The 57,671-nt window shown below is 48.0% G+C and carries 39 protein-coding genes (1 of these 39 running past the window's edge); 22 read left to right on the top strand and 17 right to left on the bottom strand.

The window, feature by feature from the left end; all coding sequences use genetic code 11:
- On the top strand, positions 1–2,217 hold the 3' portion of the coding sequence (locus tag BOC67_RS24335) for a family 78 glycoside hydrolase catalytic domain (RefSeq protein ID WP_291914683.1). The gene continues 33 nt to the left of window position 1, outside the view; the window shows 2,217 of its 2,250 coding nt (coding positions 34–2,250); the start codon falls outside the window, past its left edge; it ends in the stop codon at positions 2,215–2,217.
- 171 nt (positions 2,218–2,388) lie between these two features.
- On the opposite strand, the gene BOC67_RS24330 is transcribed toward BOC67_RS24335, so the two are convergent.
- Positions 2,389–3,912, bottom strand: coding sequence for a hypothetical protein (locus BOC67_RS24330; protein ID WP_291914682.1), 1,524 nt, complete (start codon positions 3,910–3,912; stop codon positions 2,389–2,391).
- A 169-nt stretch (positions 3,913–4,081) separates the two neighbouring features.
- Here BOC67_RS24330 and BOC67_RS24325 point away from each other — a divergent pair, with 169 nt between their 5' ends.
- The 4 genes from BOC67_RS24325 (at position 4,082) to BOC67_RS24310 (ending at position 7,083) form a co-directional block, all read left to right on the top strand.
- Positions 4,082–4,510 carry an organic hydroperoxide resistance protein gene (locus BOC67_RS24325; RefSeq protein ID WP_291914680.1) on the top strand — a complete coding sequence of 143 codons (429 nt, stop codon included), beginning with the start codon at positions 4,082–4,084 and terminating at the stop codon, positions 4,508–4,510.
- Positions 4,511–4,514: 4 nt separating this feature from the next.
- Positions 4,515–4,964 carry a MarR family winged helix-turn-helix transcriptional regulator gene (locus BOC67_RS24320; RefSeq protein ID WP_291914678.1) on the top strand — a complete coding sequence of 150 codons (450 nt, stop codon included), beginning with the start codon at positions 4,515–4,517 and terminating at the stop codon, positions 4,962–4,964.
- A 75-nt stretch (positions 4,965–5,039) separates the two neighbouring features.
- Positions 5,040–6,200, top strand: coding sequence for an iron-containing alcohol dehydrogenase (locus BOC67_RS24315; protein WP_291914676.1), 1,161 nt, complete (start codon positions 5,040–5,042; stop codon positions 6,198–6,200).
- Positions 6,201–6,336: 136 nt separating this feature from the next.
- Positions 6,337–7,083 (top strand): DUF1269 domain-containing protein, encoded by a 747-nt coding sequence (locus BOC67_RS24310; protein WP_291914674.1) that lies wholly within the window; start codon positions 6,337–6,339, stop codon positions 7,081–7,083.
- A gap of 190 nt (positions 7,084–7,273) precedes the next feature.
- Here BOC67_RS24310 and BOC67_RS24305 read toward each other — a convergent pair whose 3' ends face one another.
- The gene (locus BOC67_RS24305) at positions 7,274–8,437 is read right to left on the bottom strand and encodes a lactonase family protein (RefSeq protein WP_291914672.1); all 1,164 of its coding nucleotides are present in this window, start codon (positions 8,435–8,437) and stop codon (positions 7,274–7,276) included.
- Between the two features lie 118 nt (positions 8,438–8,555).
- On the opposite strand from BOC67_RS24305, the gene BOC67_RS24300 reads away from it, so the two are divergent.
- Positions 8,556–9,029, top strand: a complete 474-nt coding sequence (locus BOC67_RS24300) for a redoxin domain-containing protein (RefSeq protein WP_291914670.1) — start codon at positions 8,556–8,558, stop codon at positions 9,027–9,029.
- Between the two features lies 1 nt (position 9,030).
- Complete coding sequence (locus BOC67_RS24295) at positions 9,031–9,549, top strand: thioredoxin domain-containing protein (protein ID WP_291914669.1); 519 nt, start codon at positions 9,031–9,033, stop codon at positions 9,547–9,549.
- Here the strand turns inward: BOC67_RS24295 and BOC67_RS24290 are convergent, their stop codons facing one another.
- Positions 9,550–9,900, bottom strand: coding sequence for a cupin domain-containing protein (locus tag BOC67_RS24290; protein WP_291914668.1), 351 nt, complete (start codon positions 9,898–9,900; stop codon positions 9,550–9,552).
- Between the two features lie 68 nt (positions 9,901–9,968).
- Between BOC67_RS24290 and BOC67_RS24285 the strand changes: the two genes are divergently transcribed.
- On the top strand, positions 9,969–10,940 hold the full coding sequence (locus tag BOC67_RS24285) for a DUF1080 domain-containing protein (protein WP_291914666.1): 972 nt from the start codon (positions 9,969–9,971) through the stop codon (positions 10,938–10,940).
- A gap of 128 nt (positions 10,941–11,068) precedes the next feature.
- Here BOC67_RS24285 and BOC67_RS24280 read toward each other — a convergent pair whose 3' ends face one another.
- Entirely contained in the window at positions 11,069–11,584 is a 516-nt protein-coding gene (locus BOC67_RS24280; protein ID WP_291914664.1) for a GNAT family N-acetyltransferase, read from the bottom strand.
- 643 nt (positions 11,585–12,227) lie between these two features.
- Here BOC67_RS24280 and BOC67_RS24275 point away from each other — a divergent pair.
- The 4 genes from BOC67_RS24275 to BOC67_RS24260 are packed head-to-tail and all read left to right on the top strand — an operon-like array spanning position 12,228 to position 21,981.
- Entirely contained in the window at positions 12,228–15,512 is a 3,285-nt protein-coding gene (locus BOC67_RS24275) for a TonB-dependent receptor (protein ID WP_291914662.1), read from the top strand.
- A gap of 19 nt (positions 15,513–15,531) precedes the next feature.
- The gene (locus BOC67_RS24270; protein ID WP_291914659.1) at positions 15,532–17,367 is read left to right on the top strand and encodes a RagB/SusD family nutrient uptake outer membrane protein; all 1,836 of its coding nucleotides are present in this window, start codon (positions 15,532–15,534) and stop codon (positions 17,365–17,367) included.
- Positions 17,368–17,397: 30 nt separating this feature from the next.
- Positions 17,398–20,241, top strand: a complete 2,844-nt coding sequence (locus BOC67_RS24265) for a SusC/RagA family TonB-linked outer membrane protein (RefSeq protein WP_291914657.1) — start codon at positions 17,398–17,400, stop codon at positions 20,239–20,241.
- Between the two features lie 21 nt (positions 20,242–20,262).
- Entirely contained in the window at positions 20,263–21,981 is a 1,719-nt protein-coding gene (locus BOC67_RS24260) for a RagB/SusD family nutrient uptake outer membrane protein (RefSeq protein WP_291914656.1), read from the top strand.
- A gap of 78 nt (positions 21,982–22,059) precedes the next feature.
- Here the strand turns inward: BOC67_RS24260 and BOC67_RS24255 are convergent, their stop codons facing one another.
- The 3 genes from BOC67_RS24255 to BOC67_RS24245 form a co-directional block, all read right to left on the bottom strand.
- The gene (locus BOC67_RS24255; protein WP_291914655.1) at positions 22,060–23,127 is read right to left on the bottom strand and encodes a linear amide C-N hydrolase; all 1,068 of its coding nucleotides are present in this window, start codon (positions 23,125–23,127) and stop codon (positions 22,060–22,062) included.
- 108 nt (positions 23,128–23,235) lie between these two features.
- Positions 23,236–23,688, bottom strand: coding sequence for a hypothetical protein (locus BOC67_RS24250; RefSeq protein WP_291914654.1), 453 nt, complete (start codon positions 23,686–23,688; stop codon positions 23,236–23,238).
- Between the two features lie 90 nt (positions 23,689–23,778).
- Positions 23,779–24,972, bottom strand: a complete 1,194-nt coding sequence (locus BOC67_RS24245; RefSeq protein WP_291914652.1) for a serine hydrolase — start codon at positions 24,970–24,972, stop codon at positions 23,779–23,781.
- Between the two features lie 107 nt (positions 24,973–25,079).
- Between BOC67_RS24245 and BOC67_RS24240 the strand changes: the two genes are divergently transcribed.
- From BOC67_RS24240 to BOC67_RS24220, 5 genes are all read left to right on the top strand, one after another.
- Positions 25,080–26,186, top strand: coding sequence for a Gfo/Idh/MocA family oxidoreductase (locus BOC67_RS24240; RefSeq protein WP_291914651.1), 1,107 nt, complete (start codon positions 25,080–25,082; stop codon positions 26,184–26,186).
- Between the two features lie 103 nt (positions 26,187–26,289).
- Positions 26,290–27,873 carry a DHA2 family efflux MFS transporter permease subunit gene (locus tag BOC67_RS24235; protein WP_291914648.1) on the top strand — a complete coding sequence of 528 codons (1,584 nt, stop codon included), beginning with the start codon at positions 26,290–26,292 and terminating at the stop codon, positions 27,871–27,873.
- 39 nt (positions 27,874–27,912) lie between these two features.
- Positions 27,913–28,365, top strand: a complete 453-nt coding sequence (locus BOC67_RS24230; RefSeq protein ID WP_291914646.1) for a MarR family transcriptional regulator — start codon at positions 27,913–27,915, stop codon at positions 28,363–28,365.
- Positions 28,366–28,367: 2 nt separating this feature from the next.
- Positions 28,368–29,204 (top strand): hypothetical protein, encoded by an 837-nt coding sequence (locus BOC67_RS24225; RefSeq protein WP_291914645.1) that lies wholly within the window; start codon positions 28,368–28,370, stop codon positions 29,202–29,204.
- 355 nt (positions 29,205–29,559) lie between these two features.
- A complete protein-coding gene (locus tag BOC67_RS24220) occupies positions 29,560–30,513 on the top strand; it encodes a hypothetical protein (protein ID WP_291914642.1) in 954 nt (317 codons plus the stop codon).
- Positions 30,514–30,648: 135 nt separating this feature from the next.
- Here the strand turns inward: BOC67_RS24220 and BOC67_RS24215 are convergent, their stop codons facing one another.
- On the bottom strand, positions 30,649–31,242 hold the full coding sequence (locus tag BOC67_RS24215) for a porin family protein (RefSeq protein ID WP_291914639.1): 594 nt from the start codon (positions 31,240–31,242) through the stop codon (positions 30,649–30,651).
- 166 nt (positions 31,243–31,408) lie between these two features.
- Between BOC67_RS24215 and BOC67_RS24210 the strand changes: the two genes are divergently transcribed.
- Positions 31,409–32,260, top strand: a complete 852-nt coding sequence (locus BOC67_RS24210) for an NAD(P)-dependent oxidoreductase (RefSeq protein ID WP_291914636.1) — start codon at positions 31,409–31,411, stop codon at positions 32,258–32,260.
- Between the two features lie 7 nt (positions 32,261–32,267).
- Positions 32,268–33,860 (top strand): Na+/H+ antiporter, encoded by a 1,593-nt coding sequence (locus BOC67_RS24205; protein WP_291914634.1) that lies wholly within the window; start codon positions 32,268–32,270, stop codon positions 33,858–33,860.
- 157 nt (positions 33,861–34,017) lie between these two features.
- On the opposite strand, the gene BOC67_RS24200 is transcribed toward BOC67_RS24205, so the two are convergent.
- The 9 genes from BOC67_RS24200 to BOC67_RS24160 form a co-directional block, all read right to left on the bottom strand.
- Positions 34,018–36,570: an alpha-L-rhamnosidase gene (locus tag BOC67_RS24200; protein WP_291914631.1), complete on the bottom strand. Its 2,553-nt coding sequence runs from the start codon at positions 36,568–36,570 to the stop codon at positions 34,018–34,020.
- 73 nt (positions 36,571–36,643) lie between these two features.
- Positions 36,644–37,375: a hypothetical protein gene (locus BOC67_RS24195; protein ID WP_291914629.1), complete on the bottom strand. Its 732-nt coding sequence runs from the start codon at positions 37,373–37,375 to the stop codon at positions 36,644–36,646.
- Between the two features lie 99 nt (positions 37,376–37,474).
- Positions 37,475–38,077, bottom strand: a complete 603-nt coding sequence (locus BOC67_RS24190) for a PAS domain-containing protein (protein WP_291914628.1) — start codon at positions 38,075–38,077, stop codon at positions 37,475–37,477.
- 201 nt (positions 38,078–38,278) lie between these two features.
- Complete coding sequence (locus BOC67_RS24185) at positions 38,279–40,177, bottom strand: prolyl oligopeptidase family serine peptidase (RefSeq protein WP_291914627.1); 1,899 nt, start codon at positions 40,175–40,177, stop codon at positions 38,279–38,281.
- 28 nt (positions 40,178–40,205) lie between these two features.
- Positions 40,206–40,448: a hypothetical protein gene (locus BOC67_RS24180; protein WP_291914626.1), complete on the bottom strand. Its 243-nt coding sequence runs from the start codon at positions 40,446–40,448 to the stop codon at positions 40,206–40,208.
- A gap of 311 nt (positions 40,449–40,759) precedes the next feature.
- Entirely contained in the window at positions 40,760–41,476 is a 717-nt protein-coding gene (locus BOC67_RS25415; RefSeq protein WP_367115592.1) for an outer membrane beta-barrel protein, read from the bottom strand.
- A gap of 2,252 nt (positions 41,477–43,728) precedes the next feature.
- Positions 43,729–46,401 carry a prolyl oligopeptidase family serine peptidase gene (locus BOC67_RS24170; protein ID WP_291914624.1) on the bottom strand — a complete coding sequence of 891 codons (2,673 nt, stop codon included), beginning with the start codon at positions 46,399–46,401 and terminating at the stop codon, positions 43,729–43,731.
- 248 nt (positions 46,402–46,649) lie between these two features.
- Entirely contained in the window at positions 46,650–46,898 is a 249-nt protein-coding gene (locus tag BOC67_RS24165) for a hypothetical protein (RefSeq protein ID WP_291914622.1), read from the bottom strand.
- Between the two features lie 211 nt (positions 46,899–47,109).
- Positions 47,110–49,743 (bottom strand): lanthionine synthetase LanC family protein, encoded by a 2,634-nt coding sequence (locus BOC67_RS24160; RefSeq protein WP_291914620.1) that lies wholly within the window; start codon positions 49,741–49,743, stop codon positions 47,110–47,112.
- Positions 49,744–50,371: 628 nt separating this feature from the next.
- On the opposite strand from BOC67_RS24160, the gene BOC67_RS24155 reads away from it, so the two are divergent.
- From BOC67_RS24155 to BOC67_RS24145, 3 genes are read left to right on the top strand one after another with little or no spacing between them, the layout of a single operon-like run.
- Positions 50,372–53,485, top strand: coding sequence for a SusC/RagA family TonB-linked outer membrane protein (locus BOC67_RS24155; protein ID WP_291914617.1), 3,114 nt, complete (start codon positions 50,372–50,374; stop codon positions 53,483–53,485).
- Positions 53,486–53,508: 23 nt separating this feature from the next.
- Positions 53,509–54,927: a RagB/SusD family nutrient uptake outer membrane protein gene (locus BOC67_RS24150; RefSeq protein ID WP_291914615.1), complete on the top strand. Its 1,419-nt coding sequence runs from the start codon at positions 53,509–53,511 to the stop codon at positions 54,925–54,927.
- Positions 54,928–54,953: 26 nt separating this feature from the next.
- The gene (locus tag BOC67_RS24145) at positions 54,954–57,650 is read left to right on the top strand and encodes a glycoside hydrolase family 2 protein (RefSeq protein ID WP_291914613.1); all 2,697 of its coding nucleotides are present in this window, start codon (positions 54,954–54,956) and stop codon (positions 57,648–57,650) included.
- The last annotated feature ends 21 nt before the right edge of the window (positions 57,651–57,671 follow it).

The following is a 57,671-nucleotide window of genomic DNA, read 5'->3' as shown; positions in this document are numbered from 1 at the left end:
AGTTTGTTTGTTTGCCGCCAGGCGGCTGCGCAGGCGCCGGATTGGAGTAACCGTTGCAGCTGGATTATGTTTGCTCATGGAGCAGATACGGCGGCGAGGCCCAGTCCCTATTACCGGAAAGTTTTTACGGTGGATAAGCCGCTGGCATCCGCTACCCTGTATATCACCGCGCATGGCATTTACGAAGCCTGGTTGAATAACCGGAAGATAGGGGAGGATTATTTTGCCCCGGGATGGACGAGTTATGACAAGCGCCTGCAATACCAGGAGTACGACCTGTTGCCGCTGTTGCGCAAGGGTAGCGCGGAGCTGCGTGTAGCCGTTGGCGAAGGCTGGTACCGCGGCCCGTTTGGGGGGCTGATGCAGCGCGATAATTATGGCAGCGATGCGGCGATCATTGCGCTGGTTGTACTGCGGTACAGGGACGGCAGCGTACGGGAAATCCCTACGGACGCTTCCTGGGAAGCAGGTACCGGCCCTGTTTTACAGGCGGATCTTTATGGCGGCATAGTGTATGATGCCAATTTGCAGCCGGGTGGCTGGGCCCCGGTAAAGCTGGCGGAATATAGTAAGGAGGTGCTGGTACCCACCATCGGCAAGGGCGTCCGGAAGCAGGAAAAGTTCCCGGCGCTGAAAGTATTCACTGCGCCGGATGGCAGCCAGCTGGCGGACTTCGGGCAGAACCTCGCGGGCTGGGTAGCGCTGAAAGTAAAAGGCCGCAAAGGGGATACCGTTACCGTGCAGCATGCGGAAGTACTCGATAAGCAAGGGAACTTTTATACCGGCAACCTCCGGGAAGCCAAAGCAACGGATACGTATATACTGAAAGATGGGGAGCAAACCCTGGAACCGATTTTCACCTGGCATGGCTTCCGCTATGCAAAAATCACCGGCGCAACAGTTAGGCCGGAGCAACTGACTGCGGTGGCGCTGTACACGGAGATGCCGCCAGCGGGTACTTTCAGCTGCTCCAACCCATTATTGAATCAATTACAGCATAATATTACCTGGAGCCTGAAAGGGAACTTCCTGGATATTCCTACGGATTGCCCGCAGCGCAGCGAGCGGCTTGGCTGGACGGGCGATGCGCAGGTCTTTTTCCGCACGGCGGCCTTCAACTTCGATGTAAAGGATTTTTATTTTAAATGGCTGCAGGACCTGGCCGCCGATCAGCGGGATAACGGGTCCGTGCCGCAGCTGATACCCTGGATATACCGCAACCTGCAACCGCCGCGGCGCAATGGTATTGCGGGGTGGAGCGATGCGGCCACGATCATCCCCTGGGAAATGTACCAGGTGTATGGGGATGCGCGCGTACTGGAAAAGCAATACCCCAGCATGAAAGCCTGGGTGGACTATATCGTGAGCGCCAGTAAGGACGGGTTGTGGACGGCCAACGGGTATGGGGACTGGCTCGCTCCTGGCGACTCCACCTCGCTGCCGTATATCGATCAATGTTACTGGGCATACAGCACGCAGCTGCTGGTCAATGCCGCCACGCTGCTGGGTAAGCAGGCGGACGTTGCCGCCTATACGAAACTGCTGCAACAGGTAAAAGATACTTTCGCAGTGCATTACCTCCGCCCCGGAGGGCGTACCATGCCGGATACGCAAACCTCCTATGTACTGGCGCTGGAGCTGGGCATGCTGCCGGATAGCCTGAAACGGCCGGCGGCAGGGCGTTTGGCGGAGCTGGTAAAAGCCAATGGTAATCACCTCGCAACCGGCTTCCTCGGTACGCCGGGATTATTGCATGCGCTCAGCGAGCATGGCGAGCTACAAACGGCGTATGCGCTGCTGCTGCAGGATACCTATCCTTCCTGGTTGTACCCGGTGAAAATGGGCGCTACTACTATTTGGGAAAAATGGAACGCCATACTGCCGGATAGTACGGTGCAGGCTACTTCGTATAACCACTATGCGTATGGCGCGGTGGGCAACTGGTTATATACGGTGGTCGGGGGGATTCAGCCTGGTAGTCCGGGTTACCGGGAAGTGATAATTCGCCCGCAGCCCGGAGGCGGACTTACCTGGGCTAAAGCGGGGTATAGGTCTGCCTATGGGGAGATCAGGTCCGAGTGGGAGCTGCACGGGGAAAAGATCAGGATGAAAGTGCAGGTGCCGCAGGGCTGTGAAGCGCGGGTATATGTGCCCGGGAAGGAGATGGTGAAGGTGAAGGCGGGGAGGTATGAATTTGAGGGCGTGTGGGGGAGATAAGGTGAAATATTACGGAGAGCATAAAGCAATGAGGCTGCAGCAGGGTGGATAATTATTGCCAGATAATTACCGCTGATATGGGCGGCTGTTATTTGCATAAAAGCGGTTAATGGCAGGTTGGCTTTTGAATGTTTTCCATCACCATGCGCCTTAACCGCTTTTATGTAACTATCACGCAGCCACCGGCTCTTTCTTTTTTACCTCTCCCTGCAATTCATTCATATGCAGGCAAAACAGCGCCATCACGATCAGCGGTATAAACTGGTACCGCAATACCACCGGTGTGGCAAAAACGCTAAATCCAAAATTGATTACCACAAACACCGTCGCCAGCCATACACCGGCAAATGACGCATAGGTTCCTTTGTTATGCTTCCTGCCTAAGTACAGGAACGCCACCGATACGAGGAAATAAAAATTCAGCCCGGTGAATAGCAGCCGGTAGAAATAACCCACTATCAGCATGGGCCAGGTGGGAATGCGTTTGAACACCGCCGGGCTTTCCAGCTGGAACCATCGCTGCGGCGAAGGCCACATTTCTTTCTGCCCAAGATTATAGTTAGTAAATTTTTCCAGGTGCGGATTAAAATAATTTTTCGTGTTCAGCCACATGTAATACCGCATAAACGAAAACGGATAATGCCTGATCAGGTACCAGCCGTACTTGTTATACGTAGGGGATACGGAGCCCCATAGTTTGATCAGCCCCAGCGAGGAGCGTTCAAACGGCGGGCCGTAGGCGAAGGAGTAAGGCTTCAATATGGCGTTTTGTACTTTGATGAAGTAAGTGCCGGGCAGTTCTGCCAGTTGCTCATCTGTTGGCGCTACTTTCTTAAAGTATAATTTGGCGTAGCGGTCCAGCGGGCGCAGGTCCGCCGGCAGCTGCGTACTATCCACCCGGATATGGCCATACATATAGAGGGCGTTATTGGCGATCTGCCAGCCGCCAAAAATGGAGAATTCCGGATGGCCGGTAATCTTCTTCGTTTCCTGCTGGGTGTAGTAGATAAAGGGAATGATGAACGCCCAGGGCAATGCAATGCCGAGCAGTTTAAGCGGTAGCCTGTATGCGGTAACAGGTATCGCCAGCAGAGCTACCAGCGGATAGTAAATGGCGGTATAACGGATGGTAAAAGCGATGCCGATCAGTACGCCCTGTATCAGCAGGTACTTCAGTTTCGGCGACCGGAACATCCACATGTACTGGGCAAAAATGATTACGCTCACGGCACAGAATAATGCGTCGCTTAGCACGCAGTTGGCGAGGTAGAGCAGCGCAGGGTTGACGATCAGGAAGATAAAAAAGATGCGTTTATTCCAGCCTTGTAAATCGAGCAGGTATAACGCGGTATAAAACAGGTATAGTAAGGCAGCCTGCAGCACGAGGTATTGCACTGCTACCAGCCACAGGTGCGATGGTGAAACCAGGTGTACGAGGCGCAGGAAAAACGGGTATCCTACGGGCCAGATGTTCACCCGGAGGTGTTCCAGGTTAGTGTCTACATAGTTGGAGGAGTCGGAGATGAAATCCGGAAACGGATACAGCAGCTTAAACACAATGAACTGCACGGCTGTTAACACGAGGGCTGCGAGCAAATACTTTCTGTTGGCAGGGCGGCGAAATACAAAAGCCCCGAAAGGCTCCCGTTCGCGGGTAAGGTAAGGTTGTTGTGAAAGTAGTTGAATAAGGTTCATATGTTGAGGGTTTGGATTGCCGGCGGTTATGGCTAAATATCCGGGTTTGGCGTGCAATGGGGTGGCAGTGGGGATAAATTGTCTTCCAATTGTCAAAAAGAATTTATATCGCTCGCGATATAAATTTTCACCCTACATTTGTGTCGTAAACGATATAAATCTAAACGTCATGGCAAATACACTCTATCAAACAAAATCCACCGTGACCGGTGGCAGAAACGGAAAAGTTCAATCAGAAGACGGCGTCCTGAACCTGGAACTCCGCATACCGAAAGAAATGGGTGGCCCCGGCGGCAGCTATACCAACCCGGAACAGCTGTTCTCCGCAGGTTATGCCGCCTGCTTCGATAGCGCCCTGAATTTTGTAGCCGCGCAACAAAAAATCAAACTGACCGGAACAAGAGTAACCGCCACAGTAGGCCTGGAAAAAGCGGATCCCGGCTTTAAACTCACCGCAGCACTGGATGTTGCCATCATGGGCATCCCCCGCGATCAGGCGCAAAAACTCCTGGAAACCGCGCACCAGGTTTGCCCTTATTCCAATGCATTGCGAAATAACGTAGATGTTAAGTTAACTTTGCTGGAAGAAGAATATTAAAATAATGGAACCTACATTAAAACTTGCCGATCAGATCTGCTTTCCCTTGTATGCCGCCTCCAGGCTAATTACCCGGAAATACACGCCCTACCTGGATCAGCTGGGGCTCAGCTACCCGCAATACCTGGTGATGCTCGTATTATGGGAAACGGACCAGGTGCCGGTAAGTTTTATTGTACAGCAGTTACTGCTTAACACCAACACCGTTACACCATTGCTGCAACGCCTGGAAGCAATGGGCATGCTCACCCGCAAAAAATCCCGGGAAGATGAACGGAAAGTAATCGTTTCCCTCACGGCAAAAGGCCGGAAACTGAAAGAACAAGCGGCGACCATTCCCTCGGAAATGGCCGCCTGCCTGCTTTCTAAAGATATTACCGCGGCGGACCTGGGCGCCCTCGTGCAGACGTTAAATCAGCTGATAGCCACCCTCAACGAGGAAGAAGCGGGATAAATGTGAGCTATGTCACATCCATTGCCGCCGCAATCACTGAACTTTGTACCTTCATATTAAACGAAACGACCTACCATGTTAAACTTCGAACTTTATAATCCCACCAATCTGGTTTTTGGAAAAGGACAGATAGCAAAATTGAAGACATTGGTGCCGCAGGATGCTAAAATCCTCCTGCTCTACGGAGGCGGTAGTATTTTTAAAAATGGCGTGTACGACCAGGTGGCCGCGGCGCTGGAAGGTTTTGATATCACAGAATTTGGTGGCGTAGAACCCAATCCTCACTTCGAAACACTGATGAAAGCAGTGGAAGTGATCAAAGAAAAAAATCTCAACTTCATCCTCGCCGTAGGCGGCGGTTCCGTGATAGATGGCGCGAAATTCGTTTCAGCCGCAGTGAAATTCGATGGCAACCCGATCGATATACTGCAAAAACAGATCCGTATAGTCGATAACGTAGTGCCTTTCGGGACCGTACTCACCCTACCCGCTACCGGCAGCGAAATGAACTCCGGCTCGGTGATCACCATTAAGAGCACGCACGAAAAGCTGTCCTTTGGCGGCAGGGCACTCTTCCCCGTTTTCTCTGTCTGCGACCCGGAAGTCATTATATCTCTCCCGAAAAGACAAATACAGAACGGGGTAATAGACGCGTTTACGCACGTGATGGAGCAATACCTCACTTACCCCGCCGGCGCCCTCCTGCAGGACCGCTTTGCAGAAAGCATCCTGCAGACCCTCGTAGAAGTTGGCCCCGCCGTGGTGGATAACCCGGGCGACTATACGCTGGCCGCCAACTTTATGTGGAGCTGCACCATGGCGCTGAATGGACTCATCCAAAAAGGCGTACCTACCGATTGGGTGACCCACATGATCGGCCACGAACTGACCGCCCTTTACGATATTGACCACGCCAGAACCCTCGCCATCATTGGGCCTAACCTCTACAAAGTAATGTTCGACACTAAAAAGGAAAAGCTGGCGCAATATGGCCGCAGAGTGTGGAATATTCAGGGGGACAATACCGACGATGTGGCCAGACAGGCCATCGATGCTACCATCCGCTTCTTCGATACGATGGGTATGAAAATGCAGTTGTCCGCCTATACCACGGAATACGCCAAAACAGCGGACTTTATCGAAAAACGCTTCACGGAAAGAGGCTGGGTAGCCATGGGAGAAAGAAAGAATATCACGCCGGATAAGGTGAGAGCAATCGTGGAAATGAGCTACTAATCAAATAGGATACATACACGGAAACGGGCAGGGGATAGCATCTCCTGCCCGTTGCTGTTTTTGGCAGGGCGTAAAAGGTAGATGCCAGCATCAACAATTTGCCTGCTCCAGTGTTGATGTTGAAAAACAGCACCAGATGACAAACTTAATCATCGCATCATTTGCCCAGGAGGCGCAGGCGCTCACCGCCTTCAGGAAGCTGACTGAGCTGGAATCCATCGGCGACCTTACCGTTTACGAAAGCATCCTCGTGCAAAAGACCGCCCAGGGCGAAACCGGTATCGTTGAAACGGGCGATTCCACGGAAGGCGTACGTACTTTATCCGGTATGGCGCTGGGCACCCTCGTAGGCGCTTTTGCCGGTCCGGTAGGCATCCTCGGGGGCATGTTGCTGGGCACCATGGGCGGCGCCCTCTGGGAAGCCAACTATTATAATTTCACGGAAGAGTTCAGCAGTAAAGTAGCCGATTCCCTGAAGCCCGGCTACACCGCCCTCATTGCCGAAGTGGATGAAGATAATGAAGTATTTGCCGATACCTATATCAAAAGCCTCGGTGGCACGCTCCTGCGTACGGACGTGGACTTTGAGTATGAAAAGATTGTAGATGAACAGGTAGAGTCGATCGATGAACAAATTGCGGCGGACCGCGCCAAACTCCGCACAGCCGAAGCTGCGGAACGATCCCGTTTCGAAAAGGAAATTGCTGAACTGAAAGAAAAGCGGAAACAGCGTATCGCTGAACTGAAATCCTCCGTTAAGAAGGCTGGCGCCCATACGGAAGCCACCCTCCGGGAAATGAAAGCCACCCGCCTGAAAAGCCGGATCGAACTGTACAAACGGCGTATTGCGATGCTGGAAGCAGAGTTGGGTAAGCTCGGGTGAGCGGTTTTTTTTCTCGCAAAGGGGCGTAAGGAGCAGAGCACGCAAAGGGCCTGCGGCCTGTGCGGATTTTTTTCTCGCAAAGGGGTGTAAGGAGCAGAGCACGCAAAGGGCCTGCGGCTTGTGCGGACTAAAACATTACAACATCCTTTGCGCCCTTATTTTCCCTTATGCCCCTTTGCGAGAAAAAAACCTACTCCACCCACTGCACGCATACCGGGCTTCCCACTTTGATACGTTTGCCCGTGTCCGTTAGCAGCCCCGTTTTTTTATCTACTTTAAATATCACTACATCATTGCTTTCCTGGTGCGCCGCGAGGAGGAAGTTTCCACCCGGATCGAAATTGAAATTCCGCGGCATTACCCCCAGGGTGGACTGAAACCCTATGCTGGTCAGCTTTCCGCTGCTTTTATCCCGTTTGAAAATCGCGAGGCTGTTGGCGTCTCCCCGGTTGGAAGCATATAGGAAATTCCCGTCCGGGGACAGATGGATGTCCGCTGATCCGATTTTTCCCTTGAAATCCGCCGGATGGCTGCTGATGGTTTGCAGCAGCGTGAACCTCCCGTCTGCGTAAGCATACACCAAAACTTCCCCGGATAACTCGGTCATCAGGTAGGCGAATTTTCCACTGGCATCAAACACCAGGTGCCGGGGGCCGCTGCCGGGTTTTACCTGTACAAAAGGCGCAGTGGCCGGCGTGAGTTTGCCGGTACTGGCAGCAAAATTGTAGCACATGATCTTGTCGATTCCAAGGTCATTGACAAACAGGTATTTATTATCGGGAGAAAATATAGCCGCGTGGGCATGCGCTTTCTCCTGGCGATCCGTTACAGGGCCTGTGCCTGCATGCTGCACCCGATCCGCAGCGGCGCCTATGCTGCCATTACTTACCGGAAACACCGCAGCATTGCCGCTGCCATAGTTGGCCACCGCAATGAATTTACCATTCCTGCTGACGGACACATAGCAGGGCCACTGGCCTTCGGAAGGCACTTTGTTGATAAAGCTGAGCCTGCCGCTGGCATGATCAAACGCAAACGAGGAAACGCTGCCGGGGCCACCATCCTCATTGACCGCATATACGAAATGGCGGTCCGGCGATACCGCCAGGTACGATGGGTTGGACGTTGCCGCCTCACTTACTGGCGTAGCTTCCCCGGTTTGGGTATTGAATTTATACACATAAATGCCCTTGCTCTGGCCACTGTTGGTGTAGGTGCCCAGCAACAGGTAAGGCTGATCGGAGGTTTTGTCGGACATATGTTGCTGTTTATGTTTTTGCTGGCCATATATCAGGCCAAAAGGCAGCAAGGCAAATGCTGATAACGTGGCATACCGAAGGAAAAATCTTTTCATCTGATGTGGGCTTGAATTAAATCAGCACCAATTTTAGTGAAAATAAGATAAAGAACAAAAGCCGCAGCTGGCTGTTTTAACAATTAATACTGTAGTTCAGACATTAAAAAAGGAAATTATGATACTAGCACCCAACACACCTGCGCCGGATTTTGAGTTAAATAGCACGCCGGACCAGCGATTGAAGCTCTCGGATTTGAAAGGGAAAAAAGTGATCCTGTCGTTCTACCCGGCGGACTGGAGCCCCGTTTGTTCGGACCAGTTAGCCCTGTACAACGAAACGCTAAACATATTCCGTGAAGCAGGAGCGGAGCTGCTGGGGATTTCGGTGGATAGTAAATGGAGCCACCTGGCATTTTCGCAGGATAGGAAATTTCACTTCCCCCTCCTGGCCGACTTTGAGCCGAAAGGCGCCGTAGCAAAGCAATACGGCGTGTATAACGATAAGACGGGAGAGGCGCACAGGGCGCTCTTCGTCATCGATGAAGACGGGGTGATTCAATGGAGCTATCAATCCCCGGATGGCATCAATCCCGGTGCGGACGGCATCCTCGACGCGCTTGAACAATTAAATAACCGTAAAAACAAATAGCATGGCACATTTAAAAACAGCGGTAGGTAAGGACGATCACAAGCTGGGCAATCCCAACGCATCAAAAGTACTGGTGGAATACGGCGACTACCAGTGTTCCCACTGCGGCATCGCTTTCCCGCACATCAACCGGTTACTGGATAATTACGGCGATGAGATATTGTTCGTATTCAGGAACTTCCCCTTGCAGGAATCGCACCCCGCGGCGATGATGGCCGCACTGGCCGCCGAAGCCGCCGGTAGGCAGGGCAAGTTCTGGGAAATGCATGATATGATTTTCGAACACCAGGACAGCCTGAGCGCTGATACCCTGATCAACCTGGCGGAGAAACTGCACCTGGATATGGAGCAGTTCTCCAACGATTGGCGCAGCCAGGAGCTGCTCAAGCGGGTGGAAGGCGATTTTGAAAGTGGTTTGCGCAGCGGTGTGAATGGCACGCCTACTTTCTTTTTGAATGGCGCCCGTTATGATAATTATGATGAAACGTATGCTTCGCTGGAGCAGATGATGCGGGAGTGATTACCCCTTCAAAAAATCCTCACGGTGAGGGCTAAACGTATCAATCAACACCCCCGCCTCCAAACAAGTACACCCATGCATCACATTCGACGGCATATAACACCCGTCGCCGGCACGGATCACCCGCGTTTCATCGCCAATGGTGAATTCAAAGGCGCCGCTTTCCACATAGGTCACCTGTGTATGCGGATGCTGATGCATGGTACCCACCGCTCCTTTTTCAAATTTCACTTTTACCAGCATCACCCGCTCATCGTATCCGAAGATCTGGCGCTCAATGCCGGGGGACGGCTGTTCCCAGGGTATTTCCTTTTCAAACTGGAAGATCTGGCTTTCTGCTTGCTTACTCATCGATGTGATTCATTTTGGGTAAAATTAATTTAAATATATATTATCTTGTCTGCCTATAATCGGAACATATGCGAAAGAACTTGTTACTATTAGGTATGAGCTGCCTGTTATCTGCCGGAGTAGCCTCCCGCGCAGCAGCGGCAGCACCTGCGGCAACCGTTATGCAGGCAGTGGACAGTAAGGCGCTGATCGGCCGTTGGGACATTACCGTTGATGAAGACGGTAAGCAGCTGCCCAGCTGGCTGGAAGTAAAGCTCAGCGGCACGCGTACCCTGGTGGGATATTTTGTTGGCGCCAGCGGCAGCGCCCGCCCGGTGGCTAAAGTGAACTTTGATAATGGTAAATTCAGCTTTACCATTCCACCGCAGTGGGAGCGGGGCGACCAGGACTTCGTCATCGAAGGTACCGTAGCCAACGAAACCATCAGCGGTACAATCACTACCAGTGAAGGTAAAAAATACAATTATACCGGGAAGAGAGCGCCGCTGCTGGTGCGCGATAAAGCGCCCAAATGGGGCAAGCCTGAAAATCTCTTCAACGGGAAGGACTTAACCGGCTGGAAACCTACCGGCAAAGTGAACCAGTGGATCGTAAAAGATGGCATACTCACCAGCCCTAAATCCGGCTCCAACCTGGTGTCCGAAAAAACGTTCAACGATTTTAAACTGCATGTGGAGTTCAGGTACCAGGCTGGTAGCAACAGCGGCGTGTACCTCCGCGGCCGGTACGAAACCCAGATAGAGGATAGCCCTAAAGGCGCGCATCCTTCCTCCGTATTATTCAGCGGTATCTATGGTTTCCTGGCGCCAAGCGAGATCAACGCGCTGGGCCCGGGCCAGTGGCAGTCGTACGACATTACCCTGATCGGCCGTATGGTAACAGTGGTGGTGAATGGTAAAACCGTCATCTCCAACCAGGAGATACCCGGCATTACCGGCGGCGCGCTGGATAGCGATGAAGGAGCGCCCGGACCAATTTACTTCCAGGGGGATCATGGTCCTATTGAGTTCCGCAAGGTGGTGATAACGCCTGCGTTATAATTCTCTAAAATTATCAGGAGGGTGTATCTGTTACTGGTGGCAGGATGCGGATACACCCTCTTTCATTTAATTATTCATGCGCTGTACAGCTGGCTTGTCCTCATCCTTCCCGCTATACAGCGCACATACTACCCCTTCCTCAACTTATCTAAATCTGCCTCATACAACAATAACCGCTCCTCATGCTCCCGTTGGATTTCCTGCTTAAAACTAAGCCCCAGCTTCTCCAGTAATCGGATAGAGGGCGCATTGTTAGGTAATACAGTGGCATACAACACCGGCTGCCTGCTGTTCGCGATCAGCCCATCCATCACACAGCGGGCCGCCTCAAACGCATAGCCGTTACCGGTGTACTGCGGCAGAAAAGCGTACCCGATGTCCTTATAGGGCAAATACGTCCGCTGGATAAGACTGATCATGCCAATCGGAATGGACGTAGCCTTCAGATACACCACATAATAATCAATATCCGGATTGCCGTTAATACGCTGAATATAAGCCCTGGCATCCAGGATCGTATGTATATGACGCTCTCCTATAAACGTTTTCCACCCATCCGTATTCAGTAACTCCAGGATGAAAGGAGCATGGTGTAAAGTGAGGTCTTTTAGCTGCAGCCGATAGGTATCAGTATTAAAATTCATAGTTATAAGATAAAGATTTTTATTGGCGGAGAGTCTGTTTCCGGCGTTTTAGTGTATAGCTTGATAAGTAAGAAAGTAATTTATAAGTTACATTTAAATGCCTAAATTTACGGATAACCCCTTCATCTAACTAGGTCTGCAGAACTTTTCCCTCCTGTTTTTTTATGTTTTCTGCCTTTCCTGCTTGCATTTCAGAGGGATTAAAAGTAATATTGAAATATATTTCTATTCTCATAAGCAAAACTGGAAACTATGCCTCCCATCTTTTATGGGAGGCTTTTCTTAGCAATCCGAACAAAATTGATTTAGCAAAACGATTTTCCATTTTTCAGGCATTCCAGGGAAATTTTTAATTCCCCGGGGTATAATTATAAATTCTCAAAAAAGCATATTATATTAGCAGCCTGAGAGTCACCCAAAAAAACACGCTCGACATTTCCTTCCAGTAAGGAGCTGTTTTTTTATTGAACCAAAATCAAATCCACGTTGTGACAAAGGTGATTCTCTTACCTCACGTAAGTGCTTTCCGTTTATCTGTCGCGTTGGTTTTTTCGATGAATTCCTCCTAGTAGGGAATGATCGTAAAAAGTCACGTCTTAGAAATTCCATTATTAAGTCAGCCAAAATTTACAGCGTAAACTGTATGCGACACGTAAACACTCTACAGTGCCTGCTATCTCTATTCCTAATTAGTTCTACCGCTTCGCAGGTCAAAGCACAATCCCGAATTATCAGCGGTAGTGTAAAGGATGAAAAGAATACGCCGCTACAAGGCGTAACGGTTAAAATCAGGAACTCCAACCTCGGCGCCACCACCGACAGCAAAGGACACTTCTCCTTTGCCGCCTCCGGCAATCCTGATTCCCTGATCATCACTTTCATAGGATACAATCGCGAGGCCGTCAGCCTTGCCGCTTCCTCTAACTTTAACATCACGCTCGTACCGGCAACAACCGGCCTTACAGACGTTGTGGTGGTAGGCTACGGCCAGCAGAAAAAAGAATCTGTTACGGCAGCCATCTCCACCATCTCCTCCAAAGAACTGGTGCAGTCCCCCGTGGCAAACATCAGTAATGCCCTCGCAGGGCGACTCTCCGGCCTGACCGCCGTGCAAACCAGCGGTAAGCCCGGTGCGGATGCCACCACCCTTTATGTACGCGGGGTAGGTACCTATACCGGCAACACCACCCCACTGGTGATGGTGGACGGCGTTGCGCGCGATTCCTACAACGACATTGATCCGAACGAAATCGAAACGCTCAGCATCCTCAAAGATGCCTCCGCCACCGCCGTGTACGGGGTGCGCGGCGCCAACGGCGTTATCCTTATCACCACCAAACGCGGTAAATCCGGTGCGCCTAAAATCAGCGCATCCGCCCAAACCGCTATCAGCAACTTCGCTGCCATGCCCGATTTCGTAGGGGCGTACGACTACGCCACGCTTAAAAACGAGCAGTCGTTCCAAACCTACTGGGTCAACCACGCCAAAGATGCCGATATCAAAACATGGGACGATTTCGTGAAAAAAAGAGAAGCCAACTGGGTCAAAGAAGCCAACACCTATTTTTCGCCGGAAGATCTCAAGTATTTCCAAAATGCGCATACGCCTACAATCGATGGCAAAACGAATCCCTACTATGATCCGTACTTCCACCCGGACGTAGACTGGAAAAGCCAGATATTTAAAAAGTATGCACAGCAACATCAGGTCAACACCAATATTACCGGCGGTACAAATTCAGTTAAATATTTCGTGTCCTTTGGATACCTCAACCAGGGCGGTATGTTCAATACCGATTACATGCCCTTCTCCAATGAGATGCAGTTTAAAAAGAACCGGTATAACCTTCGCGGCAACTTCGACTTCGATGTCAATAAGGATTTCAGGATATCCCTGGACCTCGGTACGCAATACGTGACCATCACAGGTATGGACAACGATGCCTACATCTGGGAAAAAAGGGTGCTATGGTCTTCCCCGATGTCCTCCCCGGGTATCATCGACGGGAAGTTCCTCATCCCTTATACCCAAAGCACCAACGACCAAACAAACCCGTTGTATGCCATCGCCAACTCCAACAACTATAATATTACCAATAACAGTACGCTCAACTCTACCCTGAAACTTTCCTATAAACTGGACTTCATCACACCCGGTTTATCCGTAAACGCCAGGGGCGCGTATGACAGCTACTTTTCTAGTCGCACCGGCGGTAAAGCCTACCCGGTGCTGTACAACTTCCGCCCGAACCCGAATGGGGACAAGCTGGATCCCATCATCTACCGCGTGACAGACATCCGCCCCAACGAAAGGTGGAGCGACTGGTACAACGGCAAGTGGCGTAAAATCTATACGGAGCTGTCCATCAACTACAACCGCACCTTTGGTAAACATGCAGTAACGGGCCTCCTCCTGGGTAACACGGAAAAACTCCATGATCCCAACCTGGTGCCAGACCTGCCGCATGCCTACCTCGGCCTCGCCGGCAGGGTAACCTACGGCTACGCCGGCCGCTACCTCGCAGAGTTTAACATGGGCTACAACGGTTCTGAGAACTTCCCGGAAGGGCAGCGCTATGGCTTCCTGCCGGCGGTCTCCGCGGGATGGGTGGCGACCAACGAAAACTTTTTCCCAAGGAATGAAATCCTCACCTACCTGAAAATCAGGGGCTCCCTGGGTAAAGTAGGTAACGATAAAATCACCATCCCCAACACCAATACCCAGGCCCGTTACCTCTACCTGCCGGATGCATGGGAATATACCGGCGGCTATAACTTCGGTACGCTTACGGATCGTAACTATATACAAGGCGCAGGGGAAGCTACCCTCGGTAACCCTAACGTCACCTGGGAAACTTCCACCAAAGGCAACATCGGTTTTGAAGCGCGCTTCTTCCACGACAAGCTCTCCATTACCTACGATCACTACAACGAAAAGCGGGTGGATATCCTCTCCTACAAAGGCACCGTACCCGGCGTACTCGCCGCCACGCTGCCGGCCTACAACCTGGGCTCCGTAAGGAACTGGGGCAACGAAGTCGAAATCGGCTACAATGATCGTATAGGCAGCAAGGTTACCTACTGGCTCAAAGGCAACCTCTCCAATACCAAAAATGAAATCCTCTTCAGGGACGAAGCCATCATCCCCGGGCTCGAATACCAGGCCGCTACCGGCCGCCCGATCGGGCAGGGCTCCTGGCTGCAGGCAAACGGCCTGTACACCTCCTGGGGCGAACTCTACAAACTGGATGGCAACGGCAACCCCATCCTGTCCGAACCTATACCCGCCCTCAACAAGCTGGGCAAGTCCTACACTAACGCGGACGGCAATACGGTGTACCAGAAGGACCTGGGCTATGGCGGCGTGCCGCTGCAACCCGGCGAAGTACGCCTTATCGACTACAACGAGGACGGACGAATCGATGAAAAGGATTTCGTAAGGTCAGGCAATACCAGCATCCCTAAGATTACCTATGGCGTTTCCCTGGGCTTCAGCTACCAGGGCTTCGACTTCTCCGTACTCTTCCAGGGCGTTGCCGGTACGGCCAGGTATGCCATGCAAAACCAGCTGCACTTCAATAAACAGGAATCCCTCTTTGATGTGGACCTCAACCGCTTCACCGAAGAGCGCTATAAAAACGGGGAAAAGATCGACTTCCCGATTGCAGGGTACAACATGTCCGGCGCAGCCAATACCTTCTTCCTCATCAACACTTCCTATACCCGTTTGAAGAACATGGAAATAGGTTATACCGTAAAGGCAGACCTGCTCCGCCGCATCGGTATCGGCTCCGCGCGCATCTATGCCAACGGTAACAACCTCGCCACCTGGTGCCCCAAGCCTATCTGGGGCGATCCGGAAAACCTGAACTACATCGGGTATCCTATTACGCGTACCTACAACATCGGTTTAAACGTGAATTTCTAATTTGAAAATGCTGTTAAGTATGAAAAGAATATATATACTGATGCTGATGTTGGCCTGCTGTATAGCCGGCATGCAACTGAGCAGCTGTAAGCGCGACTTCCTCGAGAAACCGAAAGGAGGTACCGTGACGGTGGACACGATTTTCCACACCATGAACCAGGCACAGTATGCAGTAGCGCAGATGTACAACCTCTGCATCAAAAGCGGCTTCCCCGGTAACGATCCCGGCAACTCCCGCCCCGAAATAATCACGGACGCCTTATATATCGTATATCCCGGCTATAACTGGGCCTGCGCTACCATTAATGCCGGCCCCTATAACGGGGGGAATATGTCGCCCTCCGCGAGCATTGATCCCAGCTTCACCGCCCACTACAAAGGCATCCGCCAGGCCAACCTCGTGTACCGTAATATAGACATGGTCACCGACGCCACGGATGAATGGAAGCGCGATGTGAAAGGCCAGGCCGTATTTTGCCGCGCCATGCAGCACTACGAACTGTTTCGCCTCTACGGCGGCATCCCCATCGTAGGCCAGGTGCTCAACAGCGAAAACATGATGGTTAAGCGCAGCAGCCTGCAATCCACAGTGGATAGTATTGTGAAATGGTGCGATGAAGCCGCCTCCCTCATGCCGCCTACCCGCCCTTCGGTAGACTTTGGCCGCGCGACCGCCATTGCGGCGCTGGCGCTGAAAGCCAGGGTGCTGCTCTATGCCGCCAGCCCGGTGTACAACACGCCGCCTGCCATGGCAAACATCGCCAACCAGATCCGGTTTAACGATGCGCGCGACTCCGTACTCGCTTACCCCAGCTATGATAAAGAACGCTGGAACATCGCCGCCAAAGCCAGCAAAGCAGTGATCGACGCGGCCGCCGCCGCTGGTCACGCGCTGATGTACGGCCCTAACAGCAATCCTGTTTCCACTGGCAACAGCTATGATACCTATGGCAACTACCAGCTGATGTACAGCCGCTATGCCAACCAGGAGCTGCTGTTTGTAAACACCTACGCACAGGCCAGTTCCAGCGCAGGCTTCGACTGGAGCCAGTACCTCTCCGCCAAACTCCTGATGCAGTCCTGGGGCGTGAAAAACAACCCGCCGGTAGAGTTCATGGAGCTCTATGAAAAACGGGACGGCACGCCGTTTAAATTCCCGGAAAGCGGTACGGACCTCCCTGCGGACGTGAAAGCCTGGAACCTCGATCCCCGCTTTTATCAAACATTCGCCTACGATGGTATGCTCTATAACAGCGGTAAGGCGGGTATCCTCAATTACTACAAAGCGGGTCCCGGCGTGAGCGCCGGCAACCTTTCCAGCAGCGACGTCGGGCCGGATGGCTATGCATTTGAAACCTACAAGTTCGTGGAGCACCTGGCCACCGGTAATGGTAACGACAGTAAGCATTTCGCCTGGATCATTTTCCGCCTCGGTGAGTTTTACCTCAACTATGCGGAAGCGCTGAACGAATACCAGGGCCCTTCCGCTGAAACGGATTTCTACCTCAACGAAATCCGCAAAAGAGCAGGCATGCCGGAGAAGCATCCCGGCAGCCAGGACGCCTTCCGCACCGCCATCCACAACGAGCGCGCCGTGGAGCTGGCCTACGAAGGGCAGCGTTACAATGACCTGAACCGCTGGATGGAAGCGCATATCAAAGGCAACCTGCTACTGCATGGCATTGCCACCACGGGCAACAAGGTTAACAACGTAATACTCCGCAATTATGAAAAGGTAGTGTTCATGCAACGCCGCTACCCGATGAAGTACTACTACGTTCCATTCCCTTATGCTGAAGTGAGTAAAAACTACCTCGGCGGCGAAGGCTGGGATGGCCAAAACCCTGGATGGTAACAGCATTTGCAACCTTAATTAGAGCCTAACATGAAAAGACAATATATCAGCATATTATCCTTATCCCTGCTGGCCGGATGGAGTCACGCGTACGCACAAACGACGCCTGCGGACACCGTGAAGGTACAGCAGTCAGGAAGCGACAAATTGGTAGACCTGGGCATGCGCAGCGAAAAGCAATGGCGCACCACCGCCGCTACCTATACTATCACCGGCGATGACCTGGCCCGTACCTCCGCGGCCAACCTACTCAATGCCTTGCAGGGCCGCATCCCCGGCCTCACCGTGGTTACCGGGTCCGGGGAGCCCGGCTATGATAACCCCACGCTCTATATCCGCGGCGTCAGCAGCTGGAATGTAGGCGGCAACCGCCTCGCTATATACCTGGACGGATTCCCGGTGGACCTGGGCGCACTCACTCCCTTGTCCGCCTACGAAGTGGAATCAGTCACCATTCTGAAAGATGCCGCCGCCAATGCCATCTACGGCTTACAGGGCGGCACGGGCGTGCTGAGCGTGCGCACCAAAAAAGGATACCAGAGCGAGCGTATTCAAATCACGGCGAACGGCCGCTATTCCGTGATGACGCCTATCCAGCTGCCGCAGGTGATGAACGCGTACGACTATACGCGCCTCTATAACCAGGCCCTTGCAAACGATGGCCTGCCGGCAAAGTATCCTAATCCTGACCTCTACAAAGCCGCCAACGATCCCGTACATCCGAATGTAAACTGGTATGATGAAGTGCTGAAGAAAACCTCCATCCTCCAGGATTATAACCTCACGTTCAGAGGCGGGTCCGACAAGGCCCGGTACTTTGTATTAATGGGTTATACCGATTATTCCGGCATCTATAAAAACGCGGATGCCATTGACGTGGATTACGGCACCAATGCGAAATACAAGCGCATTAACCTCCGCGCCAATGTGGACCTGCAATTGAGCAAGAACCTCTCCGTAGGCGTAAACCTCAGCGGTATCACGGAAGACAGGACTACGCCCAACGGCTTCAGCGCCGCCACCGTGTTCAATAACCTGAGCCGCATCCCGGCTGCGGCCTTCCCCGTGAAGAACCCCGATAATACCTGGGGCACCAACGGCGTGTACGGCTTCAACCCCGTGCAGTTACTGCAACAGAGCGGTTCCTACAACTCGCATGCGCGTAACCTGCAAACGGCGCTGAATATTACCGAGCGCCTCGATCACATCGTAAAAGGCTTATCCCTCAATGGTTTGATATCTTTCAACAACCAGTACACCGGTACCTACCAGAAGATATTTACCGTTAAGTCGGCCGAGCTGCTGAAGGATGTTAATGACCAGGCCATCCTGGACGCCAAGGGAAATTATACCTACAAAACTTTCGGCGCTATCAGCCAAAGCATCAGCGATGGCGGCAACCAGCACTGGCAGCACAATACCGTGCAGGTAGGCGTAAACTATAACCGTGGTTTTGGCGATCATACCTTCTCCGGCGCTGTACAGGCCAGGAGGGAAAACTACACGCACGAAGGGCAGGTATATGCCGTGCGTACCCAGGGGCTGTTCTCTTATCTCACCTATGATTACAAGGGTAAGTACATTGTAGACCTCTCCGGCAGTTACAGCGGCGCGGCGGATTTTGCGCCGGGCAGCCAGTACGGATTTTTCCCCGCTGTGGGCGCAGGCTGGATACTGACCAATGAGCAGTTCCTCCAAAACCAGCAGGTGGTCAACTTCCTGAAGCTGCGCGCTTCCTATGGCAAAACCGGCAATATCAATGAGGACAACCGCTTCCTCTTCGAAAAATGGGCAGTGAGCGGTAACGGCTGGTACACCGGCGCTGATGCCGGCAGCTCCCAGGGAGGCCGGCTGGAAGGGGCCAACCCCAACACGGCGTTTACCTGGGAAGCCAAAACGGCTGTAAACTTTGGCGTGGAAGCGCAGCTGCTGAATAAACTGAGTTTCACGGCGGATGTATTCCACGAAAAGCGGACCGGCATCCTGCAGGCGCCTGCCAATGTGCCTATCTTCACCGGTTTCCGCTTCCAGCGCCTGAACACCGGCGTAGCGGAAAACAAAGGCTTCGAGGCGGCGCTGACCTGGAAGGATAAAGCAGGCGGGTTTGAATACTATGCCGGCGCTACCGGCGCATTTGCCCGGAACAAAATCCTGGAAATGGCGCAGGACGCGCAACCCAATGCTTATCTCTACAACCAGGGCTACCGCATTAACCAAATGCGCGGGCTGCAATGGGCGGGCTTCTACCAGCAAGCCGACTTTGACGCCAACGGCGTGCTGAAGGAAGGCGTGGTAAAAACCAGCTACACCGTGCCTAAGCCGGGCGACCTGAAATTCGTTGACCAGGATGGCAACGGCGTGGTAAATGAATACGACATCGTTCCCATGAAGTTTACCAAACTGCCGGAAATAACGCTGGGCTTTAATCTTGGCTTTAAATACAAAGGGTTTGATATGGATGCATTCCTGCAGGCAGTGATGAACCGCACCATCTCCCTGCTGGACGACGCGTATGACTATACGCATCCGTTTGTCAACAACAACAATATCACCATCTTCTCCAAAAACGCCTGGACGCCGGAAAACGCCGCCACGGCTACTACGCCGCGGCTCTCCACCTTCAATAACGTTAACAACAACGTTAGCTCCGATTTCTGGATGAGGAACGGCAACTTCCTGAAGCTGCGCAGTTTGGAGCTGGGATATACTTTCCCGAAAAAAGGTTTCCTGAAGAAGATGAATACACTCCGCGTATTCCTCATCGGTAACAACCTGTTCACTATCGACAAGCTGGATGATATGGAAGCTGAAAGATTATCAATGGGCTATCCGCTGATGAAATCCTACAGCTTTGGGTTGAATGCCAGATTCTAGTACTGATAAAATTACCAGCAAATGAAAAAGATCACCATCATGATAATGGCAGTGGCAGGACTGTTGATCAGCGCCTGTCAGAAGGATTTTCTGAACGTAAAGAAGATCGATGCCAATATACCTGTAGACTTACTGTATTCCAACTATCCGTACTACCAGAGCGCGGTGTACAACGCCTACTCTTACCTGCCGGATGGTTTGAACAGGTCCATGAACATGGAAGCGGCGTCCGACTTCGCGGAATGCACCAGCGTACTGGACCCTTCCCAGGTTTTCAACCTCGGCATCTGGAACCAGTACAGCAATCCCGATGATGTTTGGAACAACAACTTCCAGGGCATCCGCCAGGCTAACCTGGTGCTGAAGAATAAACCGATGGTAAGCCTGCAATACAAGCTGGACAGGATCATTGGTACGGACAGTACGGATTATAAAAACTCCGTGGCCTGGCTCAATTATTCTGAAGGCGGCATGTATTTCCTGAAAGCGTTTTACTATTTCGAACTGGTGAAACGCTATGGGGGCGTGCCTATTATGGATACGGCGCTGGATTTCAGCAACCCCGGGGGCTACGAAAAAATGCAGCGCAACACCGTGGATGAATGTATCAAATACATTGTAAGCCTGTGCGATAAAGCGGCGAAGATAGTGCCCGTTTCCTCCGGCAATGGTTACGACCAGGGGCTGGTATTGCGCGGCGCCGTGCTGGCGCTTAAATCCAGGGCGTTGTTGTATGGCGCCAGCCCGCTTTTCAAAGAGGCCGGTTCCACCGCCACCTGGGAAGCCGCTGCGGCCGCAGCCAACGAGGTCATTGCACTCAAGGTGTACTCCCTGGAAAACAACTATAAAACCATTTTTGGCGCCAGCAATGTGAGTTCCAAAGAAGCGATCTTTTATAAGCGGTACGGCGCTACCAACTTCTTTGAATTTGCAAACTACCCGATCGCCTTCCAGGGCAGCAACGGGAATAGTTTGACGCCCACGCAAAACTATGCGGACGAGTTTGAGGTGGTGACCCGCGACGGCGCCGGCAATCCGCTCAGCGCCGAGCCTTTCAGCTGGAACAATCCAACCCATAGGGCAAACCCCTATGCCAATCGCGATCCCCGGCTGGATTCCACCACCTATCACAACGGCTCCCGCTTTGTAGGATTCGCCACCAGTACCATCGAAACGTTCACCGGCGGTTCCAGCGGCTTACCGAAGCAGAATGCCTCCAAAACCGGCTATTACCTGGCTAAATACGTAAACCCTGCGATCAACCTGAACAACGGCGGCTCCGGTACCACCACGGCGCATGCGTATATGTATTTCCGTTATGCGGAAGTATTGCTGAACTATGCAGAAGCCATGTTCAACGCCTATGGCGCTACCGGCGATCCGCAGGGCTATGGCATGACGGCCCTGCAGGCCATCAACGCCGTGCGCAGCCGTTCCAGCGTTAAGATGCCGCCTTATACGGCAGGCAACCTGACGACAGCCGCTATTCAGCATGAGCGCGCGGTGGAACTGGGCCTGGAAGGGCACCGCTTCTGGGATGTGCGCCGTTACAAAAAAGGAGTGGAGTTATTCAACGCGCCGGTGTACAGGATCCTGATCACGAAAAACGGGAATGCGTTTACCTATGAGCGGGTGAAGCTGGAAGACCGGGTGTACCAGGCTAAAATGGACTGGTATCCGATTCCCCAGGCGGAAATTACCCGTACCGGCTGGAAGCAGAATGATGGCTGGGGACAATAAACTTTTTGTTGATTTGTACCGATATATGTAAAGGATAGGTCCCGCGTCTGCGGGACCTTTTTTTATGAGTGCTGTCAATTAAATATTCGGATCGGATGGCGATAAAAATTTAAATGCCGGCGTATTCACAAAGGATGCCACGGCATTGCCCGCATAGGTTTCTCCTTTCGTCAGCTTCAATTTTTTCACGGGCGCTTTTTCCCGGAAATCCACATCTTTAAAATTCACCCAGAAGGTATTGGGCGTAAGCGCCGTTTCAAAGAAGTACACCAGGTTCTTCTGGTCCGAAACGCAGCGCCAGCGCGTGGTAGAGATGTTGGGCTGATTTTCCGTACTGATGCCGTAAGGCACGGAACAGTTGCGTACCACGCTGAATACACTGGCCACGCCTACCCGCTGATCCGCCGTTTTCGGAATGGCATCGATGTAGAAGGACGCGCGCACAAAGCGGTCCGCCGCTCGGTTGGTACCCGGCAGCATGGTAGTGCCGCCAATTTCCTTCCAGTATTCATTTAGGGCCAGTTGTTTATCGAAGGTGGGAGAGTTGGTCATCACGTTATAGGCCGGATCCTCATGGATAACCAGTTTCCCGTTGAGGTATTCCAGTACGGCGTTATCGCCGGTGGCGTCGGAAATGGAGAGGTGCAGGGTGGCAAGGCGGTCTTCCCCCGGCGTTTTATCCGTTACGATCATGAACTGCTCTTTGCGCATTTCTGCCACGGCTTCTTTCACGGTGGCAAAGTTGTCCAGCATGTATTGCACCCATCCGGCAATCGACAGGCCGGGCTTGGATTTATCCCATTTCGGATATTCGGATTCCACCAGCCAGAGGAGGTTGGCCACAAACCCTTTTTCATTCATACCATCCGTGCTGCAGATGTCGTAAGCCGCAGCTACCACGCTGCCATATTTGGATTTCCATTTGATGGTATTGGCGCCGGTAGCCCCGTCCCGGTTGATGCCGCGGGGAAATATCCAGAGGTTTGTTTCAATATCGTTTTTCCAGTCCATGGACCTCCCCGTGAGGATGAGGCCATCCAGGCCCTTGTACATGACGCGGGTGCAGGCATTGCCGGGCCGCGTGAAACCGAGGAAGCCAGCCAGTACCAGGGCAAAAATGCCGGTTTTCATAAGTTTTCTGATCATAAAGCAATGTTTTGGACTGCTTTATGAACACCTTAACCGGCAAATAGTTGCGCTGCGCAGTAATTTGCCACGCGCCGGCAGTGTACGCGCCACGCGTGGCGGATCGGTTTACAGTATCAGGTTAATGGAAAATACGCCCAGGTTAATATCATCGGTCGTTACTGTTTTGGTGGCGGTAGTTTGCAGGCTGGTGCCCAGCACCGTGCCGGCTACAGTAATGATATCTCCCGGCTCGCACTGGAACTCCAGCGGCACTTGCTCATTATTAAAGCACAGCACCGGCACAAAGGTGGCGACAGGTTGGTTTTGGCGGGACATATGCACGTAGGTATTGCTGATCAGGAGTTGCCCCGCGAGCGAGCATACATTTTGCGGCAGCCCCAGGAGCGAAATCACGTTTACCCGGATCAGCACCGGCGAGAGGCGCTTTGCCGGCGCGCAGCCGGAGAAGGTTTTGCTCAGGTACCACAGGCTGCCGGAATGGTTACCGGTAACAGCGTTAGCGGAGGGCATGGCCAGGCAAAGGAATGCCCCGAAAAACAAGGTCTGGATTCTTTTCATAGTCTTCATTTTGAGGGTTTGTATAATGAAATTTTTTTGAGAGAAAATTTACCGTTACCATGCAAAACCGTCCCGTCGTGGCTGGCCTGCCTACTCCGGCACTGCCTCCAGCAACAGCCCCACCATATCGCCCACCGCCTTACCGTCAATCCATCGCACTACCGCTACCAGCTGGTGTTCCGGGTCCACGTAAATAATATTGGCGCCGTTACCTATATGGATAAACGAAGAGGCAGGGGCCTTTGGCGCCAGCTTACGATCGGTGTTTAAAAACCAGTTCATATAGCCGTAACCGTTATTCGCTTTGGTAGGCGTGAGGGATTGGGTGATCCATTCGTCGGATAGCAGCCGGCGCCCGTTCCAGACGCCCCGGTGCAGGGTGAGCAGGCCAAAGCGCGCCATATCGTACGCATTGATGTACATGCCGCCGCCCCAGTGGCCGCCGCCGCTGACGGATTGCACCGGCTGCCCGTCCAGGATGATCCAGGCGTTGTGGTAGCCCATCCACCGCCAGGTGTTGGATGCGCCGATGGGGTCCATGATGGCGGTTTTCAATACCTGTGGCAGCGGCTTGCGCCAGACGCTGGTGGCTGCGAGGGCAAGGGCGTTTACCCGCACGTCGTTGTATTTCCATACGGCGCCGGGCGTATGCCTGGCGCGGTTCTTCCAGGTGGCGAAGTTGCTGTCCGGCCGGTCCGCCCAGTCAGGCTTGCCCCACAGCGTGCCCTCCCAGTCGCTCGTTTGGCGCAGCATCACTTCCCAGGTGAGGGTACGGTTATGCGGAGAGGCAAACGGCGTTATCACTTCGGACGGCTGCCCGGGATGATAGACTTCTATTGGCGGCATATAACGGGCTACGGTGTCGGTTACACGCCGGATCAAACCGCTGTCTACCGCAACGCCTACCACGGCTGATAAAAAACTTTTCGTAACGCTGTTCGTAATATCCACGCGGGAGGGCTGCCCCCATTCCGCCACGATGTAGCCTTTGTAAATAATGATCCCTGAAGGGTCCGCCCGGTCGATCAGCGTGCCCACCGGCTCGCTGTACGGCTCTTTGCCGAAGGATTGCCATTGAGCGGAGTCCATATTCCTGCTTTGTTTGGACTCATGCGCGATGGCGTATTGAATGGCGGCATGCAGCTTTTCCGGCCGTAACCCCATAGCGGCAGGCGTTTTATGCTCCCAGGCTCCGGGAGGAGGGAAATAGGGCCCTGGCAGATTGTGTTGCGCCTGTGTAGCGAGGACGGGAAACAGCAGGCAGTGCAGGATTAATTTCTTCATACCTAAAAATAAAAGAATGTTAAACGCAAAACAAGTGAGCGGACCTCAGCCATTTTTAATCAGGTGATTTTTTTGTATTATTAATCCTTAACTATCCATTCCACATTATGAACTCAAGACGCAGTTTTATTCAGAAAGTCGCGCTGACGGCCGCCGGCTTACCCTTACTCCGCTTCCAGTCGCTGGCCGCGCCGCCCGCAGCAGAGGAGCCCGTACTACGCGTGGCGCTCATGGGCCTCGGCGGCTATGCGAATCGTGTAGCGGACGCCATGAAGGCCTGTAAAAAAGCAAAGCTCGTAGGCGCTATCAGCGGTACGCCGGCAAAGCTGACGGACTGGCAGCAACGCTTCGGCATCCCGGAAAAAAATTGCTACAATTACGAGAACTACGACCAGATTAAAAATAACCCGGACATCGACGTGGTGTACATCACCACGCCCAACGCCCTGCACCATCCGCAGGTACTGCGTGTAGCCGCTGCCGGTAAACATGTGATCTGCGAAAAGCCGATGGCGCTCAACGCAAAGCAAGGCCAGGAAATGGTTGACGCCTGTAAGAAGGCGGGCGTACACCTCCTCGTAGGCTACCGCATGCACTTTGAACCCAAGACGCTGGAAGTGATCGGGATGCGCAACCGCGGGGAATTCGGGAAGATATTCTTCTTCCAGGGGCAATGCGGTTTTCGTATAGGCGACCCCACCCAGTGGCGGCTCAACAGGGAACTGGCCGGCGGCGGTTCCATGATGGACATCGGCATTTACGCCGTAAACGGCGCCCGCTATATGGTGGGGGAAGAGCCCATCTGGGTCACCGCGCAGGAAGTGAAAACCGATCCCATGAAGTTCAAACCCGGGGTGGATGAAACTATCCAGTTCCAACTGGGCTTCCCCAGCGGGGCAGTCGCCTCCTGCCTCTCTACCTACAACATGAATTACCTCGACCGCTTTTACCTCAACGGGGAAAAAGGCTTCGCGGAAATGCAGCCCTCTACCGGCTACGGGCCTATTAAAGGCCGCACCAACAAAGGGGAACTGACCGCGCCGCATCAAACCCATCAAACCATCCAGATGGAAGAAATGGCCGATATTATCCTGCGCGGTAAACAACCGCTGATCCCCGTGAATGGAGAAGAAGGCGTGAAGGACCTGAAGATTATTGACGCCGTGTACGCGGCGGTGAAGAGCGGAGGGAAGGTGCCGCTGAAATTAGTATAATTTTTAAATTATTGAATATCAGTAAGTAGTGAAAATGCTTTCCAGATAGTTTGAATTCAAACAGTTTTAATCTTAACTTTGTGCTGCAAATTCAGACAACATCATGGAACAGCAGCTTCCTTCGCTTGTAGAATACGGCAGCAGGCGGGCGATCATCACCATCACTGCCGTAGTTTGTGCCTTACTGGAAATTATAGACACTACGATTGTAAACGTTGCCCTGCCGGATATGCGCGGCAGCCTGGGCGCTACCCTCAACGAGGTGAGTTGGGTGATCACCGCTTATTCCCTCGCCAACGTGATCATTGTGCCGATGACCAGCTGGCTCTCCCAGCAGTTTGGCCGGCGGAATTACTTCGCCGCATCGGTTATCATTTTTACCATCTGTTCATTTTTGTGCGGTAATGCTACCAATATCTGGGAGCTGGTACTGTTTCGCTTTGTGCAGGGCCTGGGCGGCGGCGCGCTGCTCGTAACATCCCAAACGATTATTACGGAAAGCTGGCCGACGGAAAAACGGGCTACTGCCCAGGCCATCTATACGCTGGGCGTGATCGTAGGGCCTACCCTGGGGCCGCCCCTCGGTGGTTATATCATCGACAACTACGCCTGGCCATATATTTTTTACATCAACATTCCCGTGGGCATCATTGCCGCGCTGCTGACGCTGCAGTATGTAAGGAGTCCGCAATACGAAAAGAAACGCAGTGTGAACGAGGTGGACTGGCTCGGCATCTTCCTGCTCACCGTGGGCATCGGCTCCCTGCAGTTTGTGCTGGAAAAAGGGCAGGAGGAGGATTGGTTCAGCAGCTCCCTGATCGTAGTACTGTCCGTACTGGCGGTATTCGGCATCTTCTTCTTCATCTGGCGGCAATGGGTGTACGCGCATCCCATCGTGGAGCTGCGGGTGCTGCGCAACGGGAATCTTCGTATAGGCGTCATGTTATCCTTTATCATGGGCTTCGGGCTCTTTGGCTCCACATTTGTGATCCCGTTGTACACGCAGTCGCTCCTGGGATGGACGGCCCAGCAATCCGGTATGCTGCAGCTGCCCAGCACCATTTTCGTAGCCGTGATGATGCCGGTGGTGGCGGTGCTGATTCAGCGGGGCGTGCCGCAGAAGTACCTTATTGCCGTAGGGATGACGGTATTCTTTATATTCAGTTTGCTTTCCTATAAAATAATCGGACCGGATACCAGCGCCGGGGATTTCTTCTGGGTACTGATCATCCGCGGGTTTGGACTGGGATTATTGTCCGTACCCGTCAGCACCATGTCCCTCTCCACGCTGAAAGGCAAGGAAATTGGCCAGGGTGCGGCGTTTTCAGGGATGATGCGGCAACTCGGCGGGGCGTTCGGGGTGGCGTTGATTTCCACCTTCGTTACCCGGCAAACGGACTATCACCGCGCTACGCTGGTGGAGCACCTGGACGTGAATAACCCGGACGTGGTGAACCGCATTGCGCAAACTGCGGCGAGCTTCCGGGCCAGGGGGATGGACGTGGGGCTGGCGCAGCAAAAGGCGTATGCCCTGATGGATGCCGGGGTGATGAAACAGGCCACCATCCTGTCGTACATGGACGTATTCCTTTGGGTGGGCGTGATGTTCCTCGTTTGCGTGCCTTTTGTGCTACTGTTTGTGAAGTCCACCAAAAGTAAAGTGAACCTCTCGGATGCCGCCCACTAATTTTTCCGGCGTGTGGCCGAATACAATATATTTGTTGATATGGAACCTACAAAAAACTTAACGGAGCTGGCCCGTGACCTGTGGCGCGAAATGGCGGAGATGCGCAATTCGCTGCGGCAGTACGTGCATGTAAAGATTAAGGAAAACAACTGGGACATCAGCATGGAGCTGGTGGAAATCCTCGGGCTGGTGTACCGGCGGGGAGGGCTCAACCAGCAGGAGATCGCAGATATTATTGTAAAGGATAAATCCAGCATGACCTACCTGATCGACAACCTGGTGAAAAAAGGGTTGGCGGAAAGAACGGAGGATCAGCGCGACCGCAGGAATAAACTGATTTATATTACGGAGAAGGGGAAGTTGCTGATGGAAAAATTAAATCCCTGGGTAACGGAGATGTATGAAAAAGCTACCCGGGAATTACAGACCAAGGATGTGCTGAATGCCCTCTCTGTAGCCCGTAAAATGAACGAAAATCTGAAGCAATTATAACGATGAAAACATTACTGATACCCGTAGACGCCAATACTACCGATTTTGCGCTGATAGATTTTGCAGCGGCCTGGGCAACGCAGTACAAATATGAACGGGTGGTGCTGTTACAATCGCTGTACGAAAATGTGTTCAGCACCATGGCCATGTCCGCCGACTACGTGGCGGTCAACCCGGACAATATTTCCGACTGGCGGGAAGATGTGATGTGGAAACTGAACGACCTGGCGCAGGCCCTGCAAAAGAAGCTGGGGGAAAGCGTGGACGTGAAAATGGCCTGGAGCGAAGAGCCGCTGCTGCGCGCCATTGCGTGGGCCGTCAGGGAAGATGCGCCCCAGCTGATCCTGCTGCAAAATAAAAATAGCGACGACCCCATCAGCGCATTGCTGATAGCCATTGCCCGGACCAGCCCCGTAAGGTTGCTGGTGGTGCCCGCCGGCATGGCTTATCAGCCTGTTACGAAAGCGCTCATCCCGGTGGACTTCAAAGCGTTCAAAACCCTGGATAAGATGCAGACTTTCCAGCAATCGCCCCTCTGGGTGCCGGAGGAGCTGATTGTGCTCAACGTGGATCCCCAGCAGCATTACTTACAGCCCTCGCCGGAGTTCAATACGGCTGTCAATACCGTCAAGACGTATTTGGAACGGTATAATTACCGCATTGAGTACAGCAGCGACAATGACATTATCAGCGCCATTGTGGATTATGCGGATCATCACCAGGTAAGCCTGATTGTAGCATTGCCGGGTAAGCACAGTTTCCTGTACTCGCTGACGCATAAAAGTATTTCGGAGGGGATTTACAAGGCGGCCAGGCTGCCGGTTATGATCCTGAAGTGATTTTGGGGGAACAAGGGATGAAATACCATACATGTTCCAAAAAAGTGTCCTGGTAGAGAAAACAGGACGGGTACTTGTCGTCTTGAGCAAATAGAGTCGTCACTGGATGTACGAGTTCGTAGAGTCATTAGCGTTATACAAAACTAATAGCCGCGGCAATTTTACGGCAGGGTGAAAACACCCTTTTTGCACGGGGGAAAATCACCTGTTTGGGGGCGGGGCCTGGGATCCTGTTATTTCCCCCGGTCCCCGGTGGCCCTGCCAGGAAATTTTCAGCACTTTTTAAGGTGGGCAAACCAAAAAAATCCCCACATTTGCACCCACAATTGCTAGTAGTTTCCATAATATTTATTCCATGAGGTTCCTCTTACCTTTCCTTGCCGGCCTGCTGACGGCCGCCGGCAGCTATGCCCAATCAGACGTTGTGCTGAAGAAAAAAACCGTAGGTGATACCGTACTGCTGCCCGCCAGGGACCTCGTTCTCCCGGATCCCTTCCATGGGGAAAAAGCCCTGGAGGCGCTGTTTCCCGGACGACACTACAATCTCTCCACCGCCGCCTATAAAAATGAAATGATCAACTGGACCTGCCCTACCTGTAAGGCAGTGACTTACCCGGATGCCAATGAGGACGAAGTGCTGCCCTTCCCCTATAAGAACGGGGTGGCCACGCGCCTGATCAACACCATGGACTTCCGGGACTCCACGGGGATGCAGTACAAAGTGATCAGCTTTAACCACTCCGAGTTTGAGGAAGACGGCTTCCAGACCTCCCGCTTTACGGGCGGCCTGCTCGGCCTGGCCAAATTTGTGAAGACGGATGCCGGCTGGAAGTTGCGGATGTATGCCCCCGCCATCAAAGCCTATGGCGCGTTTAGTCAATGCCCTACGCCTAAAGCCCTGCTGATCGGGCAGGACCAGTATGCGTTTGTGATCAAACACAGCAACGGCCCTGGTGGCGGACCTTTCTACAGCACCCTGTATATGATTGCCGGCATCAATGGTACTTACCAGCAGATCATGGCGGCCTTTGCGACGGAGAAGAGCGGCGGCGATCCGGAGGAAGGGGACCTGAGTAAATGGACCAGCACCTATGCCGTGCCGGCCAGCGATAAAAAGTATTTCAGGGATATCGTGATCACGACGAAAGGAAACTATGATACGGCGGACCTGGAAGGATTTCCGCAGGAAGTAGCCAGCCAGTTGAAGAAGAGTAAGAAGTCAGGGAAGTTTGTGATGGTGCAGCGCTATGTTTATAAAGGCGCGAAAGGGTATGAGCTGCAACCTGGCATACAGGTAAAGGTGAATTGATGAGATGATGGCGGCGCGTAACTGGCCCGGCCGGGTGCGCGCTGCGGAAGTTATTGGATGGCTGCGATTTCCATTGATGCCGCAAGCGCCTGTTATTTAACGGCTGCATGGATTTACTGCGATTTTCACCCCCGGTTATTTAATATCTACCCCTATTCCCACCTGTATCTGCTGCGATTTCCATTGATACCGGTCGTCAATCCCGTTGATATTGGAAAGCCCCTGTACAAACCGCCCATAGAAATGCACCGGCTGCACGTTCAGGGTCAACCCGGCGGATAACCCGAAATTGCTGCGTTTGAACGCATCGCGGTTGTACATCAGCAGGTCCTCATTGCTGTAAAAAAGGATGCTGTATTCAGGCCCCGCATTAAGGGTGAAATAACGGTTAAGGTTATACTTTAACAACAGGGGGATGGTCACATAGCCCAGTTGAACCTTTGCGCTCCCCTCGGGGTTGTTATTGCTGATGTATTTGGCGCTGAAGTTGGCATCGCGGGTAGCGTTGGCCTGCGAGTACTGCAGCTCCGCCTGCACGCCCACTTTCCGGTTGAAGTCCCAGGAGCTGAGCAACCCCAGCTGGATACCGGGTTTGTAGCCCGGCTTGATGCCTTCGCCGGTAATCTTGAACAGGTTTGCGCCCGCCTTGGCGCCGAAATGCAACCCCTGGCCATAGGCATGCAGGCATCCTGCCAGCAGCAACAAGGGTAAGATCATCCGCTTACTCATACAATGGGTGTTTTTAACAGGAATTCTTGTTGCCAACATACCAACTGTAACGGATTATTGAAGGTACAAATAGACCATCCGGGATTTTTTAGCTATTACCGGCGTAATTCCCTCGTCCGGTTTTTTGCTATCTTTAAAATTGCAATAAAGTAATAAACACAGACTTATGATAGCATTTTTAGGAATGGGCCTTTTGGGTTCCAATTTCGTGAAAGCCTTACGTAGAAGAGGAGAGGACGTGCAGGTATGGAACCGCACGGCCTCCAAAGCAAAAGCATTGGAAGCAGATGGCGCGGTAGCCTTCGAACAGGTGGCGGATGCCGTGCGCGGCGCTGACCGTGTACACATCGTCGTGAAGGACGATGCCGCAGTGGACGAAGTGCTAGCCAGCGCCCTGCCGGGATTACAACCGGGGGCCATCATCGTGGACCACACTACCACCAGCCGGGAAGGCGCTATTAAACGCACGGCCGACTGGCAGGCGAAAGGTTTTACCTACCTGCATGCGCCGGTATTTATGGGCCCTGCCAACGCGCTGGAAGGCAGCGGGTTTATGCTGCTCTCCGGGGACCAGTCCCTCATTGCCAAAATGGAACCGCTGCTGGCGCCCATGACCGGGAAGCTCTTAAACCTCGGGGAGGAAACAGGCCGCGCTGCCAGCCTGAAACTGATCGGTAACCTCTTCCTCGTTACCTTCACCGCCGGCCTGGCAGATACCTTTGCGCTGGCCAAAGCGCTGGAAGTGCCGGTAGATGCGGTGGCTGAACTGTTTAAAGTATGGAACCCCGCGAACACGCTGCCTACGCGAATCCAGCGTATGACCGGCGGCGATTACAGTCAGCCTTCCTGGGAACTGAACATGGCCCGCAAGGATACCGGCCTGTTCATGCAGGAAGCGGCGCAGGCAGGCGTGCCGCTGAATATTATTCCTACTATCGCCCAGGTGATGGATCAGTGGATCGCCAAAGGCCATGGCAACCAGGACTGGACAATCATCGGCAGCGGCGCAGTAAAATAAACATCACATGTTAGCATCATTTATTCAGCACATCTCGCTGGTATTTGTCATACTCCTGTTGATAATGCTGGCGGGACGGCTGAAAATAGCATATCCTATTGTCCTTTGCATCGGCGGACTGGTACTCAGTACCATGAAGGCCATGCCTTCCATAGAGATCAACCCCGAACTGATCCTCCTGATCTTTCTGCCGCCGTTGCTGTACGAGGCCGCCTGGTACACTTCCTGGAAGGATTTCTGGCGATGGCGCCGGATCATTTTCAGCTTTGCATTCCTGATCGTGATTGTGACGGCGAGTATGGTGGCGGTGGTATCCTACGCGCTGATCCCCGGCTTTACGCTGGCGCTGGGCTTCCTGCTTGGCGGCATCGTATCGCCGCCGGATGCCGTATCGGCTACCACCATCCTCAAGAACGTCCGGGTGCCGAAGGCGCTCAGCTCCATCCTGGAAGGGGAAAGTTTATTGAACGATGCCAGCTCCCTGATCATCATGCGGTTTGCCATGCTGGCCGTTACCACGGGGCAGTTTGTATTTTATAAAGCTGCCGGCAGTTTTGTAGTGGTGATTGTGGCGGGCGTGGCAATCGGCTTGCTGATCGGCGGCATTTATTACGTCATCCACCGCTGGCTGCCTACGACCACGCAGATAGATATTGTGCTCACGCTCACGGCGCCGTATGTGATGTATATCACGGCAGAGCAGTTTCACGGGTCCGGCGTGCTGGCAGTGGTTTCCGGCGGGTTATTCCTCTCTTCCCGGAGCCATTTGTTTTTATCCAACAGGAGCCGTATAGCCGGCACCGAGGTATGGGCTACGCTGGTGTTTATATTGAACGGGCTTGTATTTATGCTCATCGGGCTGGCATTGCCGGTCATCGTTAAGGAGCTGGGTACCCGCAGCGTGGGCGAAGCGATAAAATACGGCGTGATCATCACCCTGGTGCTCATCGTAGGGCGATTGCTTTGCACGCTCGGCGCATCCGCGTTTACGGTATTTGCCAGCAAATATATTACCACGGCTAGTAACCGCCCGGGCTGGAGAGGGCCTATTGTAATAGGCTGGGCGGGCATGCGCGGCGTAGTGTCGCTGGCGGCGGCCTTGTCCATCCCCGTGATGATGGATAACGGGCTGCGGTTTCCGCAACGTAACCTGATCCTGTTTATAACATTTACGGTTATACTCCTGACGCTCGTGGTACAGGGGCTTACCCTGCCCTGGATCATCCGGCTCACCAACCCGGAGGACGAGGACCATGCCTTGCCTCTCAAAGAGCAGGAAGCGAGCGTGCGCAAGCACTTGTTGCAGCGCAGCATGCAGTTCCTGGACAGCTATCACAGTGAAGCTATTCAGAATAATAATGTCGTGAACACGCTGCGGGAGGAACTGCGGGAGCTGCACCTGCTTACGAACCGGGAAGCCGGCTCCGTGCGGGATAGAGAGCAGTACCTGACCATTTCCCTGGAGTTGATAGAACATCAGCGGGAAGTGCTAAAGGAGTTAAATAAGGACCTGGCGATGGACAGTGAGGTGATCCGGAAGTTCCATGAATTGCTGGATGTAGAGGAGGAGAAGCTGAGGTTGCAGTTTGAAATAGGATAAGATTTTAGCGCAGGGAGCGGGGGGCTCCCTGCGGATTTTGTGGAGGTGGGCATTTGCAGGACTTTCTTTTTTGCCTCCGGTGCGTAGGTTTTTTGGAAAATGCTTGAGTACTTTTTTCTGCTGGGATATTACAGTTTTTCCACGTTGCCTTCTTCTGCTATCTCAGCAGTTCCGCGTTGCCGGCTTTAATGACGATTGTATGTTTCCCCGCCTGCCTCAATTCAATTTCCTTGTTAAGTGTAACCCTGGCCGTTGTATTTACCGGCAGCCCTACCGTCAGTAAAATATCCTTCCCTTTTCTTTTCCAGTCTATAGTTACAGGGCCATAAAGGCTCTGGTAGGTGCAGCTTACGCTGTTTAATCCATTAGGAAATTTTGGGGAGAAAAGAATATGGCTAAAGCCGGGCGCCGTCTCGTCCGGTTTGATACCTGCAAGTGTGCGGTATGCCCAGGCCCCAATTTCGCCGAACATGATATGGTTGCGCGAGAGGTCCGATTTGGCATTAATCGGCCAGTTTTCATACAGGGTCGTTGCGCCATTTTTAATCCACCAACCCCAGGAAGGTTCTTTATCGGATGTTGCCAGCTGGTAGGCAAGGTCGACATAGCCGTTATCGCTGAGCGCATTGAGGATGGTTTTAGTGCCCAGGAGTCCAACATCCAGCTTCAGGCCGTCGGCCTTTACGCGCGCTGCCAGCGCAGCGGCCACCTTGCTGCGGAGGGAGTCCGGCACGAGGTTCCAGTGCAGGGCAACAGACTGCTCGGTCTGGAAGCCTTTATCGTATATGCCTGACTGTGGATCCAGGAATTTCCTGTTGAAAGCATCTTTAATGAACGCCGCCAGTTGGCTGTAGTGGCGGTAATCTTCTCCATACCCCAACAACTTAGCCGTTTTGGCAAGGATGGTTACATCCGTAAAGTAGTAAGCCGTGGATGTAAAGAGCACCGGTGTGACGGATTTAACCGGCACCCAGTCGCCGAGTCCCCACGGGCAGAGGCCATCCGGGCTCCTGGCTGTAAGCTGGTCCACATACCGTTTCATCGCAGGGTAGCAGCGGGCCAATGCCGTGGTATCGCCGTAGAAGAGGTAGAGGTTCCACGGGATGATGGCAATGGTGCTGGTCCAGTCGGGTCCGTTGCCCCATTCATAGCCCCAGCCGCCGGTAGGGATGATGGAGGGGAGTACGCCGTTGGGCTGTTGTTCATCCAGGTGGTCGTTCAACCATTTTTCATACACGGTGATACCGTCGAAGTTATAGAGCCCTGTTTCGGATGCGATATGTGCGTCGCCGGTCCACCCGTTCTTTTCCCGCTGCGGGCAATCCGTCGGATAGCCGTAGAGGTTAGAGAGGTAGGAGTTGTTGGTGGCGGCCAGGATTTTATTCAGCAGGGTATCGGACGATTCAAAGCTGCCGGTAGGCGCAACGTTACTGTGCATGAACACGCCCTGCAAACTTTCCTTCGTGAGTGCGATGGGCCGGGAGCTGGTTACTTCCACATATTGAAACCCCTTGTAGTTAAAGGCCGGGGAAAAAGTGTGCGGGCCCTTGCCGTCTAGGATATAGATGTCCGTCTGGAATGGGTCAGTATCGTCCGTAGGGCGGTAGTGTACATCGATGTTGGAGATGTCCGCATGGCCGTTGGGATACAGCTGCTCGGCATGTTTAAGTTTTACGACTGTGCCGGCGGGGCCGTTGAGCGTGATGCGGCTCACCCCTGCGATGTTTCGGCCGAGGTCAAATACGTAGTTGGTATCGCTGAAGCGATGCATGCTGATTGGCTGTATTACGGTATCCGCGGTGATGGGCGCCATGGCCTGCGCTACGATGTTGCCGGACGGCGCGGAACGGAGGATTACGTTGTGCCAGGCGCTGTCGTTGAAGGCCGGCAGGTCCCAGCCGGGTTGTTGCAGGCGGAGGTCGTGATGTTCGCCGGTGTAAATGCTGTTGAATACAATTTCGCCGGTGGAGGTCTTCCAGTCCTTGCCTGTGCTGATGACGGTGGAGCTGCCATCGGTAAAGGTTATACGAAGATCCAGGCAAAAGGTGGGGCGGTTGCGCCAGGGCGCTTTATCGAAGAACCACACTGCGGTGGACTGGTGGTTATACCAGCCGTTACCGAGGATAACGCCGATGGTGTTAGGGCCGGCTTGGAGATCGCGCGTAACGTCGTAGGTCACGTAGAGCGTGCGGCGGTCGAACCGGGTGTACATGGGATCGAGCAGATGGTTGCCGATCTTATGGCCGTTGATATGCAGTTCATAAAGTCCGCCGGCAGCGATGTAGGCGCGTGCGGAGGCGATGGTTTTGGTATTGTTGAATGTCTTTCTGAACAGCGGGGCTGGTTTATAGGAAATGGGATGATGGTCGGAGATCCAGTCGCCTTGCCAGTTGTGGCGGTCCATCATACCGGTTTCAAAAGCGGCGGTGGTACCGTTTACTTTCCATTGGTATTCGGTAAATGGTTGCAGGGCAGGGCCGTTGTAGGTGATGGTATTGTTAGTGGTGGTGGTATCCCACAGCAGCTGACCGCTGCGGTAGACCTGGATATGCGCGTTTGCGGGCATGCTGGTATATTGCCAGGAGAGTCGCGGGTGTGGGTTATCGATGCCCAGTGGATGAACGAGATAGTCGCACCGCAGGCGGGTGGCCGGTTGCCCGGCTGCCGTGAGGCAGCAGCAGAGGAGTGCGAGGAAGGTAAAATTTTTCATGCCGGAATAACAGAATGTTTTCCGGGAAGATAAAAAAGGCCGTTGGTAAGGTGTAAAAAAAATGATGTGCGGCTTAGATTTTAGCGGGCCCCTGGGTGCCGAGCCATTCAAAGGTATTGACCGGGTTGTTGGCATCGAACCCGCGGTAGCGGAGTATCCACAGGCCGCCGTCTTTCGCTTTGCGGACTACGCTGTCGTCCACCGTTTCGCAGATGAAGATGGGCTGGAAGTGATGGTGCGGATATTCCGGCATTCTCTCTTTGAGGCGGTCCCGGTTATAAAGCGTTTTATAGTAGTTCTCGTCTTTCAGTTCTTTTTTGGCTTCGGCGATGAACAGGTGGGTATCGTTTATGGCGATCATATCCCCTTCTACGAAGGAGTTGGAGCCGGGGCTCATGGAGCGTTTGAATTTAAAGAAGGAGGTATGTACCTCGTAGACTTTTTTGAGGTAATTGGCAACGTAGGAGATGGCGAGCCGTTCCAGGTGGCCATTCCAAAGGGTGCTGAAGCAGGCGAGTTGTTCATTGGTTTCCTCCACGAACATATGGAAGGCTTCTCTGAAGCCGTTGATGGCGTCGTAAAATTCCATGGTGTGGGAAAGGTTTTCGAGCATTGCCTGGTAGTATTGGCTGTTTTCGGGTGTGGCATCGATGCCTGCCTGCATTTGGGACATGAGGTTCTCGCATTCCCTGCGTATTTCCATATGCCACTTATTGCAAAGTTCCAGGTGTTTCAGATGTGTTTGCCGGATCTGTTCGAATAGCTGGTTGAAGTCGTTCAGACTTGGTAAGAAATATAATGTCATGTGCTTCATGGCATTTTAGTGTTGGGGGGAAAGAAAGCAATAATGGGAGTTTGAAAAAAGCCCTGCTTTCGCAGGGCCGATGGAAAAAGAAACAAGTGACTATTCGTCATCGTCCATTGGCACAATGTTTACAATAGCTTGAAACTTTGTGTTATTGTCCGGTTGTTCCATCAGGGAGATGAAAGCCAGCATCTTCACGTACCCACCTGTTTTGGTCCTGATGGTGATGTACGGTCGGGTGATGGGCATGATATCATCCATCCATTTGGTAACTATGTTATTGAGCCAGGTGGCCAGTGCGCGGGAGCACATGAACGTCCATTTCCGGCCTTCAATTTCGCTGTATTTATAACCGCAGATGCGCCGCATTTCGCGGTTCATGTAGCAGAAGTTGAGGTCTTTGTCTACACAGAACACGCCTACTTCGGGCGGGCCATCGTCCAGTTCGGATTCGAAAGTATTTTTGAATGCGGCGATGGTATCGTTCGCCATTTTTTCGTATTCCCTTTCCTTGCGGCTGGTGTAGCTGGCAAATACGGAGGCGATTGCCCAGATGGCCATCAGGGATACTGCTGCGGCAATGGCGACGGCGGACCAGAAGGGGAGCAGCTGGAATGCGCCGGCTGCGGTGCTAATAGATAGCAGTAGTGCCAGTACAACTGTGATTACTTCTTTGAATTTAACTTCGTTAAAAGTTTTCATGGGGGTTAAATGATTTTGTTTTTAAGCGTTTGGTTTTGGTTTGAGGCTGTCAATGAGGGATTGGCAGTTACATCTGAACACTTACATGAATGCAAAGCTGCATTTTGTAATTCCATCCGCAACCAATTATTTTATGTTTTGGATGGATCAAATGTCGGGAAACGCTTTGATATAATTTGTAAATCATTAGTTATTCACTTGTTAATCCGCGAGCCAGTCCGGAGGCGTTTCATTTTTCAGGTAGTAGTTGAAAAACGCCTGCATACGTTCACTGAAATCCATTGCAGACGCGCCGGTGAGTCCGTGGTTACCGTCGTTGTATTGCAGTAGCCATGCGGGTTTCTGTAGCCTGCGCAGCGCGAGGAAGAAGGAAAGGATATTGGAGAAGGGGCAGGCGCCGTCGTTGGTGGTATGCATGAGGAGCAGGGGTGTATTCATTTTATTGGCGGCGTAGATAGCGGAATTTTTCAGGTACTGGTCGGGGATATCCCAGGGAGTGGCTTTCATGCGGAATTGTCCGTTTTCGAAGTTCTCGGCGTTGGGGCGGCCGTTATTGACGAGGGAGTTGTAAGCCGTCATCCAGTCGCCGATGCCGGAGGCGGATACCGCTGCGGCGAATTTATCGCTGTGCGTTACCAGGTAATTGATTTGGATGGCGCCCCAGCTGCATCCCTGCAGTCCAATCCGTTTCGCATCTGCGTAAGGGAGTTTTTCCAGGTATTCCGCCGCTCCCAGGACGGCATTGTAGGCGCCTTGCATAGGATCGCCGGGAGTATAAAATATATCCGGGGTAAATACGAGGTAGCCGTTGGCGGTATAGGAGGGGATGTTGATGTTACAGCCGCTGGTAAGCGGTTCCGTTTTGAGGTAGCTGTTAAGTCCGTCGGATCTGCGTTCGTAGAAGTGCAGGATCACCGGGTACTTTTTGGTGGAGTCGAAATTGGCCGGCTTGTAAAGGATGGCCTGGCGTTGCTGCCCATCGAGGGTGGTATAGGTGGTGAGCTGCGCGGTGTATTTGTGCTCCGGCTGATTGAACGTGAGCTGGGTGAAATGTTTGAAATCTTTGGTGTAAAAGAGGTTGGGGGCTTCGGTGGCGCTTTGCCGGCGTACTATAATGGAATCATTCCGTTTCACGGGCGGGTAATTGCTTTGGTCAGGCACATAGGGGTTGTTCATAATATCGTACTGGTAATTCCCCATGGTAAGCAGTTCGGGCTCCTTTCCTTTGCCGAGTTTGAACCAGCCGTTTTGCTTATTGTCGATATTAAATGCGTTGAGGATTAACGGGAATTCCAGGGGCTTTCCTTTGGGCTGGTTGTGGTACTTCTGAACGGTAAGGATGATGCGGTGTTTGGCGCCGTAGCCTTTGGTGAGGTTAATTGGTGGTACTTTATTCGCCGGATCGACCTCCCAGAGGTCGAACGCGTCATAGATATACAACCGGGAGCTTTGGGTATTCCAGCCGGCGATGCCGCGGGGGGAGGTGAACAAGTCGTTTCTGTATAGGAAGTGGAGGTCTGTTGTAATATCTTTTGTAATAGGGTTGGTTTGTTGTTGGGAGATGTTATAGCAGTGGTAGGCGTTATGGTCGTAGTACACGATGAGTTGTCCGTTAGGAGATAAGCCGTTGGACATGGCGCCGTTTACAATAGCCTCGTTGGTTAGCTGGTATTTTTGGCCGGTGGAAAGGGTCGTGAATTCCAGCATGGGTTGGGGGGCGTAGCGTAGCATCAGGACGGTGTCTTCGTAGGCCCGGATCAGGAGTGAGCGGGTGTCGCCCATCGGGATGGTACGGCCGGTTTTGAGGTCTATTAATGCGGTGGCTGGTCTGGGGCTGGCGGCGGGCTGTCTGGACCAGATGACCGGGTTGGAAGGCGTTTGTTTTTGGGCCGGCGGATTTTCCATGTAATAAGCATAGTGCTTCAGTGTGGAAATGATGCGTTTGTTGGCCCAGGCGGTGGCGATGATGTGGGGGGAGTCCTGCGGGGTGGCGCGGGCGAAGAGGGTGTCGTGCCGGAGGGAGGGGAGCCAGGTGGTGTCGGCCGCTGCGCAGGGGATAGATAGTAATAGTATTACCAGGCTAATGAGGGCTGATTTCATGTTGGCAGAGGATTTATGTTGGATGTTGTCAGTGCTGGCAGGCATAGACCGTTTGGAGGGTGCACTCCGTGGTGTAGGTATCCGTTGCTTTGGTAATGGTTACTACCGTGCCACCATTGTTGAGGAGGGAGCCGGCGGTTTCGAGGGTGCAAAGTCCGTCTTTAGGGTCGGCTATGTACACTTTGCAGCTGGGGGTTACCCGGGCGGCCAGGGCTGCGGAAATGGCGGTGATCAGGCCTAGGAGCGACAGGAGGATTTTTGCTTTTTTCATGGGGTGAATGTAGAGGATTGGGGTGCATTGGGGTGGCAGTGGGTATGGGGGAGGGGGGCGGTGGCTGATTTTAATGCCTGCATTTATTGGGTACTTGCGGTTCCTGCATGCATTGGTTGCTTTCAATGCCTGTATTCAGTGGCTACTTGCAGTTCGTTCATTCATTGGTTGTTTTCAATGCCTACATCCGGTGGCTGCTTTCAAATCCCGCATTCAGTGGTTTTTTTCAATGCCTACATCCGGTGACTGCTTTCAAACCCCGCAATCAGTGGTAGTTTTTAATTCCTGCATCCTGTAGCCACTTCCAATTCCTACTTAATGTAGTAAATAATGGAGCCCATGAAGAAACGCTGCAGGACGGTGCTTTGGGTGTCTTCAAAGTATGTTGGGGTGAAAGTTCTGGTAAAACTGTTGTTTTTATTCAGCAGGTCAAAGCCCTGGGCTTTGATTTCCATTTTGTTTTTGAGCAGGCGTTTGCTCACAAAAACGTTCAGGAGGTCAATGGAACGGTTGAATCCGGCGGCCAGGCCAGAGTTGATGACTTTGTTATATTTGACGCCGGCGATGAAGCCGAGGGGGAGGTAGCCGGTGACGTCGAGGTTCATGGTAAGGGAGGTGACTTCGTTTTTGGTAACGGCGCCGAGGTTGTAGGTGCTGTAGGTGCGGTTGGCGGCGAAGGAAGATTGGATGTCGATCAGGTCTTTTTTGGTGTAATTGATAGCGATGCTTGGGGAAATGCTTAATGATTCGCTGGTGCCCAAAATGCCACTGACCGCAACGGGGTCGTTGGCGTAGAGGATGTTGTTTCGGAGGTTGATGGCCAGGCGGCGTTTGAAAAAGGGTTTGGACCAGGTGGTGCCCCAGGAGAGCATTTTGGAGTGGTCGAGGTTGATGGGGGTCAGGACCTGGCGGCCGAGGGAGTCGAAGTAGACGTTGTTGACGATTTTTTGGTTGGTGGCAGAGTAGGTGAGGATGGTGGTAGAATTCGATAAAGACTTTGGATTGAAGCTCGAAAACCGCAGTGTCATATTCTGTTTTGTCGGGTTTTTTAAATTCGGATTACCTGATTGGACTATTAATGGATTCTGGAAGTTTTTTGTTGTAATTAGTTGGCTCGGAGAAATGTTTGAAGGTTCATAATTAAGAGTGTAGTTTAGTATCGTAGTTTTGTTAAAATAGTATGTGAGATCAATACGAGGATACATGAAATTCCAGTTAATTTCTGCTGCTTTACTATTTGAAGGGAAGATCTCCTGCTTTCTTATTAACCAATTAAAATTGAATGATCCTTCGAATTTTGTAGTATTTACATTAAGACCTAATAATATGAAATTTTGTCTTTGTTTAAAGTCCCAAGAATTATTCAAAGAGTCGATTGGAGTTAATTTTGACAAAATGATACTGTCTTTATCAAAAGCCTGATTGTTGGCGGTAGAATTAATGTAAGTAGCACTATAGAATCCTAAAAAGCTGGTTGCCGGGCTAATTTTAAATGTTAGGGAACTAATTCCTGTAATAGATGTAGATTTTTGTTTTAGTGGATTATAATTGTTTATATGAGTTGATTGAGTAGAATCATCGGACTTTTGAAAATATTGTGATAAATAATCAGTTTTATCCCTGGAATCGTTGTATGCAACATAAAGTCTTTGTGAGAAGGAACCATCTAAATAATTTAACTTTCGAATGAAGTCATTTGTATAAGAGTAGCTTTGAGTAATTGCACTAGTCTTATTTTTCGAATTGCCGGTAATGTCCAAATTGCTATTGGCAAAATAAATTGAATAGTTACTTGTGTTTTCCATATTTCGCCAAATATTCCTGAGTAAGAGCCTTTGTGTTATCCGCCGCTGGGAATCTGGCTTAATTACATTCTTTACATCAATGCTTAATGTGTTTGTTTGAGCAGTGCTCTCCATATCTTCTGAGTTATGTCCAGTAGGGTTCATATTTATATATTCCCTTCTATTATGGTTCTGGTTGTAACCAGATAAGGATGAAAAAAGAATATTTGTAGATATGCTGTTGCGTGGATCTATTGTGTAATTATTATTTATTCCTATTTCATGAGTTTTATTAATGCCATTAGATAATTTAGGTTTTCCTTCTTGTATTCCATTTATATTATCCATATTGGCAATGATAGATAGGTGTTGTTTGGAGCCGAAGCGATTTAAGGCTAGCGTACCGAGATAGCTTTTGTTAGTTCCAGAGCCCAATTGCGCATTTCCTAGTAACTTGTCTTTTTGTGCATCTTTAATTGTAAGATTTAATACTTTTATTTTTTCAATGCCAATTGTGGCACCTGTACCTATTGTTAAATTGTTAGTTGTGATAATTTGCATTTTGTTAATCATCTCGGCGCTAATGTTTTTTAAAGCCATTAAAATATTAGAGCCGAAATATTCTTGGCCATCAATCAATATTCTTTCTATTTTTTCTCCATTGAAGGATATACTTCCATCCGATAATATCTCTAAGCCTGGAAGCTTCTTTAATAGTTCAGATAGTTGAGCGTTAGGATTTAATTCAAAGGATGAGCTACTAAATTCGGTTGTATCCTTATTTATTCTAGCGATTTGATTTTGTCCCTTAATAGTTATTTCTCTGAGGTTGATCGATAGGCTTTGGATTTTTATAATTCCCAGATTTGTGAGACTGTCTTTGGGTAATAATTGTATATTCTTGTTATGATATCCATATTGTGATATGGTAATGGTAGTAGGGGTACCTTCTGCTCTGATAGTAAAAGAACCATCTTTTGTTGTATAATAGGATTTGCTATTGCCGGAATTGGCGACAATAATCAATGCATTGTTTATCGGTTTAAGTGTAGCTGTGTCTTGTACCACCCCTATTATTTTATATGGCCCATTCACTTGAGATAGGGCGTTTTTACAAAGTGCGGCTGTAAGTAAAGTAATTACTATGAAAATTCCTTTCATTCGGCATCGCTTCTATTTTACCAAAGTACTTAACTCTGGTGCGATGAACTTTCAGTTCTTAAATTCTAAAACATTTACCTAGCAACTCCATTAGAATGTGTAAAATGAGGACTTCGGAGATTTTTAACTGTTAATAATATAAGAAGATACACATTCATTAAGTGGGTGAATGGGTGAAAAGTATAGGAAACATGGTGCCGTTACTTATGGAATAATTTTGGAAGGGTGTTTGATTTTAAATATCATATATTTATAGAATTTACTTTATGAAAAAACACGGGAACTAGCCCCGTGTTTCTTTTATAGAAATCTATTTATTATTTGGCTCGTAATAGTCAGTTTACAAGATGAACAGTCAATTTGTTCTTAATTTCGTTCCAAGGATCGTCTGTTTTTTCAGTCATCCATAACGGGGCGGGCTTTTGTTTTAAATAATGATCAAAAAATTCTCGCATTCTTCTGCTAAAGTCTGGAATATCGTTTCCACTGACACCATGTGAACCTTTTTGATATTCAAGTAGCCATACTTTTTTATTTAAGTTTCTTAATGCAGTAAAAAATTCAAGTGCATCATAAAATGGACAAGTAGCATCATTAGTTGTGTGCATTAGAAGGAGTGGAGTTTGGATTTTATCCGCTTTTAATAGCGCATTGTTATTTATGTAACGTTGAGGATCATCATATAAACCTACACCGAACCTTGATTGTCCGGAAACATAGGCAGAGTTTTTGGGGCCATTTCTAACAAGCATGTTATAGCCGCTGATTGGATTGGATATAGCAGACGAAACAACAGCAGCTTTAAAAGCTTTTATCTGAGTGAGAATGAAATCGGTCGTATGTCCACTGTAGCTACAGCCAGCTATTCCTATTCGTTCCATATCTATTTCTTTCATTTTTGATAAGGTCTCAAGAGCGCTTGCAATAGTTTGGGTTGGTCCCATGTATGCATCGCCCATGGGGCGATATACGTCTGGCGCAAAAACTAAGTATCCATTGCTGACATATGATGGAATATTTGGCATGCAGTCATTACAGAGGTATTGTGGCGCAATATAGCCGTTTATTGTCTGAGACACATCTTCATAAGATAATATTATTAGAGGGTATTTCTTTGTTGAATCAAAATTTTCAGGTCTATATAATACTCCATTGACTTTTATTCCATTTGGTAATTGATATTGAATAAGCTTATTTTGCATCCAGTTAAATTTTGACTCAGGGTTTACATTGGTAAGTTGGATTAATTTTTTGAAGTCCTTTGTTAGAAAGATGTTTGGTGATTCAGATATCGAGGAGCGAGTGATTAAATATGTTTCAGATCCTCTGGCTTTTATTGGGATATGGATTGATTGTACTCCTAAGATGCTTATTTGATAGGTGTCAACATAATATCGTGGTCCGAATTCCAGTTTCTGAGGCATGCTTTGTTTACCTGGAGTGATGAAATAGAACCCTTGTTCCATGTTTTTTTTGTCAATTGCCAGCAGATATTTAAGGTCGGTAAAATTGATTTCTTTTTCGAAGAAACCAGTTCGTAAAAAGAATTGAATTTTGTTTTTCGCACCATATCCTGATGTTAAATTTATGGTCTGGAATTGGTTTTTGCAGCTAGCCATATAAACATCGTAGTTATAGTAGAAGTAAACAGTGTCATTATTATTTGACCAGCCGGCAATCTGAACTATTGATGGTTCATTTGTTTGTGTTGGAGGATTACTATTGAGTCGAAGTATAGAATGGGATTTTTTATTTTCTAATGAATAGATGGAAATATTGCTATCCACCATATGCATGATGTAATTATTTAAAGGAGATATGCTGTATATATTGGAGATGCCTATATTAATGGGAAATGATCCTTTCTCCTTGACGGAAACAGCCTGAATCGGAGTTGTTGATTTTTGACGAGTAGGATTTAATCGATCTTCCATTTGATCTCTGTTGCCAATTATTATCCATTCACCTGACGGAATATTCCATAAATTGGCCATGGAGTCATTTTCAATTGTTTTGAATTTGCCAGTAAAAAGATTGAAGGTACACATGATTTTAAGCGTCCTTTTTTTTTCTGTTTTCTCTTTAGTGCTTATAGCATTATCCATATAAGTCCATAAGACCAAAGAGGTGCCTTGGGTGTCAGATTTCTTTTTGATATTAACTTCTGGCGATATATTAAAGAGGAGAGTACTGTCGTTGTCTACGAGTCGTAATGGAAATGGTGTTACTGAAAATTTTAGGTTTCCTTGTAAATATTCTTCACTTATTAAGACTTTATTTGTATCATTAATCTGGACTATTTTATTATTTTTTTTCTCAGTTATCAGGATGTATAATTTCTGAGTTGCAGTTGAATAAACAATCTGATGCATGGCGTCCGCTGGAGATAGGAATTTATATATGGTGTCTATTGCAAGGGATTGGTTAATTTTAAGAAGGAGGTCGCCTGACCTTAAGATTGGTGTTTCACTATCATCTAAGAACACTGATTGTCTCACCGAGTCGAAGTGTAAAATATCTCCTTTTTCAGTGTTAATCAGATCGGTTGAATTATCTTTTTTACTGATTATTATCCATTTGTTTTTTAAGACAGAGGATGACTCTCCTGCATGGTCGGTCGGTGTAGATGTTGAAATTGATTCAACATTGGTTATAAGAGTATCCTTATTGCTTCCCAAGTTAAGAAGCCATAATGAATCGTTCTTTAAAGCGATACCAATCTCTTTATTTCTAATGCTAGTGAGCGTAAAGCTATTAACATTATATAGCTTCTTCTTCCATTTTTTGTCGATAGATTCAAAATACGTCGTAATACATCCAGGTATTTCATTCGTGATTTGATATGCAAAGTATTTTCCTGAGTAACTTAGTTTTGTGAGCGAGGGATTTAATGCTGTCCAATTTGTAAAGTCTGATGTTGTGATGGGTGGTTTTTCTTGAGCCTGCATAAACAGCCCATGGAGTAGGAAGCAAAATATAAAAGCCCATGATATTGCTGACTTTTTCATCAGAAGATGTTTAGAAATCATTTGATACAGAATGTTTTATTCCATTAAAGCTATGTGCTAATGAAACCTTTAGATGTTATTCAATTGTTATTCATTTGTTATTGAGTTAAATGATTATTTTTAGTTCTGAATTTTGTGTCAACTTTGTTCAAACTACATTACATATTAACATAAAAAGGGGGAAGAGATTCATTTAATGAATCTCTTCCCTTCCTTTGTACCATATTACTGGTGTCAGTATGGACTAATTATTCGTTAGAATATATTGACACTGGAGTGGTACAAGTTGCACTCTTTTGAGCAGTTGCAAAGGTTACAGTGCTGAAGTTACCTTGAAGTGGGTCCAAAGTAACGTTAGTGATTGTAACTTCGCAAAGAGTAGTTGCATCAGTAGACCTTGTATACAAAATAGTGTGGAGTTTTGCTTTTGTAGCCAAAGCTGAAGCAGCAACTGCTAATACTCCGATCGCAGATAATAAGAATTTTGCTTTGTTCATAATAATGGTGCTTTTTTTGAAAAAGCTAAATTATTGTTTAGTGTTCTCATTTGTTTTGACTACAGGATAGGAAGAGAACGATATCCCATTCTGCATATCCGGATATCTTTTATTAGTTAGGTGTCTTATGTGTTTATTAGTCGTGATTATTAAAGTTAATTGTAGTTTCTGCAACTGTTATGCAGTACTTTAAAAAGATTTAATTTTGCAATTAATTGACAATAGACTTGTCATCAGTAAACATCCGATGCGGTTTGGTACGATGTGAGATGCACTTAGATAGGAATGTAAGAATACCTGCATTTCCATGAAATAAATCAGGAGATATAATTCTACTTACATTACTATACCAGTATATCTTTTCATTTTCATCTATAATTTGTAAGTTCTGTAAGTATCCTGCGATTTGGAATGCTTTCTGTTCATATGGTTTATTGTTAAGTACCTGAGCTGCTTTCAGTAGTAAAAATCCTATGCCCGATAACCCAGACGAAAATGATAAGTTTTCACGGATAGTATCGATATTTATATCGTTAATAAGTTTGCTAGCAAATACTGCATAGCTTCTGGCGTTGAATGTTCTGTAGGCTTCTAAAAATACATATGCTATTCCGCCCGAGCCAAACAATAATGAATTATCGGAATTGGTGGGTAGATTTGAATGCATGATTTTGTCCAATCCCCTTTGTATCATTCTGTCTAAGCTTACATCCCCGGATAGCTCTCTGTATTGTAAAAGGTAAAGTAATATACCACAATCACCTGTAGCAATGTTGGCGGTTTCATAACCATTATGTTTATATCGAGTTGTCCAGGATCCGTTGGATTTTTGATTTTGGATAATTTCTTTATTGATGTCGGAGAGAGTATTCTCAATATCAGATATTTGTAATTCATTATAACTTTTAATTATGAATATGCCTTTTCCACTAATCCCATCCCAAAAGTTCAGGCTACTATTTTCACAGCTCAATAGTTTATTGGTACTTTTTGTCAGTTCTTCATTAGAGGTAGTTAGCCCGTTTTTAATACACATTGCTATTGTTAGCCCTAGGCCGTATTTACCCATCATTAACCCAATTGAAGAATTTTGGCTGGAGTTATATTGGGTAATGATATAGTTTATATTTTTGTTTAATATTTTGTGTGCCTCGTTTGTACGACAGATATCTGATTGTGGTAGATTCATTGACAAGATGGATAGGATTGTTCCACAGATGCCTGTATAAACACCTGTTGACGAAATGCGCCTTTCATCATGCTGCCTTTCTTTTGATTCATCAGCAATAGCATATTGCCATAAATCATTGGTGGTATAAATGGGAGTAAACAATGCTTTTACTCCTGCTTGAACAGTTTCTATTAGAGTTTTAGAATCTATTAATGGGGCTGGACCTAAATCTGTTAAAATTTGATTTTCTTGCATTTTTAACGTCTCTAATATTTTGTCGCTAGTAGGTCGATTCTGTCTTATAGGATCTAGGCAGCTACAAATTATTTTAGTGATATTTGAATTTCCAATTAAAAAATTTAACTGATGAGTTAAGTATATTAAGTTGTCAGTGTTAAACAAAGCTGGGTTGGATCCTGTATATAGGTAGATGAGTATAGCGCCAATTGAATATACATCTTCCTGGAAATCAGGTATGTAATTTATGTCGTTTATTTGAAATGGATCCGAATAGCCAACCGTAATTCCGGTATAGATGGGAGAAGATTTATCGGGCTTAATCTCATAGCTTAAACCGAAATCTAAAATCTTTAGGTCCTTTTCCTTTGTATAAATGAAATTGGAAGGATGAATGTCCCTATGAACGATATTTCTGCTATGAATAAGACTAATTATTCTAAGAATGTTCTGGGTTATTTTTAGGATTTTTTCCTTTCTCGCAGGGGGCAATTTTCGCCATCCATGAATATTTTGCAGGTTAAATATAACTTTTGATAAATTCTGTCCTTTAATATATTCCAATACAACAGAAGTCTCAATATCGTCTTGCACAATATCCAATGGAAATGCAGTAATGCCTAATTCTTTTAAATTATTATGCATTTTATATTGCCATTCTATATTTGTAGAAGCATCAAGGTTTGCATAGTTCATTAGTTCATTTTTCCTTCCACTTTTTATTATGCTCCTGGTTGGATGGTACCATTCTTTAAAAAACAGGCCTCGATAAATTACTCCCTTTGAATCCCATCTCAGCAATCCTGTTCTGACGGTTTTATTGCCGACTACTGTTTTAGGTTTATCTGCTTTATATGGTTTGATTCTTTCAAATATCCATTTGATTTCTTTGGGATGATTATAGTATAGCTTAACCGGGCTAGTTATGTATCTGCCATTTGAAAGGATAGCATATCTTTGTTTTTTCCCGTCTGCACCATTTATTACTGTATGTTTAGTATAGTCATATCTGACATGTATGCCTTGTGTCAAATGAAAGCTTCCTCTGATTATTGTATATTGATTGTTTCTGGTTAATTCGATAAGATCCTCAACAATTCCAATAGCATCCTCATTTGTTTGAGGAAATATAATAATTAATTTATTTTGTATATCAGTTCCCAAATGACCAAATAAAATTTTTTGATATAATTCGGCATTGTTAGGCATCTGAAATGCAATATCCTTATTTAGCAGGTAGGTAATGACGTTGGGAATCACATCATCTAATTTTGGGTGAATTGTAGTTAATTCAATGATCCAACCCTTTTCTAATTTTATTTTTCCTACGGTCACATATGGATATTCCAGATTTATTGGAATATTTTTTTCTTTTATATAGTTGCTGTATTCCTGTATCGTCCGCATTACTTTGTTGCTATTGTTTTCATTAGGCATGTCTTCATCGTATCTGGGAGAGGGTCTACATTCCTTTATCACCAGCTGAATCTGAATCTTCTTTATAACTGTTGTAATTTATCGGTTGAGTAACTTGTAGTCATTCTGAACCTACACAGAATTCAACACAGGAATCTACTGTTTCCTGCCTGGCTATCTCATATGCTTGGCCCTCAGTAAATGCTGTTGTGGTTAAAAAGAGCAATGTCGTAATATAGCATGGACCTCCATGGATAGTAGGAGCGTAAAAAGTTCCAACTACTCGCGCTTTACTGCCTATTGCGGCAGAGATGGTTCCTAAAAGTCCTATGACAAGTAGGAGTGCTTTAGCTTTTAACATATATGTATTATTTTAAGTTTATATTTTTTTTCCTTCATATCTAGGTCCTTTTCCATTTTGATTCAGCGTTATTCCTATTTGAAGTTGAAATCTTATTTGAAGTTAAAAATTGACACTGCAATTTGACATGCAGTGGGTTGTGATAGCCTATTTTAGTTATGCAGTTGTTAATATATTATACCTTCTACATTAAAAAAGCGTCAACTTAAGAATATAAGCTGTTGACATGGATACTAAACTTTCAATTTTATCCTACTATAAAAAGACATATAAAAAAGGACAGATAATATGAAAAACTTATATACATATAACATATTTTTTGTAATTATTTTTTGTCTTAACGTCAAGGCTATTACTTCTTATGCGAGGGTAATACGGAATACTAGTGAAAGTTTAAAGGATTCAACAGCAACAGGTTTAAAGGGTAGGGTACAAGATGCGCATGGCAATTTGCTTGCAGGTGTTACTATAGGTATCCGTGGCACGAGATCTGGGACTGTTTCTGACAATCAAGGCAATTTTTATTTCAAGAATATCAAAGAATCGGCGATTCTGGTGATTACTTACGTTGGTTACAAACAACAAATACTAAACGTTCCGAAAAGTCGAATGATGGTAGTAATAATGGAGCCGGCGATGAATCAGCTTGATGAAGCAGTAGTCCTTGCTTATGGCACGACAACGAGGAGATTTAACACAAGTAATACCAACACCATAAAAGCTTCTGAAATTGCAGCCCAGCCGGTTACCAATCCATTATTGGCATTACAAGGGAGGGTGCCTGGAGTTGTGATTTCGCCAAGTACTGGATTGAACAATAGTGGTGTTAAAGTAACAGTTCAGGGAAATACTAGTTTGGCGCCCACAATTGGAAATGATCCCTTGTATGTTATCGACGGGGTTCCTTACACATCTCAACTAATGGGTAATTCACAAGGTAGTTTTCTTGGAACTTCTGGTACTTTAACAACCCAAGGAGCAAATGGAAATCCAATGAATTTTATAAATCCTTCAGATATTGAAAGGATTGACGTGTTAAAAGATGCCGATGCTACGGCCATATATGGAAGTCGGGCGGCGAATGGGGCTATATTGATAACAACAAAAAAGGGTAAGAGTGGAAAAATGGTCATTGATTTTAACCTTAATTCTGGATTTTCCCGCTTGGCAAAGTTTGCGGATCTGTTAGGTGTAAAGGATTATATTACTATGAGGAAAGAAGCTTTTAGCAATTTTGGTTTAACACCAAGTAGAATTCCTGGCACGCCAACTTATGCTGCAGATTTAACACTTTGGGATACTACCCGTTATACGAATTGGCAAAGAGAATTATTAGGAAGAAAGATTCCATTTTCTACCGTGGAAGCGGCTATTTCTGGAGGGGGAGAAAATATACATTATCGTATTTCTGGTACATATAACTATCGAGGTACAATGTTTGAGTCTGCATACGGATATGATCATGACAGAAAAGGCGCAATGAATGTTAATTTCAGTGCGAATAATCCAAATAATAGATTTAAAACCAATTTCATCTTAAGGTACTTGTTTGACTCAAATAAAATGTTGAACGGTGACGCTACTGGTTCTGCATATAGATTGCCACCAAATGCTCCACCATTGTATAACAGTGATGGTTCTATCAATTGGGCCCCTGATATAAATGGTAATAGTTCTTGGACTAATCCGTTAGCGTCTAAATACACGGGTTTTTCTAATAATACTTCAAATTTAGGGGCATCGTTAAAATTAAGCTATGCTCTGCTAAATGGCTTGGAGTTTAGTACGTTGTTTGGCTACAATAATATTCAATCTGAAGATTATTCCTTTCTTACGAAATTATCGTTTACTCCTGAGACAAGGTCAATTAGAAATCCTTCTGCTACGCAAGGAACTTATAATATTAACAATTGGGATGTGGAGCCTCAAATTTCTTATGAGCGAGAGCTTGGGCCAGGCAAACTCACCGTTCTGGCAGGCATGAGTATTCAGCAAGAAAATCGACGTGGCTTAGTTCTTAATGGAAGTAATTTTGCATCTGATTTAAGTGTATTTGATATCAGGCAAGCGCCTACCCAAGTTATTGTTTCTAATGATATAACTCAGTATAAATATAATGCGGTGTTTTCCCGCTTGAATTACAACCTAATGAATAAATATATTGTAAATATAAGCTTTAGGCGGGATGGTAGTTCTAGATTTGGTGCTGAGAATCGGTTTCATAATTTTAGTAGCGTTGGTGCAGCGTGGATCATTTCGGAGGAGAATTGGTTTAAAAGTAGTATTGCCTTTGTCAATTTCTTAAAGCTACGAAGCTCTTACGGAGTTACGGGTAACGACCAGATAGGTGACTATTCATTTTATAATTTGTACAATGCACAGTCTAGTACTTTTAATTATCAAGGCATAACTACAATATCGCCGAGTGGTATTCCAAATCCTTATTTACAATGGGAAGAAACAAGGAAGTTTGATATGGCAGTTGAGATAGCCATGTTGAAGAGTAGAATTATGGCTAATATTGGGTTCTTTAGAAATCGATCAGGGAATCAAATAGTTCAGTATGTACTACCTTCAACAACCGGTACTACTTCCATTTTTAAGAATTTCCCTGGTCTAATTCAAAACTCAGGGCTAGAAGCAACACTTAGTACTATTAATATACAGAGGAAGGACTTGTCATGGTCATCTAATTTCAATTTTTCCTTGCCACGGAATAAATTGCTTAGGTTTGATAATTTAGAGTCGTCTTCATATGCGAATAAATATAGGATCGGAGAGCCTATTACTATAGTGAAGCTTTTCAGATATGCAGGCGTCAATACTGAAACAGGTCTTTATGAGTTCTATGCTGCTGATGGTACTAAAACCTCTAGCCCTAAGACAAATGTTGATGACGTTATTTATCAAAATATTGCTCCAACAATCACTGGTGGGGTGCAAAATACAATTAGATTCAAAGGGGTACAATTTGATTTTTTTCTGCAGTATGTAAAACAAGTTAAAAGCGATCAGGCTGTAGTTGGTGGAGGACCGACACCTGGGTCCATGAATAATGTTTTAGATCTGATATTGAGTCGTTGGCAAAAGAAAGGCGATCAAACAAATGTCCAGAAGCTTGCTAATTCTTCCCAAGTTACTGGACCATTGTTAGCGGCCTTTAACTCAAATCTGGTATATAGAGACGCATCCTTCCTGCGCTTGAAAAATGTAAATGTTTCGTACACACTCCCAACGATTTGGCTCGCTAAGTTAAAAATTCAGCAAACTAGAGTATATGTGCAGGGGCAGAATTTGTGGACATGGACTGGATTTAAAGGGTTGGACCCAGATGTATCAACTGGGCCTGTTGGAATGCCAGCTTTGTTAACCATTATAGCGGGATTGAATGTAACTTTTTGACGTTTAATATTAATGTTTTTAGAATGAAAAATATTTTTCGTTTGCTGCTTTTGGGGTTGGGAGTGTTGCATCTTGTTTCATGTGAAAGCTTAGTTAAAGTAGATCCTCCTGTAACTCGTACCAATGGAGATAACTTATTTGAATATGATGCTGTTGTTATATCAGCAGTAACAGGTCTATATACTAGTATGTCTTCGGCTGGATTTAATACCGTTGGAGATATTAGGGCCCTGAATGCTTGTGCAAGTTTGTATACTGATGATTTGGCCCTTTTTTCCAGCCCTAATGTAATACGCGCTTTTCAGGATTACTATGGTAATGCACTGTCAGGGTTGGTAAATGGAACTGGTGGTAATTTTTGGAATACTATTTATACATCGATTTACAGATGTAATTCAATTATTGAAGGATTAAGTCATAGTAATAATATTTCTGCTGCTGTTTCGAAGCAACTAATGGGAGAGGTGTTGTTTGTACGTGCCTTGAATTACTATTTTTTAATTAACTTATATGGGGACGTAGCCTGGGTGACTAGCACGGATTATACTATTAACTCTGTAGTGAGAAGGACGAATAAAGCAGATATACTGAAGCAACTTGTTGCTGATTTGCTCCAGGCAAGAGATCTATTAAGTCCTAATTTTTTGGATGCAACCTTGCTTAAGACTATAGTTAATGGCAGGTTTAGACCGACATCATATGCGGCATCTGCACTTCTGACCAAACTGTATTTGTTACAGGAGAATTGGACGGAAGCTGAAGCCGAAGCAAGTCGTATCATAGCTAATTCTCAGTTATTTATTTTAGACTCTTTAAATTCAGTATTTCTTACCACATCCAAAGAGGCTATTTGGCAATTACAAGTTGTATCTGGAAGCTCAGCGACGGAGGAAGGGAATAGATTCATACTCCCTGCTACCGGCCCTAGTGAAAATATGCCTTTTTTTCTAAGTCCGCGACTTGTTGGGGCATTTGAAAAAAATGATAGGAGGCGGCAATTATGGGTTGGAACTGCAAGGTCATACAATTACCCATATAAATACAAGGTTGCCAATGCTACTGGGACTCCCACTGAAGCTCTGGTGGTATTCAGACTTGCAGATGTATATTTGAACCGTGCTGAGGCAAGAGCACAATCTAATATGTTAGATCTAGCAATGCAGGATGTAAATAAAGTTCGAGCACGTGCGTGGTTGCCCCAAATTGCGGGAGTGGATAAAAGCAAATTGCTGGATACTATTCTTCACGAAAGGCAAGTGGAATTGTTTACAGAATTCGCAAATCGATTTATTGATTTAAAGAGATTTAAGAAGATTGACCAAGTAATGCCTAGTGTCTGTGTTGAAAAGGGGACAATATGGCAGCCTTATTTTTCTTTTTTCCCTTTGTCTGCATCAGAGCTGCAAGCAAACCCTAACTTGGTACAAACCCCGGGTTACTGAATATAAACCAAATATAATTACAAAAGATGTTTAGGAAAACTCTTGTTCTCTTATGCGCTTGCCTTTGCTCCATCGAAGCGATCGGGCAGGCGATAGATATTGAACACCGTATTGCAAATGCAAAAATGAAAACAAGCTCATATGCAGTTGGTGTTATGGATGAATGGAACGAATATCCACGACCAAATTTGGTTAGACCCAATTGGATAAATTTAAATGGTGAATGGAAGTGCCAGATTACTGATTATGATAGGTTTGATTATTATGGATTTAAAGAACAAATTAATGTACCTTTTCCCATAGAATCTCAGTTATCCGGTGTTCAGAAGCCGCTTTTGCCAACCCAAACATTATGGTATTTTAAGGAGATAAAATCGCCCGTGGTTACTCGTAACACCAGAATCATGCTTAATTTTGGAGCTGTTGATTGGCAAACGGAGGTTTTCATAAATGGTAAATCTGTAGGAAAACATACAGGTGGATATGACGCTTTTTCGTTTGATATTACTGAATATCTTCATGGAAAAGGATTAGATACAATTATTGTTTCTGTAATGGATCCGACAGATAGTGGTATAAATCCTCATGGGAAACAGGTTTTAAATCCAAGCAATATATATTATACTCCTACCTCCGGAATTTGGCAAACCGTCTGGTTAGAAAAAGTTCCAGTTAACCGAATTGAAAAGGTAAAGATAAATCCAGATGTTGATAACTCAAAGGTGACGATAGTACCTACGTTTTCCGGTGACGGTCAGATTAAGAGAGAGGTTAAAATTACTTTGTATGCTAATGGACAACAAGTGGTTACTAAGACTATCGGTGGAGACAGGGCTATGGAAATTCCATTAACCAAACCAAGGTTGTGGTCACCGGATGATCCTTTTTTGTATGATGTTCGGATTCAGTTGATGGTTGGGAACAAGATTGTGGATGATGTAACCAGTTACTTTGCTATGAGGAAAGTTAGCGTGGAAAAAGACATTGATGGGTTTCAAAGAATTTTCTTAAATAATAAACCCATTTTTAACCTAGGGGTGCTTGACCAAGGATTTTGGCCTGATGGTTTATATACTGCTCCTAGTGCTCATGCTTTAATGTTCGATATTGCTACAATTAAGGCAATGGGATTTAATACAATTCGCAAACATATTAAAGTAGAACCTCAGTTGTGGTACTATTACGCCGATCGATTGGGTATGTTGGTTTGGCAAGATTTTGTAAATCCGCCACACAGGTTGCCTGAAGGATCACAGTTAGAATTTGAAAAGGAGTTAAAGGTTACGATCGACCAACTTGAGAACCATCCATCTATCATTTCCTGGGTTGTGTTTAATGAAGGTTGGGGAGCATTTGATCAAGAAAGGATAACAAGACTAGTTAAGGAGATCGATCCTACTCGTATTGTAAATGGTCACTCAGGTCAACTATTGTACGTAGATAATAAATTGAGAAATGATATAGCTAATCCATGGATTGCAAGTGATGTTGCAGATATTCATTCTTATCCTTTTCCTCGTTCAGTTAAGAATGCTTCGGGAAAGATACAAGCGGTGGGGGAATTTGGAGGGATTACTGTTAGTGTTCCATATCACACATGGAACGATTTGCAAACTTGGGGATACGACACTAAAAAACCTTCCCAGTTCAGAGATATATATCGCAGAATGATCGATTCAATTGCAAGTTTGAAGAAAAATGGATTAAGTGCAGCAATTTATACTCAACCATTCGATGTGGAAACTGAGGAAAATGGTTTTGTTTCATATGATAGATTAGTTCTAAAAATCCCTTTCGATACGTTGCGTAGTATTAATTCAATTATTACAGGCAGAGCTATAGGTCAGCCCATTGAAGGTTCTTTATTAACAGCATTTAAATTAATAAATGAATCTGATAATGAGGATAATTATGAGAATTATTTAAAGGAAATAAGAAATGGTCGCAATGATTCAGCTTTTCTACGTAGAATGATTCTGTTATCGTTGAAGAAAAGGGATTCTGCGAATACGAATTATTTAACAGGTATGTTCTTAAAAAAAATAAAAGAGCGTTTGAACTATGATAATGTGTCATTGTTAACCTACATCGTGAAGGGTCCAGAAAATCCGGGGTATGCTTTATTGCTTAATGATAGTTTAGGGGCTATGCGAGCGATTGGCGAAAGAGGATATCAGTATTGGAGAAAAAATATGATCCTTAATAAATATATAAAACCGAGGTTAGCTTCTAACACTGACATTGATTGGGATAAAGTCGAATCTGAAGTGGCAAAGGTGTATGGTGAAGGGGGAAAAGTTTATGTTTGGGGTGCTGCAATGTATCAGAACTATAGAAACAAATCGTGGAAGGAGTTTGGTAAATACTATAGGAAATATTTTGAGGTCGCAAAGGAACACAGTGACTATCATATTAATAATATGAGTTGGGGAATATTTCAAAATATAACTGACACTTCCTTGTTGCGATTTGCTAGGGATATAAGCAAATATAATCTTGAGTATAAAGATAATTCAGTTGATGCAATGGATACATATGCTAATTTGATGTACAAGCTGGGCGAGAGGGATAAAGCTATTGAGCTGGAGAAAAAAGCAGTCGCTGCGCGCCCCGACATCAAAGAGCTCGCCGAAAACCTCGACAAAATGCTCCGTGGCGTCCCCACCTGGTGTAAGCTTCCCCTAAAACTAAGCCAGTCAGGATTAGAGCTTCTCATGCAATAGACCTTGATAAAAACGCTCGGC

The organism is Chitinophaga sp. CB10 (assembly GCA_001870995.2).
In the GTDB taxonomy this organism is placed as follows: domain Bacteria; phylum Bacteroidota; class Bacteroidia; order Chitinophagales; family Chitinophagaceae; genus Chitinophaga.
Note: the sequence above shows the minus strand (reverse complement) of the source record. Positions and strands in the feature narration are given on the sequence as shown.

Excerpts from the sequence above, each read along its gene's own strand:
- BOC67_RS24330 (WP_291914682.1), bottom strand. The coding sequence starts at position 3,912 with ATGAACCTTATTCAACTACTTTCACAACAACCTTACCTTACCCGCGAA.
- BOC67_RS24325 (WP_291914680.1), top strand. The coding sequence starts at position 4,082 with ATGGCAAATACACTCTATCAAACAAAATCCACCGTGACCGGTGGCAGA.
- BOC67_RS24320 (WP_291914678.1), top strand. The coding sequence starts at position 4,515 with ATGGAACCTACATTAAAACTTGCCGATCAGATCTGCTTTCCCTTGTAT.
- BOC67_RS24315 (WP_291914676.1), top strand. The coding sequence starts at position 5,040 with ATGTTAAACTTCGAACTTTATAATCCCACCAATCTGGTTTTTGGAAAA.
- BOC67_RS24310 (WP_291914674.1), top strand. The coding sequence starts at position 6,337 with ATGACAAACTTAATCATCGCATCATTTGCCCAGGAGGCGCAGGCGCTC.
- BOC67_RS24305 (WP_291914672.1), bottom strand. The coding sequence starts at position 8,437 with ATGAAAAGATTTTTCCTTCGGTATGCCACGTTATCAGCATTTGCCTTG.
- BOC67_RS24300 (WP_291914670.1), top strand. The coding sequence starts at position 8,556 with ATGATACTAGCACCCAACACACCTGCGCCGGATTTTGAGTTAAATAGC.
- BOC67_RS24295 (WP_291914669.1), top strand. The coding sequence starts at position 9,031 with ATGGCACATTTAAAAACAGCGGTAGGTAAGGACGATCACAAGCTGGGC.
- BOC67_RS24290 (WP_291914668.1), bottom strand. The coding sequence starts at position 9,900 with ATGAGTAAGCAAGCAGAAAGCCAGATCTTCCAGTTTGAAAAGGAAATA.
- BOC67_RS24285 (WP_291914666.1), top strand. The coding sequence starts at position 9,969 with ATGCGAAAGAACTTGTTACTATTAGGTATGAGCTGCCTGTTATCTGCC.
- BOC67_RS24280 (WP_291914664.1), bottom strand. The coding sequence starts at position 11,584 with ATGAATTTTAATACTGATACCTATCGGCTGCAGCTAAAAGACCTCACT.
- BOC67_RS24275 (WP_291914662.1), top strand. The coding sequence starts at position 12,228 with ATGCGACACGTAAACACTCTACAGTGCCTGCTATCTCTATTCCTAATT.
- BOC67_RS24270 (WP_291914659.1), top strand. The coding sequence starts at position 15,532 with ATGAAAAGAATATATATACTGATGCTGATGTTGGCCTGCTGTATAGCC.
- BOC67_RS24265 (WP_291914657.1), top strand. The coding sequence starts at position 17,398 with ATGAAAAGACAATATATCAGCATATTATCCTTATCCCTGCTGGCCGGA.
- BOC67_RS24260 (WP_291914656.1), top strand. The coding sequence starts at position 20,263 with ATGAAAAAGATCACCATCATGATAATGGCAGTGGCAGGACTGTTGATC.
- BOC67_RS24255 (WP_291914655.1), bottom strand. The coding sequence starts at position 23,127 with ATGATCAGAAAACTTATGAAAACCGGCATTTTTGCCCTGGTACTGGCT.
- BOC67_RS24250 (WP_291914654.1), bottom strand. The coding sequence starts at position 23,688 with ATGAAAAGAATCCAGACCTTGTTTTTCGGGGCATTCCTTTGCCTGGCC.
- BOC67_RS24245 (WP_291914652.1), bottom strand. The coding sequence starts at position 24,972 with ATGAAGAAATTAATCCTGCACTGCCTGCTGTTTCCCGTCCTCGCTACA.
- BOC67_RS24240 (WP_291914651.1), top strand. The coding sequence starts at position 25,080 with ATGAACTCAAGACGCAGTTTTATTCAGAAAGTCGCGCTGACGGCCGCC.
- BOC67_RS24235 (WP_291914648.1), top strand. The coding sequence starts at position 26,290 with ATGGAACAGCAGCTTCCTTCGCTTGTAGAATACGGCAGCAGGCGGGCG.
- BOC67_RS24230 (WP_291914646.1), top strand. The coding sequence starts at position 27,913 with ATGGAACCTACAAAAAACTTAACGGAGCTGGCCCGTGACCTGTGGCGC.
- BOC67_RS24225 (WP_291914645.1), top strand. The coding sequence starts at position 28,368 with ATGAAAACATTACTGATACCCGTAGACGCCAATACTACCGATTTTGCG.
- BOC67_RS24220 (WP_291914642.1), top strand. The coding sequence starts at position 29,560 with ATGAGGTTCCTCTTACCTTTCCTTGCCGGCCTGCTGACGGCCGCCGGC.
- BOC67_RS24215 (WP_291914639.1), bottom strand. The coding sequence starts at position 31,242 with ATGAGTAAGCGGATGATCTTACCCTTGTTGCTGCTGGCAGGATGCCTG.
- BOC67_RS24210 (WP_291914636.1), top strand. The coding sequence starts at position 31,409 with ATGATAGCATTTTTAGGAATGGGCCTTTTGGGTTCCAATTTCGTGAAA.
- BOC67_RS24205 (WP_291914634.1), top strand. The coding sequence starts at position 32,268 with ATGTTAGCATCATTTATTCAGCACATCTCGCTGGTATTTGTCATACTC.
- BOC67_RS24200 (WP_291914631.1), bottom strand. The coding sequence starts at position 36,570 with ATGAAAAATTTTACCTTCCTCGCACTCCTCTGCTGCTGCCTCACGGCA.
- BOC67_RS24195 (WP_291914629.1), bottom strand. The coding sequence starts at position 37,375 with ATGACATTATATTTCTTACCAAGTCTGAACGACTTCAACCAGCTATTC.
- BOC67_RS24190 (WP_291914628.1), bottom strand. The coding sequence starts at position 38,077 with ATGAAAACTTTTAACGAAGTTAAATTCAAAGAAGTAATCACAGTTGTA.
- BOC67_RS24185 (WP_291914627.1), bottom strand. The coding sequence starts at position 40,177 with ATGAAATCAGCCCTCATTAGCCTGGTAATACTATTACTATCTATCCCC.
- BOC67_RS24180 (WP_291914626.1), bottom strand. The coding sequence starts at position 40,448 with ATGAAAAAAGCAAAAATCCTCCTGTCGCTCCTAGGCCTGATCACCGCC.
- BOC67_RS25415 (WP_367115592.1), bottom strand. The coding sequence starts at position 41,476 with ATGACACTGCGGTTTTCGAGCTTCAATCCAAAGTCTTTATCGAATTCT.
- BOC67_RS24170 (WP_291914624.1), bottom strand. The coding sequence starts at position 46,401 with ATGAAAAAGTCAGCAATATCATGGGCTTTTATATTTTGCTTCCTACTC.
- BOC67_RS24165 (WP_291914622.1), bottom strand. The coding sequence starts at position 46,898 with ATGAACAAAGCAAAATTCTTATTATCTGCGATCGGAGTATTAGCAGTT.
- BOC67_RS24160 (WP_291914620.1), bottom strand. The coding sequence starts at position 49,743 with ATGCCTAATGAAAACAATAGCAACAAAGTAATGCGGACGATACAGGAA.
- BOC67_RS24155 (WP_291914617.1), top strand. The coding sequence starts at position 50,372 with ATGAAAAACTTATATACATATAACATATTTTTTGTAATTATTTTTTGT.
- BOC67_RS24150 (WP_291914615.1), top strand. The coding sequence starts at position 53,509 with ATGAAAAATATTTTTCGTTTGCTGCTTTTGGGGTTGGGAGTGTTGCAT.
- BOC67_RS24145 (WP_291914613.1), top strand. The coding sequence starts at position 54,954 with ATGTTTAGGAAAACTCTTGTTCTCTTATGCGCTTGCCTTTGCTCCATC.